Consider the following 42331-nt stretch of genomic DNA (forward strand, 5'->3'; position numbering starts at 1 on the left):
GAATTATCGATATTATTACTTTCTCTTTTCCCGCAATCTGCAAATCCTACGACTTCTCCCTCATTATTTACTGCGACAAATGTATAATTCTCCTTATCAGAGATATTTCGATTCCACAAGTTCTTTCGTTGGTCATAAGAAAGGTTCTTTAAAAACTCATCTGAAACAATGTTTTTATACGTAGACTTCCAACTATCAACATGAACCTTGGCAATACCCTCTGCATCCTCTAAACAAGCTTTTCTTATGTACATTGAATCTCCCCCTCCTACGGAAAGTAAAGCTCAGTGTATATATTCCATCTCAATACTAATTCCCCTCCCTCAATTTAAACTGACCTGCCCGCTAGATTAATAAAATGGTATTGGCGGAGGCGAAACGTGGCTATGCAAAAAATATTTGTCGCAACGTGACGCCTTTTACCAATTGCTCAAGAAGGAATAACCCTCAGACGCTTCGAACTCAACCACACTCCTCCTGCTAAGACAGAGATTAAATAGGCTATGCCACAAGTTAAGAACAAAGGCTTCAAGTCATTCTCAACATAAAGTAAGGAGCCGATCATCGGGCCAATTGCCATGCCTATATATCGGATCAAGTTATACACACCGATGGCAGTGGCGCGTTCCTCTGGAAACTGTTCCGCCAAAATAGTAGTTGGCATGGACACAGTCAGCCCCATCGTGAGGCCGAACAAGCAAACATCCACGATCAAAATCGGTAACGAGAGATTGGCGGTTAAAGCAAAAAGAACGACTGTAATCGATTGTAAAAGGAATGCATACATTAATGCTCGTCCACTTCCCATTCGGTTACGCATCCAACTGCCGACTCTAATACTCAGAATCGTACAGGCGGACATAATAAGCAGTACAATCCCAACCATCCCCGTAGACATGTTATACGACGTACTTAGGATTTGAGGCAAGAACACAAGATATACTAAGTAAACTACACATTGTACAAATCCATATAACAAAACAACCGCACCGAGATGGTTTTTAAAAATTACAATAAACGAGCTAAGGCTGAACCTTGTCGCGGATACATTCTGTGGCTTTGTCTCGGGCAAGAGCTTCATATTGGCGAGCAGAAGCAGCAGGATTAGGATTGACAAAAAGAAAAACACGCCTTGATATCCGAGTTTTTCCCCGATGAGTCCTCCGAGAAGAGGTCCGATAGCTGGAGCAAGCAAAAGCATAAGTTGGTAAGTAGCCATTCCCTTTGCCAATTCTTTTCCACGGAACAGGTCACCGATTACTGCTGCTCCTACAACGGGAACCGCTGCGGAGCCTATGCCCTGAAAGACGCGGAAAACCAGAAATGATTCAATGGAATAGGAAAATGCACAGCCTAAAGATGCCACAAAATATACGGCGAGTGCAGGCAGCAGCACTTTTCTCCTTCCTTTTGTATCTGCTAGTGGTCCGAATACGATCTGCATGACAGCTAAAGCAATCAAAAATAAAGAAATCGTCAAGCTCATTAAATAACTTGTTGTTTGCAGATCGTTCTGCATGTCGGCAAGTAAAGGCGTATATAAGTTTTGCCCCAGCGATCCTGCAAAGGCACTAAATCCGATGAGATATAATATAATGCGCAGATTCATGAGTATTTTCTCCTTTTCATTCTGACTGACTAATAGTCGGTTAATGTTACCCAGCCAATTTTATTGACTTTTAGTCAGTTTGTCAATAGAGTAAATACATGAGGAGGATGAACAACTTGTCGAGAGTTAATAAAAAACCAGAAATTAGGCGCGCCGAAATAATAGAAGCCTCATTAGAGTTATTCAGAGAAAATGGCTACAATCAAACTGCTGTGGACGATATAGTCAATAAACTGGGCATTGCTAAGGGTACATTTTATTATCACTTCAAAACCAAATATGATATTATGATCGCCATTGTAGAACGTTTGGCTGAAGAAAAAGTTAATATGGTCAAAGTTCTAGCGGAAACCGAAGGAATGACTGTAGAAGCAAAGATGTATACCATCTTGTGGGAACAACCATACGAGGATGAGAGCAAAATTATTGAATTTCTGCATCATGAACATAATGCATCGATTCACCAGAAGGTTCTCGTACAAGCTGTACAAGACAGTGCCCCTTACGTGACACAAATTCTGAATCAAGGAATGGCGGAAGGAATCTTTCAAATTCAAGACCCACAGGAAACTGCCGAATTCATACTAGTTGGCATCAACTTTATGTTTGATCCCGGAATTTTCTTATGGTCCGAAGATATAGTAGAACGTAAGAAGCTGGCATTCACACGAATAATCGAGCGTATGCTAGGAGATTCCTTTACCTTTTCCAACCTTTCAAAAAACCTCACTAAAACAAAAATAGCGTCAAAAGCGCAGCCAAGACGCAATTGACGCTATTTTCTCTTGAACCAACTTTTAATGAGTAAAAAGGTTGCCGTGCATGCTGCTGTTCCAGCCATTGCAGCACCTTCGTTAATCAAAGACGGATTTCTCATGATTAGCTTAGTATCTAAAATGGACTGATGCGACTTCGAGGTTGTATTCCCTGCAGACCTCAAACTCGATTGTTAGTTCAACGAGGCTACCGATTCATGCCGGTAGCCTCGCCATAGTGATTGTTGAGTTATAGTTACCCGTTTTTCTCCCAAAGCTCGATCAATCGACCTTCTGGATCTTCAATCCAAATAAATTTCCCAAATTCACTAACCTCTAAGTTCTTTGCAAGAGGTACTTTCATATGTTCAAGATGCTTAATAGTCTCGTCTACATTATGTACTTGGAAATTTAACAACACTTGTTGTTCTGTTGGAAAATAGCTGTCATTCTCGCTAAAAAAAGAAAAGATAGTCTCATTTCCGGATTCGGGTTTTATCATCGTCCCATTCCAATTCCCTATTTCAAGCTTCAACACTTCACTGTACCATTTTGTTATCATTTCAAGATTTTTGGTTCTCCAAAATATACCGCCAAAACCTTTTATCATTGTATCCAACTCCTGTCTGTCATTAGATTTTTAGCTATCCGATTACAGTAAATATTCGAGATTTAAATTTAAGTTCCTTTTTCAATTTCCCTGCCCGCGCACAATTTCTCCACAAACTACTACATTATATTTTTCCACTTTTGTGCTATACTAGCTTGTCAGCATTTTAGCAACAAATATTGTTAAATTATCTACTTACTCACGAGGTGCATAAATGTCTCAACCGCCAGCTAAGAAGGCGCTTTTGACTGAGCTTGAGAGCCTACGCGCATTTGGCATACTTGCTGTCATTATGATTCACGCGACATCCTCTTCAGTAGTCAATTCCGATCCTAACTCCACACTGTTTTTGATTCTTGTCCTGTTTAATACGTTATCCAAATTCGCCGTACCTCTCTTCATTCTGATCAGCGGCATATCTCTTTTCTACAATTACAATGATAAACCATTAAACAAACAAACAGCTACGATGTTCTACAAGAAACGCATCACTAAAATTATGCTGCCGTTTCTCCTATTTTCGTTTATGTATTATGCCACTATCATCTACTTCAGATACGGATTTATTAATTTCGAGCAGTTTATCTCTTATTTTCAGACTTGGGATTTTCTCGTTAAATTGCTGRTTGGAAAAACCTATGCTCATTTGTATTTTATCTTTATTATTATCCAGTGTTATTTGCTCTTCCCTGTACTTTGGTATGTGATGAGAAAATGGCCGCGTCTCGTCAATTGGTTGATCACAGGTGGACTTCTCATTCAGTGGATTTATATGCTGAACGCCAAGGAAATGGGAATCAAATACGTCACCAGCGGTTTTTTCGCATACAGCTTGTACTTTTGTATCGGGGCTTATATAGGAATCAACTATACGAAATTTTATGCCTTCTGGGAGCGCAAACGCAGCAGCATTGCTTTACGAAGCACATTAATTCTAGTAGTAGCCATTTCCGGTACGCTCAACGTGATCTACTTCTTGCGTGAGGCGCAGGGAAAACTACTATTTAACGATAGCTTTTTGGTGCAAATTAAAAATGAAATTTATATTACATCGGCTTGTTTGCTGCTTATTCATCTTGCCCTTCGGATTAAGGCATCCCGCATGGAATATTTGAAATCGGTACTTATTCATCTCAGCCATGCGTCATTTGGCATGTACTTGCTGCATCCGATGTTCCTCAGATATTACCGTATGATGGATGTGAATGGGAGTCCGCTCGTTTACGGAGCATGGATTGCAGGAGGCTTCTTCCTGGCTTTAGTTGGCTCATGGATCATCGTTGCTTGGGCCGGCAAAGTGAAAGGACATTGGGTTTTATTCGGACCTATCCCCAAACAGAAATCACTCGGACAGTAGCCTAAGTCTGAATTTAAAACATTTATGTGACGCCCCTCTGCTGAAACAAGGCAAAAGGGGCGTTTTCAATAATTTCCCCCTATGCGCGCCAGATCTTTTCCGTTAAACTAGAAATTCTGGTATCGGCAGAATCAACTATACTATTGCAGGTTTACCCCTGAAAACTATTGGAGGTTTCTTTTCTAACATGCATAATGAACATCATTCCAATGTCAAAATTGTAACAGCCGACCCAAGCGCCATCGGCTTATTTGGGCTGGCTATCGTTACGCTCGTAGCTTCCTCACAGAAGCTCGGCTTAACTGACGGTCTAAGCCTCGTTATTCCATGGGCGATTTTTCTAGGCGCCTTTGCTCAGCTCTTTGCTTCTATTCAAGATGCAAAACATAACAATACATTCGGTATGACCGCCTTTGGCGCTTATGCTTTCTTCTGGATGGCGATGGCTGGCAGTTGGCTGATCAAGCTCGGTGTGTTCGGCGCTGAGCTGGCTGCAATCGCAGATAGCAAGCAGCTTGGTTTTGCTTTTGTCGGTTATCTCATTTTCTCGCTGCTGATGACTATCGGAGCAGCGGAGACCAATAAAGTATTATTCTTCATCTTCGTTCTAATTGATTTGCTTTTCCTTGGACTGAGCTTCGATGCATTCGGAGTAGCACCAGACGTGTTCCACGCACTAGCTGCCTATGCTGAGATGGGTATTGCTCTCCTATCGCTATATGCCGCAGGCGCAGCTGTACTGAACACCCATTTTGGACGTGTGTTTCTGCCAATCGGCCGGCCTTTTGGCATCTTCAAGCCTCGTTCATAATCGGAATCTCATCATTATACAATGTTAAAGCCAGCCGCTCTTCGTGCCGATCCGCGATAGAGCGGCTTTTTCTATGAAAATCAAAAAGAGGCAGAGTGCTTAACGATCGCACTCTACCTCTTTTTGTTCACCGTAAGCTTTATAGCAATTTCACAGCTACCGACGCAGCGGTGCTTTCCTTATTCCTTATTGAATCTTCATAGGTTCTCTTGAAATATTCCACATACAAAACATCGAGCAAATAAAGCTGTGAAATCTTCGCAGATAATGAGCCGCCCTGCAGAGGTCCTTCATTCGCTCCGCATAGCAGTGTCAGATCAGAGTAAGAGGTCAGCGGTGACTTAACGAACCTCGTAATCGAAATGACGGTAGCACCGCTTTCTTTGGCCCTTTTCGCTACTTCAATCGTATCCTTTGTAGAACCGGAATAAGAAATAACGACAGCGACATCCCGTTTCGTCATTAAAGCCGCTGACATCATCTGCAGATGCGAATCGATGCTGCATTCCGTTTTGTTTGTGATACGCATAAATTTGATTTTCGCTTCCATTGCCGTCATTAAGGAGGAGCCTACGCCAAAAAATATGACCCGTTCCGCTTGGAGCAAATGCTCAATCGCCTGATCCATTTTTTCGTTATCGATTAAGTTATAGGTCTCGTTCAATGCACTTATGTTGGATGACAGCACCTTAGAGGACACTTGATCCATCGTATCATTCATCAGGACCTTGTCCGTAAGCTGCGGTATTTCGTTTTCCGCGGTGATGCTATGTGCAAGGGCAATCTTAAAATCCTGATACCCTTTATAGCTTAACGACCTGCAAAACCGGAATACGCTGGACTCGCCCACTCCACAGTGATCTGCAAGATCGGTAATCGACATGTAGACGACACCTTCCGAGTTTTCCAGAATGTAGTCTGCTACTTTCCTTTCGGTATTCGTCAGGTTGTTGTATTTCGAATGAATCGTTGTAAAAATATTGATAGTGCGCAACCGATCACCTCCCTAAATCCTGTCCATTCCGCGTAGAAATAATGATGCCGCACCTAATAAGCCAGCTTTATTTCCAAGAGAAGCCTTTACGATGTTCACACCCGCAAAGCTCTCCATAATTAATGCTTTGGTTTGTTTCTCAACCATTCGAACAAGCTCATCCTGCTCCATCACTCCGCCTCCTACAATAATAGCAGGTGGATTGAAAATATGAATGAGTGAAGCCAAACCCGCGGATACTTCGGTCGTCCATGCATGCAATATTTGTTGTAATGGTTCGTTTCCTACCTGTATTTTATCAAAAAAACCTTTTCCGTCTACAATTTCAGGATCAGCTTCTTGGGCCATTCGAATTAAGGCTGTTGTTGAGGCATTGGTTTCATAAAATGATTTGCACGTGCCGCCATTCGTTTGCGACAATGGACGGGTAAACATATGACCGAATTCAGCAGCTGAGCCGCTCGCACCACGATAGATTTGACGATTCATGACGATGGCTCCGCCAATCCCCGTCCCAAACGTTAAGCATAAGAAACCAGTAAACGACTTTGCCGCTCCAAAACACGCCTCGCCTAATGCAGCTGCATTCACATCATTTTCAACCTTCACAGGCTTATGGAACCGATCCTCTACGATCTCTCTGACCTTCATGCCTGTATAGCTTGGGATATTCTCATTGGCATACAAGATGCAGCCCTCATCTGCGTTCACTTGTCCGGCCGTACTAATAGCGACAGCATCAAAATGCTGATATGACTCCATTTGGGAAAGCAGCTTTTCCATGAGATGCTTGCCGCCCATATGAGCTTCGGTCGCATACTCCTTGAACTGAGTGATATGGCCTCGTTCATCGCAAATGCCTATCTTCGTATGGGTACCGCCAATATCTGCCGCTAAAATGTTCATTCCCATGGGCTATTCAACAGCCTTTACGAATTTTTTGGTTATTTCCATCGGTCTTGTAATGGAAGATCCCACTACAGCTGAATAAATCCCTTGGTCAAATAATCGTTTTAGTTCCTCAGGTGTTGAGATACCGCCCTCCGCAATAATCGGAACGGATATCGTATTCACGAGCTTCTCTATCAACTGAAAATCTGGCAAAACATTATCTTTTGTTGCTTCCGTATAGCCGCTAAGAGTCGTCCCAATAATGTCAAACCCTAGCGCAGCAGCCTCGATAGCTTCAGCATAGGTCGAGCAATCCGCCATAAAGAGCTGATCTTTATACTTTTTTCGTAGTAAAGGAAATAATTCCGATATCGTTGATCCGTCCGGCCTCACACGATTTGTTGCATCCATTGCAATGATATCCACGCCTTCGCGGCAAAGTTCATCCACTTCCTTCATCGTAGGGGTGATAAATACGGAAGAGCCCTCATAATCCTTTTTTATAATACCGATGATCGGTAGATCTACCTGCTGCTTAATTTCCCTAATATCCTCTACGCTGTTGGCACGAATTCCTGAAGCTCCGCCTAAAAAAGCTGCATATGCCATTCTCCCCATAATAAATGGACTATGAAGCGGTTCATCCGGCAAGGCTTGGCAGGAAACGACCAGCTTTCTTCTTATCCTATCAAGTACATTTCTATTTGTATTCATTGGACTCCACTCCGCTGCTGTTTTTATTTACTCACTGACTGCCGCTGCCATCTAGGCAAAATCAACATATCATAATACCCTCATTTTGTAAATTAATTTCACCACTATTTAATTTATGAAAATTATTTTCGCCTAAGCATCAATAAAAAGGCCCGATAAGCTCTAAAGAGCCAATCGGGCCTCGCCTATACATGAATTAAAAGCAAATCCTAAATCTTCTTAACAAATTCCGACTTCAATTTCATAGCGCCAAAGCTATCGATTTTGCAATCAATATCATGATCGCCTTCAATTAAGCGGATGTTTTTTACTTTTGTGCCTATTTTGATAACGAGCGAGCTGCCTTTAACTTTAAGGTCTTTAATGACCGTTACAGAATCACCATCGTTCAGCACATTTCCATTCGCATCTTTAATTATTCTTTTATCTTCATCGTTATCGGATTCTGATTGTAAGCTCCACTCATGACTGCATTCTGGACAGATTAGCAGACTGCCATCCTCATATGTGTATTCAGAATTACATTCCGGGCAATTTGGCAAACTAGACATAAGTTCATGTCCCCCATTCCTTATTATACATTCAAGTTCTCCTTGAAGTTGCCTTACAAGTATAGGGGATATTGTCCAATCAATCCACTGCCTCTGTCTATTTCTGAAGCATTATTCTTTAATAAACTCCTTCGTACTGCGAACCGTATCGATCGGACGGACTAATTTCTCGATTTCTTCACGCTTAGGCTCTAGGAAAGGAGGCAACGATAATTTTTCACCAAGCGTCTCATAAGGCTCATCACCCATAAACCCTGGACCATCTGTTGCAAATTCGAATAAAATTTGCGGAGCCACTCTAGCGTACAACGATTCGAAAAAGTGACGGTTTACATAGCCGGAAGACGGCAATCTGAAGCTCTCTAGGCGCTCGATCCATTCATTTAATACGCCGCGGTCTTCTACACGGAATGCCACGTGGTGAACGGTGCCGAAGCCTTGATGCGCTTGTGGAAGCACAGCATTGTATTCCACAATAACTTGTGCTCCGTTTCCGCCTTCACCAACCTCAAATAGATGGAATGAGCCGTCTTGGTCAATTTCTTTAAACAACAGCACTTTCTCCAGCATCGTTTTGAAGTTCTCGAAATTAGAAATACGAATGAAGATTGGTCCTAGACCCGTAATCGCGTGCTCTAATGGGATTGGTCCTTTTTCCCAAGGCACCCCTGAAGCTACCCCTTTATTATTTTCATCCGAAATCAATTGATACTGTTGGTCATCAAAGTCAACGAACGAAAGTGACTTCTTGCCAAACATCTCTTGAATGCCGGTATGCTTCACATCTAGACGGTTGAATCGCTCTACCCAGTATTGCAAAGCCGCATCATTCGGAATTCGGAATGAAGTTTTTGAAATTTCATTCGTTCCATGCACGCCCTTCGGAATATGTGGAAAATCGAAAAATGTCATGTCAGTTCCTGCGTTGCCTTTATCATCTGCAAAAAACAAATGATACGTTTGAATATCGTCTTGGTTCACCGTTTTTTTCACTAATCGCATGCCTAACACGTTTGTAAAAAAGTCATAGTTGCGCTCTGCACTGCTTGTAATTGCCGTAACGTGATGGATACCTTTTAATTGATTCATTATATATTCCTCCATTCAATTTTAGCTTTCCCGTGGTTCATGAATACAAATCATCTTCTAAAAACAATCTTTAATTTAATTATCTTTAATTTAAGATAAATATAACAGGTTTACTTTTCGATGTCAACAAGCCGCCATCTTACCTAAACAAAAAAACAATAAGCCTCGTCCTAATGACTGCGCTCATTGCTTTGTGTTTGTCGATCTATTTATTTAAAGAACACTTTTTCTACATTGTATTTCGCTCTGAATTTGTTTATAAGGTATGTTTCGTAAATCTCGCGATCAACCGAATCCTCATTAACATAAACCTCAATTTTAGTAACCTCATTGCGATGATTTTTCATGACGGATACGGAATCCTCAAAATGTTTTTTGATACGGGGTCTTAGCTTCCGTGCCTTGCCGACAAACAGCAGCTCGTCCTTATCGTTGTAAAACATAAAGAAACCGCCATGCTCCCTCGTAATCAGGTGAAAATCAGTAAAGCCATAAATATTGCTCAGCTGTGGATTAACCTGCTTCGTTATGGTTACGTCCGGCGCCGGAATCGTTATGTTGATCATAATGGTTCACTTCCTTCTTAACGTATAGGTCTATATACTATCATAAAACGACAAATGAAAACCATTAGCAATGCAAATTAGAGGCGAATGAGCCGGTATATAGGGCAGCATTGCGTTTACAGGATCATTTCCTCCATAATGGTGGTAATTAGTGAGCTTCAACAATATGAATCATAATGCCCCTATGACAGTGGAATGACAAGGGCTAAAGAGGAGAAATCCAATATGGTGAAACAGCCCTTAATACTCATCGTTGAGGATGAGCCTCGCATGCGGGAGCTTGTTGCAGATTACTTGGAAGAAGAGGGCTACCACATCATACAAGCAGCAAATGGCTATGAAGCGTTAGAGCATGCTCGCCATACGCCGCCTGATCTCGTTGTGCTTGATATTATGATGCCCGGTATAGATGGTTTTGAAGTATGCAAGCAGCTTCGCAGTCACTCCCAGACTATAATTGTTATGCTAACGGCTAGGTCAGAGGAAGAAGATAAGTTATATGGCTACGAATTGGGTGCAGACGATTATGTAACTAAGCCATTTAGCCCCAAAGTATTGATCGCGAAAATTAAAGCCTTATTAAGCCGATGGCATGTTCATGATGGGGTCGCAGAGCTGAAGAAGCATCATGATTTGGAAATTAATGAGCAAGCCCATGAAGTTTATCTTTACGGCAAGCTTCTCGAATTGTCGCCAAAAGAATACGAACTGCTGCTGTTCTTCTACCAGCATCCAAATATCGTATTAACAAGAGATACTCTTCTTGATCGCTTATGGGGGATCGATTATTTCGGCGATGCCCGTACAGTCGATACGCAGATTAAACGTCTACGCAAAAAACTAGGAGACAAGGCTGATTACATCCAAACCGTGCGCAACAATGGTTATAAATTTCAAAACAAAACATGAGGTATTTATGAAGAGAGAGCGATTGGATTTCAAAATATTTTGGGTGACCTTGGTCGCTTTGATGTTATTTATCATCTTATGGATGGTGCTCCAGACTAAATTTTTCGGAACGTTTTATAGCGAGCAGAAGTCGAATGAGCTATCTCAGCAGATGGAAAGCATTTATCATAAGTATGCATCCGGTGTTTACGATCTAAACGTCAAGCCAGAAGAGGTCGTCAGCTTCGAACAACGCTTTTACGGTGTAACAGCCACGTTGTACAAGCAAGGAAATAAAATCGACGTGTATGCTGGGGGCTACAAAGCCATTCCTGCTATACCTGTGACGCCTTCCATCATCCTTAATAATGATTACGATCTATCGATTCAACTCGATCCCGAGCCTTACGTCCAGCCTCCGCTGGATGATAAGAACATTAGAAGCCAACCCCTCGTACCTGCAGCTTATGTTAATCCCTACAGTAATCGGCTGTCAGACGCCATGAGCATTTGGCTGCAAAATAACAACCGATTCAGCACACTATCCCAAATAGGACATGTGAGCGTAACGAAAATATCATCCTTTAATGCTGATAACGAAAACATGCTACTTGCCGCAGTGAAGCTGCCGAACACAGTGAACCATAGAGGTGGAGATGCGTATTTGATTGCGCTAGCTACACTCCAGCCCGTCGGCGATGCTGTTCAAGTTATGAGCCGATTTTATATGTATTTTTACGCGCTTGCTGCCATCCCTATTTTACTTTTCGCTTATTTCCTTTCACGCACCATTACATTGCCGCTGATGCAGCTGAACAAAGTAGCAAAGCGTCTGGCTAAGCTCGATTTCACAGCATTCGTACGTATGAACCGGAAGGATGAAATCGGCCAGCTCGCGGGAACGATGAATAGCCTTGCCCTTAATCTGCAGCAAACGATGGCCGAATTGCAGGAAGCGAATATGAAATTACTTGATGATATCGAGAAAGAAAAGCAGCTAGAACGCATGCGCAGGCAATTCGTAGCAAGCGTATCACATGAATTAAAAACACCGGTCAGTCTAATCCAAGGTTATGCAGAAGCGCTCCAAGACAATGTAGCAAACGGACTGAAACGCGATAAATATACGGCCGTGATTATCGAGGAATCGGAGCGGATGGCCCGTCTTGTCGCCGATTTGCTGGATCTATCCCAACTAGAGAGCGGCCGGTTTGCACTGCAATGGTCAACGGTCCCGCTTTATGAAACGGTCCAATCGGTACTAACGAAAATGGCTCCACTCTTGCATGAGAAATCCATTCGTCCTCAGCTGATTGGACTAGATGCTGAAGAACAATGGGTGCGATCAGATCGGCAGCGGCTGGAGCAAGTGCTGATCAACCTGCTTGGTAACGCTATACGCCATACCCCCGTTCAAGGACGTCTTGAAATACGTATAAAGACCGAAAAGTCATCCGTACGGGTAGCGCTTAAAAATGAGGGCACACCTATTCCCGAAGAGGATCTGCCTTATATTTGGGACACTTTCTATAGAGCCGACCATTCAGGCAGCCGTGAGCTTGGAGGAACCGGCATCGGCTTGTCAATCGTAAAAGCGATTTTACAACGACATGAAAGTGAGTACGGCGTGTTTAATGAAGAGGATGGTGTAACGTTTTATTTGACCCTTCCTCTTCTAGATCATAATTAAATCAGGTCAATTAGCTGTAAATATAAAAAAACAGTCTAAACCCCTATCATTCAGGAGTATAGGCTGTTTTCGTTTGCAACACGATATTGCCTTTTAACATCACTAAGTATTACTTTGTAATCCTTTATTTCCGAAGAGCATCCGCCGGCTCAGCAGCAATTAGTTTCTGACTAACAATCGTACTCATTAAAAGAATAATGATAAATGTTGAAATGACAGTAATCGCAATTTGCAGGGCTTGTATGATCATTCCGCCCCCTAGCAAAAGACTATATACATAACTGATGACGAAGAACATTCCGAGACTGAGAATCGTTGATGTACTAGCTAAAAGGATGTTTTCAGCTGCTAATATCCCCCTGATCCATCCCTTGTTGTAGCCGAGAGCTGCTAAAATTCCGATCTCACGGTATCTAGCGTTTGTTTGTTTAGCAAGCAGTACAATGCTAATAAAAAGTGCGATGGATAAAATAAGAATGGACACAGCAAGAAAAAGCTTCTTTACGCTGTTAAAGGTTTTCTCCAGAGCAGCGACTTGCTCCACAGCCGTTTTGGTCGTTATGTTTTGTTTTTCCAAACCCTCTGTTACCGGCACAATATCCGAAAAGCTTGTCACATCATAAGAAACTGAGAATGGCTTCTCTCCTCTCTCATGCTCATAAAGTGATTGCTCCACATCGGAGCTGATGAAAAAATCATCATAACCTGCGTTATAGATACCGCTGATTGTGAGAGGGAAACTGTGTCCGTTATATTTTAGMGTTATTTTTTGGCCAATGAGCTCACGAATATTATCGGTAAGTTTTCTCCCTACACTTGGCGTAATTGAAATCTCGTTCTCCCCATATCTCGGCATTATGCCATATGACATATTTTCAGTGGCTCTTGGCATGGGTATTTTCTCTTTAAAGCTAACGATCCCTACACTTAGGGTAAGTTCTACGTCCTTGAGTACGTATTGATAATAGACATTTTCAATTCTATAATCCTGGCTTAGTAGTTTGAATGGATCTTGTTTCTCATTTAACGCGATGTATCCATTATTGAACGCGGTGTTTTTATCTTTAAAATCAGTAATAGACTGACTCATGATGTTGCTGGATGAGAGTGAGACAACAAACAGCGCAATTCCTATTGCAATGACCAAGCTAACTGCCATATAACGAAATAGTCGCACTCTAAAATTTTTAAAAGCACGTTTCCAAATGGATACCTGGGTAYGGTTACTCGTATGCTTTGCTTTGATTTGCTTTTGGACTATCGTTTGTTCTGCTGATGTTACTTGAGATGAAATAACATATATCTTCCCATTTTCAATAGACAAAACTTCATCAGCCCACGAACATATCTTTTTATCATGGGTAATGACAACGACCAGCCGATCCCTTGCCACTTCCTTTAAGATATCCATGATTTGATTAGCTAACTCACGATCAAGTGCTCCAGTAGGCTCATCTGCGAATAATATTTGTGGATCATTCACAAGTGCTCTCGCAATCGCTACGCGTTGCTTTTGCCCCCCTGATAGATTTTCCACTTTTTCTTCTGCCTTCGTTTCGATGCCTAACTCTTTGATTAATGCAAATACCTTATCACGGTTTTCTTGCGCTGAATTCCCATTCAACTCAGCTGCGAGTAAAATATTTTCCATAACCGTATAGCCGCTTATTAAATTGTAACTTTGAAAAATAAACCCAATATGGTTTTGTCGGAATTGGCAAAGCTCTACTGGTGTCATTTCTGTAATTTTCTCATCGCATACCGTAATGTTTCCTTTGTAATTCATATCGAACCCTGCGAGCAGGTTCAATAATGTACTTTTCCCACTGCCTGATGCGCCAAGAATACAGGTAATCCCTCTATTCCGAAACGTATATCCTATACGGTTTAAAATAGTTTGGTCACCATATTTTTTTGTTACCTCTTCTAAAATAATCATGCTCTGTCACCTGACTTCAACGATTTAAATGTATTGACAGTCCCAATCACCATCGTTGTTATCAAGCCGCAAAACAAAGCAATGAGGATAATCAGGCCCGCCTCTATAGCATATGATTTGGCTTCCAAAACACCCGGCGAGCCAGTAATTGAATTCATAGCCATGTTGATGAGTGGAGAGGCCAACACAAATAATACAAATGCCGCTAAGCTAACAAACATGTATTCCACGAACGTCATTTTTGTTAGATCGCTATTCCTATAGCCGTTTATTTTGAAAATCGCATATTCTCTTTTACGCATAGCTGCTGTCATAAACGAAATGGCAAGCGAAACGATTAAAGACAGAATGCTAATGACAATGACAGCTGAGCCTGACTGCTCTTTCGCCTGAGCATTTAATCGAACCATATCTTCGACCAGTTCAAATCTGCCATTCGGCACAATTCCCATCGCCAGCAGCTCGTCTTTCAATGAAATCATGTCCTCGGCGCTATTTGCTCTCATCGAGAAATTAGACGTTTTGGATTTCATGTTCGCCTGTTCGCGCAGTTCAATAACCGATGATTTACTGAAAAAGAATGAGTCGTTTACTGGATACTCCTTAATCTCACCGTTAAACTCTACCACAGCTGTGGTATCCGCTACACCAACAATTTTGACAGTCGTACCAACTGGCTTTTCAACTGGCTCACCGGAATCCCAATTAAAAAGCGTCCCACGGAGGTCAATCGTTTTGCCGATGAGATCATTATTGGAAACGCCTAAAACATCTGCCAAGCTGTTTGAGACAACCACTTCATTATGATCACCCGTAGGCATTTTACCAGATATTAGCTTTTTGAATACAGGGACATTGTTTGAGCCCTCAATCTTGTGCTCCTTGCCATCTAAGACTACCGTAATATTATTCACTGCCTGGGCAAATACCACGTGCTTCACACGTTCATCATTTAAGTATTTTTCATAAAGGCCTGCAATGTCCTGATCCACATCGACATTTGGCTTTTGCTCTTGATCAGATTCGCTTGAACTGCCTGCGCTTATAAATTTAGATGCAATCTCAATATCAAAAAGGCCCTCGCCAATCGCAGCGTACAATTCATCAAAGCTGTTTTTACTCGTGTTTTGTATACGGCCTGTTGTATTCATTAATAGAAAGCTTGTCGATACCAATATGGCAATCACCAACACCGCGTATCTGCTTATTTTACTCTTTATATTGGTCATTGAGATTGACATGGTCCGCTTCACAGATAATGCGGGTTTTGCTGTCATCGGAGATGGTTTTGGCTTAGCTTGTTCGACTTTGGTTTCCGACACGAGCTCACCTTTATCAAACTCAAAAACACTGCTCTTATCGTCAAGCATCGAGCTATCATGCGTGACGATAATGACTGTACGCGTTTTGGCGATTTGCTTCAATATATTAATAATTACACTGGCTGATTTCGGGTCAAGCGCGGCTGTGGGCTCATCAGCAATAAGGACCTCAGGATTTTTCATAAGCTCTCTTGCTATAGCCACCCGCTGCTTTTGACCGCCAGATAGATTTCTGACCTTCTGCTTTGCGAGTTCATTAATTTTAAGCTGCTTCATGAGCTGAGTTATTCGTTCACCTGAAATGGTATCTTTTAAATAGAGAGGCATTTTTATGTTATCCAATACCGATAAATCGTCGATCAAATTAAATTCCTGCCATACGATCCCGATTTTTTTATTGTGATACTCACTCTTATCCTTTTGGCTGAGCGTTTTTAGATTTTGCTTTTTGTAATAAGCCTCACCTTTAAAATCCTGGTCCAAGCCTGCTAATATTTTGAGGAGGGTTGTTTTCCCGCTTCCTGATGCACCTACGATAAAGTTAAGCCCACCCTTGATTTCAAGAGATATATTTTTAAGTGCATATTCCTGGCCGAATAATCTGGATACATTATGAATTTCATACATGTTTATTTCTCCTATCTTTCCTTTATTATTGATGGCGGTTTCTATACTATAAGGGGTCAATGTGTCATTCAGGTGGCGGTGCGGCAATATATAGGATGAGATATGCAGCCCAATACAAATTTTGTTTGATGCATAGAAACAATAAAAAGAGCGTCAGCAAATAATCTATGTTTCACCATAGGTTACTTGCTGACGCTCAATTGTTTATAACGACTTATTTATTATCGATTACATAAATGAATTGCACGAGGTTATCGTTCACTTTGTAGGCCATAATCAGCATGTAGTATTCCTTGTCCTCATACGTGCAGGGTTTACAGTGATAAATATAGTCAATAGCCCAATCGCATACTACTTTCTTTACGTATAGTTATTAGGTGAATACCTATATTAAGGAGGCAACACTTATGTTCTATTCGATTCCTTGGATATCAGATCCACGGCATCAACCCTCTTTCTTTGCAAGAAATGCTGCTTATCCAGGTACTTATCCTTATAACCCATACACATGGCAGACGAATTATATCCCCTATAGGCAAACGCCTACTCCATTTTTTAGAATGAAATGGGGTAACGTACAAAGTAATACATGTATAAGTAAAGCCGAAGTAGAATTAAACCAAACTTTCCGAACGCTCTGGGAGCAACACGTCGCTTGGACGAGGATGCTCATTATTAGTATTGCGGAAGGCTTGCCTGATGAAGCGTTAGTTACCGAGCGTCTCCTCCGTAATCCCACAGACATGGCCTCCGTTTTTAAATATTATTACGGAGATACGGTAGCTTCTCAGTTTGACCGTTTAATGAGAGAACATCTTGTTTTGGCTGCACAGCTCGTTAAAGCTGCGAAGGCTGGCAATAATCAAGCAGCTGCGGAAGCAGAAAAGAAATGGTATGCCAATGCAGATGAAATCGCTGGCTTTATGAACAGTATCAACCCCAATTGGCCGAAGTCAGCCTTGGAGAACATGCTGCATGAGCATCTTCGCATGACCAAAGATGAAGCCGTATTTCGATTATCCAAAAATTATGAATCTGACATCGAAGCCTTTGATCAAATTGAGAAACAAGCACTGGATATGGCGGATGCATTTACAGCTGGCATCGTCACACAATTCCCCCATGCATTTCAATAACTAACGGAATGTGAATATAAGCCGGCTTATTTGTTGTTAAAAATGAGAGAGCACCCGCTTGGGTGCCTTTTCACTTTAAACAAATAAGTTCTTCCACCACAGATAACGAACTTCACATTTTTATTTTAAAAGTACACGCGGACGCAGCATCCGCTCCACAATACGAAGCATTTGTTTGCTTGTTAAAAAACGAGATGCTTGAGCTGTTATGAAGTTTTTGATCCCAGCAACAGCATAAGGCCGACCAGCCTCTAATGAGCGAAGCGCCACTTGTACAACATGTTCTGGCGTATCGCGCTTTCCGACAGATGCCTCTTCTGCTCCTACAACGCTGAAGAATGGGGTTTCCGTTGAACCTGGACATAAAGCAAGAAATTGGACACCGCGTTTGCGGTTTTCTTCCCAAAGCGCCTGTGTAAACGACAGTACAAAAGATTTGGTCGCTCCATACACCGCCATATACGGATCCGGTTGAAATGCTGCAGTAGAAGCTACATTAATGACGATACCGCTCCGTTTTTTAAGCATATCCGGTAAAAACAAATGAGTAAGATCCACAACTGCAACTACGTTGAGCATCACTTCTTCATGTACTCGGCCACTAGGCAACTGATCAAACCATCCATGGCTAGCAAATCCCGCATTATTAATTAATATATCTATGCTAAGTCCACGTTTTAGGCATTCTTGATATAGCTTCGCGGGCGAGCCTTCTTTGGATAGGTCTGAGACGATAACCTCCGTTTGAATGCCATGTTTCTTGCTTAGTTTCTCAGCTAATGCAACGAGCTTAGATTCCGAGCGTGCGGTTAAGATCAAATGGCTTCCTTTAGCAGCCAATTCATGAGCAAACGCTTCTCCTATACCCGAAGAAGCACCTGTAACCAGTGCCCACTTGTTTTGTACTTGTATCATTGTCTCAACCCTCTCAGATATTAAGTTTTCATATAGAAACATTGTTTCCTAATGAAACCATTGTATTTAATTACCCGCTTAATGTCAACTTACTGATCAAAAGTCATGATTGTTGTTAACGCGACACCCATTTTAGTTGGTGTTATGTAATTAAAAATAGTAAAATGAATGTCAGGAAACATCGTATCTCGAAAAAATTAAAGGTCTGAGGGTGAAGTTAGATGAACAATCCTTCCGATATGCCTTTCACAGATAACCGTACTGTTAAAACCTATCAGGAAACGAGACTGCAGCATACCGAGAATTTAAGACAAAACGTTGTAGAGGCAGCTGCAAGTATTTTGCAGGAACATGGCCCAGAGGCGGTTACGGTTCGGCGAGTTGCTGAGAAAATGGAATGTTCCACTAAAATCATTTACAACTTATTTAATAACAAAGAAGGTTTAGCTAAGCAATTATTTTTGGAAGGCTGCAAGCTGTTAGCCAAGTCCTTTGACTCGGTGCCAAAACAAGCAGACCTAGAGAAATATCTTCGTGACTTGAGTGAAGCTTATTGGAGTTTTGGACAATCCTATACAAGCTACTATATGTTGATGTTTGGCGGAGCTTTTAGCGAATTCAAACCGGAAGAGGAAAGTTTAAAAGCGACGATAACTGCTTTGCAACAAGTTATAAACACGATCGCTGAGGCAATAGAGCTAGAACTGATAGCCGAAAAAGACCCGATACTTGTTGTTCATGTGGTTTGGGCTTCATTACACGGAGTCATCCACCTTTACTTAGGTGGTCATATTCAAAGTGAAGCGATGGCGAAAACATTATATGACAGGACGGTGTCCAATTTAATTCAGACGTTCTTTCGGCACGCTAGTTGATTAAAATAATACCTTTCTCTATTTAAGGCTAGACAAAAAGTAAGGGCACCCACGCTTGGGTGCCCTTACTTTTTTTATTTATCTCGCAGTAGCCCCGCCATCGAGAATGAATTCTGCCCCCGTTGAGAAAGATGATTCATCGGATGCTAGAAAAACAACTAAATTCGCGACTTCCTCTACCGTACCAAAACGTCCTAATGGCGCCACAATTTCGGCTAATTCAGACTCAGGTATTTTAGCTGTGTTAACAGCGTAGGCTCCCATCGCCGTATTAATGTAGGCCGGATGAATCGAATTGACGCGGACATTAGCCGGAGCGTACTCAACGGCAGCATCCTTGGTCATAATTCGTACAGCGCCCTTGCTGGCACCATATGCAATATGACCTGCAGCCCCTTTTAGACCTGCAACGGAGGAGGCATTGATGACCGACCCGCCGCCTTTCTTCGCCATAAGCGGCATAACATGCTTCATCCCAAGAAATACGCTGGTGACATTGATGCTCATCATGCGATTAAACTCATCCAACGTCGTTTCTGCGAGAGGCTTAATGAAATAGATTCCCGCATTATTAAATAAAATATCAATTTGTCCATATGCGGATAAGGATGCGTCAACGACCTGCGTCCAGCTATCCTCATGACTGACATCATGGTGTAAAGCTAACGCTTCACCGCCGAACTGTTGAATCTCGTCCGCTGTTTTTTTAACATTTTCAAGATTGATATCCGTTACGACAACTTTGGCTCCCTCTTTAGCAAACCTAAGCGCTGTTGTTTTTCCTATACCTGTACCTGCACCTGTAATAACAGCAATTTTGCCTTGTAATCTCATCGTTGATCCTTCCTTTCGGATTTGTCTTCCTTACGAGATCCTAGTTACTGAAATGCAAATTAGACCGCTGTGTAGCCGCCATCAACAAGCAGGCTGGCACCTGTTATAAATGAAGCATCATCGCTGGCAAGGAACAAAACGGCTTTACCGACTTCTTCAGGTTTGCCAAGGCGTTTCATCGGATGCAAATCGATAAGATGCTGCGTAATCGCTTCATTCCGTCCTGCGATAAGCGGTGTATCAATGTATCCTGGGCATATTGCATTGACTCGAATGCCTTTAGTTGCATAGTCCGCACTCAGCGACTGTGTCAAAAGCTTAACGCCGCCTTTCGCAGAAGCATACGCAGTAACATTTGCTTTGCCAACGTGGCTATGGATGGAGCCGCAATTTACGATGGAACCGCCTGTGCCTTGTGCAAGCATTTGCTTGATTGCATATTTATCACAGAGAAATACGCCTGTTAGATTGATATCAATGGTTCTATTCCAGGCATCTAAGCTTAATAGATCAGCAGGCCCGTCCTTAGCTATACCTGCGTTTGCAAACAGAACATCCAGCTTGCCATATTTGTTCACCGTCTGGGATACCATATGAATGACGTCGTCCTCGTTGGACACGTCCGTTTTTACAAACAAGGTATCAAAGCCTTCTGTATTCAACTGATCGGAAACGCCCTGCCCATGATCAGAAAAATCCGCAATGACCACTTTCGCCCCTTCTTCGGCAAATAAGCGGACGGTTACTTCGCCAATACCGCTTGCACCGCCTGTAACAATAACAACTTTATCTTGGAATCTCATGTTATCAACACTCCTTCTTATGATTCGAGCCCATAAACGGTCTCGATTACGTTGTCCACAATCCGCCAATCTCACTCTTACTTTATAAGTACAAGTTTCTGTACCTTGATTTCATCTTATCATTGATATAAGTTAAGATAAATTTAAACAAATTGAATAATACTTAAGAAAAACTAAAACAAAGGAGATAGGTCATTCATGAATATCGAAAAGCTGGAGTATCTTGTTGAAGTTGTAAAAACGGGGTCAATCTCGGCTGCCGCTCAAAATCTTCATGTCACCGTATCGGCTATTAGCCAAGCGATTTCAAGTCTAGAATCGGAATGGGGGGTTGTTATCCTCAAGCGATCTCGGTCAGGAGCAGTACCAACAGCCGAAGGAATTGTCATTATAAAGAAGGTGTATGAAGTTCTGAACAAGTACAAAGAGCTAGTCGAGACCACGCAGGGCTATTCTAATTCTGTACAAGGCCATTTGCGATTCGCCACCATTCCCGGCCATGCTTTTCTGATTGAGAATGCCGTCATGGATTTTAAAAAGGATTATCCGCAAATACGAATGGAAATTTTCGAGAAGGGCTCTCAGGAAATTATTGACGACATTCTGCATAATCGAGCCGACTTGGGTTTTATTATTTTGTTTGAGAATCGCCTTGTTGAAAATATCGGACTGTCCATTGAACGCTTGATGAGTGTAAAGATGGTTGCTGCAGTAAGCACACAGTCTCCATTGGCGCTTAACAAAACGATTACACCAGAGGAAATTATGCAGCAAACGATCGTCTTGTATAATGATGATTATGTAAAATGGTTTATGGATGACTTTCAAGCCAAATATGGCGCTGTGGATATTTTGTTTACGACAAACAACCCGAATTCGATTGGCAGGGCACTCCTAAATCATCATGCCGTCACTATTGGCCTTGATTACTCTTTTGTGAGTGATTTGTCCATTATTCGGGATCAATCGGTCATTTTGGAGCTTGATTTAACAGGCCAAGGTGCTGTTTATTTAGGCCTTATTCAGCCTGAAGGACATCACTCTACCCCGATCTCAAAGAGCTTTATTACCCGGCTTAAACATGATCTAGCGGATGTAAAAGCTAATTTTGAGTCGTAAACAACTCCCGCAAATAAGGGCTCATGAACAAATCATGAGGGTCCATTTGCTTTCTTATTTTGGCAAATTCCTGCCACATCGGATAGCGCTTAATTAAATTGGCAGCTTTGAGCGTATGCATTTTACCCCAGTGGGGTCTGCCTTCATATCGAAGAAAGATTTGCTCCATCACTTCAAAATAACGTTTGTACGGCATGCCTTTATACATATGGACTGCTATATAGGCAGAATCGCGGCCATAAGCGGGACTAAGCCAGATCTCATCAGCCGCCACGTAACGGCACTCAATAGGGAAATGAACATGGAATCGCTCACGTTCCATTGCCTCTCGCATTTCACGTATGACCGACGTCATGGCTTCTTTCGGCAAGCTGTATTCCATTTCATAAAAACGGACGGTTCTTTCTGTCGCAAATATGCGATGGCTATAATTCGCTTTCGTCGCAACGGGTACACTTGATGCACTTAACCTGCTTATGGCAGCACTTGCTGTGGGGATCATCTTACAAAGCCCTGATAGTAAGCCAAACAATGTGTTTTCAATTAGCTTTTCGTTTACATATTCAATCCATTTGTTCGTAGGAATGGGCGCATCCGTCTCATTCATCAGTTTGACCTGACAAGTCTCCGCATATGGAAACCAAAAAAACTCAAAATGCCGGTTGTCCTCTACAAACTTCGGCAATTGCGTCAAGCAGTCCGTCAAAGCCATACGTTTGCTCTCATAGGACAGTACATAAGAGCTCTTTAAACGGAGCTTTACCTGAACAATAATGCCTAATGTTCCTAATGAAACCTGCAATGCTCGAAATACAGCCGGATGTGACTGCAGCGTATATTCCATCACTTCTCCTAAGCCGTTTACGACCGTTATGCCAGTCACCTGTGTAGCTATACTTCCTAAGCGCAGCCCTGATCCATGAGTTCCTGTACTAATCGCACCTGCAATCGACTGAACATCTATATCGCCTAGATTTTCCTGCGCTAGTCCCTCTTCATGCAACAGCTCGCCTAACCGCTTCAGCTTCGTTCCTGCCCAGACGACAGCCGTCTGCTCGTCAGCATTTACACTCACCACTCCTTGCAGCTCGTCAAGCGATACAAGCACCTGATCAGAAGCAGCAACCGCCGTAAAAGAGTGCGCTGACCCTACAACGCGCAAATACTTGCCTTTATTCAAACACTCATGACGAACGATTGCCACTACTTCATCTATCGTCTTCGGATGCCGAATAAGCTCAGGAGCGGCAGTGACTGACCCCGACCAATTTGTCCAGCTTTTCCGATTCGCTTTCATAGGAAACATTCCCCTTCTCCGCGGTAGGTTAAGTACTCGTCAACAATGCCTTCCCCAGTTATCGCATACAGCTTCGGAAACCGTTCACATAATTCCCCAGCCTTCGCATGCCGGAAAAAGATTGGATCTCCCAGCTCGAGAGCCAAACCGCTTGGACAACGAAGCGGCGTCTGCACCTCACCCGCGCCTTCTAACGAAATCAACGTTAAGCCTTCAGGCAAATGCGGCTGCGGCGCTTTTTCCGCGCTAACAGCACCTGAAGCGGTGTAACCCCCGCCCAAGCAGGTTACCATATCTAATCTAGGCTTCCGCACGACTTCCACCGCATATCCAGCAGCAGGAAAATACTGAAAATCAGCATAATGATCGAACAGCGTAGGACAATAAAAACCAGAGCCTACGGTGATTTCCGTTACTCCCTGCTCCAATTTGGAGCTGCTTATACTCCCAGTACCTCCAGCGTTTACAAAGCGCAGTTCCCCGCCTAACGCGTGAATACCTTGCAGCACTTCCTCACGCCTTTCAGCTACTTCTCGAATTGAACGCCGCTTCAGCTGGCGGATGAATGAATTTTTTAACCACTGTCCCAAGACTTGATCCCCTACTCCAGCAATTTGCGCCTCGTAGCCCATTACACCATCCAGCCTTACCCATTTGGATTGCATAATCCGTTCGGCAATCGGCTTAGCCAGTGGCCATGAGGTTACCGGTGATCTCCATATGCCAAAATGCAGTCCTGGATAGTTTGCAGACATATCGATATCCAAACAAAGCGCTGCCTGTACGCCAGTGGCCGCTGCAAGCCGCTCGATATGCTCCACATGCTGAATGGAATCAACCATAAATACAACCGTTCGGCCACTAGCTGCAGCTTCTAACAGAATTGAAATTTCGCCCGGCTCCCAAGCGGGATAACCAAGCAGCAAATCATCAAAGCCATGCCTCAGCAGAAAAGCCGCCTCTCTTGCCGTATAACACATGATACCTTGATACACTTTGTCTGAATGAAGAATACGTCGAAGAACCTCCACAGACCTTATTGATTTACTTGCGACACGAATTTTCTTGTCACCCGCCGCAGCCGCTATGGCTCTGCTATTCGCATCCAATAAATCAAGATTTACATAAGCAAAAGGCTTCGCTGTCTGCGCAAAAATCCTTTTATATTGCTCATAGTGAGGGAGCTCGATAGGCCATTCTCCATTCTGTTTACGCATGTTTATTTTTACATTATATTCCTCATTTCTAATTGAAATCCTTTTTATTTGCTGGCGCTTAGCTTGCCGGGAATGTGAGCAGCCTTGCGTTTGCCGCAAATCCGATTACAAAAAAAAGAGCTGTCCTTCTCCCGCCAGCGGCGTTTGAAAGACAGCTCTTTGTTGTATATTCGAAAATGATCTTACGCTTTGTTGGATGAACCAAACTCACGCATTTTGCCCATAACGGTTTGTTTGATTCCTTCGCGACCTGGAGCAAGGAATTTACGCGGATCGAAAGCTTCGGAATCTGCGCTCAACACTTCACGAACGATTTTTGTGAATGTGATTTGGTTTTCTGTATTTACGTTGATTTTCGCTGTTCCTAGCGAAATGGATCTTTTGATGTGCTCAGTTGGGATACCTGTGCCGCCATGCAATACTAGTGGCAATTTGATTGTTTGGCAAATTTCTTCCATTTCTTTGAAGCCTAGGTTTGGTTCACCTTTGTAAGGACCGTGAACGGAACCAAGTGCAGGAGCAAGGCAGTCAATACCAGTACGTTGTACTAGCTCGAAGCACTCCTTAGGATCTGCATAAATAACGCCTTCAGCTATTACATCGTCTTCTTGTCCGCCAACTGTACCTAGCTCAGCTTCAACAGAAACGCCGCGCTCGTGCGCGTATGCAACAACCTCTTGAGTCGTTTTTACGTTTTCTTCAAATGGTGAGTGTGAAGCATCGATCATAACGGATGTAAATCCAGCATCGATCGCAGCTTTACATTTTTCAAAGCTAGAACCGTGATCCAAGTGGATCGCAACAGGAACTGTAATTTTCATTTCTTCAATTAGTGATTTCACGATTGCAGTTACAACTGTGAAACCTCCCATGTAACGAGCTGCGCCTTCAGAAACGCCAAGGATAACCGGGGATTGCTCTTCTTGAGCAGCGCCTAGAATGGCTTGTGTCCACTCCAAGTTGTTGATGTTGTATTGACCAACTGCATAGCCTTCTTTTAACGCTTTGTTCAACATTTCTTTCATTGATACCAATGCCATATTAAAATCCTCCTTAGAGTTTAACTAACTATTTTTAATCATGTAAATGCCTGATTATATTGTGAGAATAATCACTAATGAATAGTCAGGACCATTAACATTCTGAATACCTAGTACTTCTTTATCAATCACCCAACTATTGTACATCTTTATCCTTTAATAAATCAACTTATTTTGCCCCTAAATAACGAACACTTCCCAGCTGCAATCGCTTACACATAGGTTTTTCATCATTTTTTTCTCGAAAATAATATAGTGAAGCAATAAAGTAAATTTTATTCATGATTTACAAGTGCTGATCAACATATCAAGGGATGTTTAGAGTTTGTACAGAGCAGGATGGTATAATTAGGAATGTGCCAATTAGCATATTTTTACAAATTGATGACCACAACCAGGAGGAAAAATCATGCATGTTGATCATCTACACAAAGATTCATTTTTTAGAAGGATTTTATTAGTTGTTACTTCCTTTATTTTGGTACTCTCAGCGGCGCCGATAACGCCTGTGCTGGCGAGCTCCGAGCCGGACTCGCTGCCAATCTATGTCGGCTGGCAAAATTTTAATCATACCGGTCCTACTGCAGTTGTATCTAATGATGCGACCAGAGTGCTGAGCTTCCCGGCTATTCCGGGCCGAAATAACACCGCCACAACAGCGAACGGACGATTAAGAGTAGTGCCGGTTACGAATGATTCAAGCGGCATCGTCGTTCGTACAAATAAAATTAAGCTTGACGGCGGCTTTAGCACTTATTTTGTCATGCATTTGAATGGAAGCACTTCGTTAAATAATTTAAACTTTCCGGGACCCGCTGATGGTCTAACCTTTATTATTCAGGATAATCCGACTCCTGTTCTAGGCGGGGTAGGCGAAGGCGTAGGCTATGCCGGTATTCCAAACTCCGTAGGTGTAGAGTTCGATACGTGGAAAAACCTCGGACCTCATAAGGGGATTCAATACAATGATCCTAATCTCCCTTATAGTCTCTCAAATCGATACCATCCGGCAACCAACCCAACCGGCCCTACTGCCGATCATGTCGCTATTGTAATGAATGGCAACAACCATCATCAACAGGGCAGTGGCGACGTTATTGATAATTTGCAAGGAGCCAACTTCCGTTTGTACGATTACGCCGCAAGCGATGCTTACGTTCATGTTTGGGTTGATTATGACGATAATGGACGTCTAACTACAACTTATGGTCCAAGTGATAATCGAACGAATGCGAATAACAGATCACTGACTCGTAATGTCGGTACATCCCTTATGAACAAAGAGGTATATGTAGGCTTTGGCGCGAGTACAGGGGGAGCCAACTCCCATCATGATATTCTGGCATGGTATTTCAAAAACTCCTACGTTGATGGAGGACTAAAACCCGACGGAAATTACAAGCAAGGACCAAGTGCAGTTACAATCAATAAAGTATTCTCCACAGGTGTTGGAGCACAGAAGGGTATTGATATCAAGGTCAACGGCATTAGCAAAAGTGATAACTTACCTAATGAAAAGGTTGATATTTATGTTAACAATCAATTAGTAGATGGCGAGTACAGTACAAATAGTGAGGGCGTGCTTGTTTATACCTTTGATGATTCGAGTCATCTGCAGGCCGGTAATAACAATATTACTGTGATCACCAGTAACGGAGGCACTTCTGCGAGCAGCTCAGCGATTATGACTGAGGCGCCTGTGGCAAGTAACATTGTGTTGTCCTATACGGCTAATGGCATTGTGACGATTGATGGCGTTCCGAATGGAGTAGCCGTAACCCTATACGACGACAATCATGAAGTCATTGCAACCTCGTCAATTGCAACGAACGGAACGGTTCGCTTGACATTGACCGACGATGGCAAGGATATACTAGCTGGCGCCAGTCAAATTGATATTTCTTATGCAAAAAATGGTGAAGTAGCCAGCAACGTAACAGCAGTATCTCCTATTTTACGGAGCAGTGCGCCTGAAAAAGAGAAAATCACTACGAATGTACCCAAAAACACAGTAACCGTTAAAGACGTCCCACCGGGCTCGACTGTTAAAGTGTATGGTGACGATGACGAGCTCATCGGTACAGCAACTAACAACGGCAATGAAGAAACAGAAGTGGTAGTCACTATTGATCCGCCAACCAAGCTTCAAAAAGGTGACATCATTGAGGTTACAATTACAGAAGAAGACGGCAAGCCAGAAAGCGAACGAGTAACAAGCATAGCGAAGCTGGAGAGCGACCCGTTGGACGAGAAAAAAATCACAACAAACGCAACGAACAATACGGTAACGATTAAAGACGTACCGCCAGGTACAACCATCAACGTATATGACAAGAACGGCGAGGTTATTGGAACAGCTACTAACACTGGCACGGAAGCAGATATCGTAGTTGAAATTAAAGAACCGAATACGCTTGTGGCAGGAGACAACATTAAAGTTACAGTTACAGAGACAGGTAAGCTCGAAAGTGAGCCAGTGTCTAGCGAAGCGAAGCTGGACAGCGTGCTTGACACAAATAACGTTAAAACGAACGCAACAAACAATACCGTAACCGTTAAGGATGTACCGCCGGGTGCAACCATTCTAGTATACGACGAGAACGGTGATGTTATCGGTAAGGCTACAAATACAGGCACATCAAAAACAGCCGTTGTCGTTACTATTGAACCTACAAACGCGCTTGCTGAAGGCGATATTGTAAAAGTTACGATCACAGAAGACGGTCATCTGGAAAGTAAACCGATATCGAGCGAAGCAAAAACGGAAAGCGCGCCGCTTGAGAGTAACAATGTGGAAACAAACGCAACGAAAAACGCAGTAACCGTTAAAGACGTACCACCAGGTGCAACTATCAACGTATATGACAAGAACGGCGATGTTATTGGTACAGTTACAAACACGGATACGTCCATAGCTACCGTTGTAGTTAACATTGAAGCCCCGCATGTACTTGGTGAGGGAGACTTGGTTAAGGTTGCAATTGCAGAAGTTGGAAAGCTGGAAAGCCCATCCACTTCTAGCACAGCAAAAATAGATAGTGGCTCACCGGAAAGTTCAACGATTAAAGCAAGTGTATCGAATGGCAGCGTTAAGGTAGTAGAGGTGCCTGCTGGGGCGACCATTATTGTATACGACGAAAATGGTACAGAGTTGAAACGTGCGGTAAATGCCGGAGAAGAGACGGGAACCGTTGTCATCGGAGGACTTGACCTTGAGCCTGGAACCAAAATTCAAGTGACATTAACGGAAAAAGACAGATATGAAAGCAAGCCCTTACTTATAACGGTCGAATTCACGACAGACGAAGCCATTGATGATGCACTGAGGGCCCTGCAAATCGGTTACCAAGCAAACGATACATGGGAGAGTGTTACGCTTCCTGTACTCATTGTAACAACAGGGGCAAATGAAACGATGATCGATTGGACTTCCAACAAGCCAAGTGCAATTGAAATTTCATTGCCTGAGAATGGATCAATCAAGACACTTGTTCATCGTCATGCAAAGGATGAGAGTGTTATACTCACCGCTTCCGTTTCTAAAAATGGTGTAACGAAAACCCGCACATTCCTGTTAATTGTCAAAGCCGAGAACCTAACAAAGACAACAATCGAGAATTATCGACAAGTCCCTGTTGTTGGCGGCTCAGACAATGAGGTGAGTGAGCCGGTTGGCATTAATCGTGTTATGTTATCAAATGGAGTAAAAATTGACAAAGCCATTTTTGATCCGGCAGCAGCAGCAAGGTTTATTAATGATCTTAGAACAAAAAACGGAGTATCAACTGTACTTGTTGATGAGGTTACAGGAGACGAGCCAGGTGAGATTGCTGTCGAAATTCCTGGACAATCTATAAGACTGTTAAACACCAACCAAAATACGCTAGATATACGTACAGAATATGCAACTATATCCATTGCTGCAAATGTTATTGACCGCATGGCAGATCGTTATCTTGACTTGTTTTTCCGCTTAATTCCTGTTAAAGATGCTGGTCATCAAGCGGAATTAAATACCAGCATTGTGAATGAGACAGTTGTCAGAGCAGCGGCTGGAAGCCGAAATGTTGCAGTGATTGGCTCCTCGTTGGAAATTGAAACAAACTATCGCGATTACACAACAACACTGTTCTTACCATTTGCAAAAAACGGAATCACCGTACCTGCAAGCAACTACGACAGCTTTTTAGATTCGCTGCGAATCTTTGTAGAGCATAGCGATGGAGAAAAAGTGGTAATGAAACCTGCCGTTGTGTACAGCGGTGATACTCCAATTGGGCTAGAGATTGAAATTGACAAGTTTAGCATTTTCTCCGTTATTCAGTTAACAGAACGGTCGACAGGTGAAAGCACCGTCATACCCGCTCAGCCTGTGACGGAGCAAGTGAAGAAGACCACCATCGATCCAAAAGCGGGAACCATTGTTCTTGATCTAGTTGATGGCAGCGGTAAGGTGGACACATCAGGCTTTATAGTAAAAATTAGTGGCAAGGCAGTGGAAATAAAAGACGTTAGAATGGATGGCAATCAAGTTATTATTCAGCTGAAGAATCCTATTCCCGTTGGTTATGAAGCAACCGTATCTTATAAGCCGGGCAGCGGCTTCACAGGCACTTTGAAGTCTTTCACTGACCTGAACATTGCAAACCCTGGCCATCATAATGCTTATATTAAAGGCTTCCCTGATGGCACATTCCGCCCGAATAACACGATCACGAGAGCGGAGATGTCGGCTTTACTAGCACGCAACAAAAATTTACCTAATGTTTATGAATACCAAAAGCTCTACCCAGATGTTGCAAAAGGCTTCTGGGCCGCAGCTAACATCGAGCAGCTACAAGATATTGGATTAATGATTGGCGATAAGCAGGGCAACTTCCGGCCAAATGACCGCATAACGAGAGCCGAAATGGCAATGATTGCGGCCAAATGGTTAAATGCTGATCTTAACGGACCATTCACGAACACATTTGAGGACGTATCTGATCAGCACTGGGCTGCAGCAGCTATTGCCGCTGTAAACAAAGCGGGGGTTATGATCGGTTTTGAAGATGGCTCGTTCGGTCTGAAGGAATATGTAACACGTGCGCAAGCAGTTACCATTATGAACCGTTTGCTAGGAAGAGGACCGCTTACAGGCGTGACAACACCATCTTGGCCGGATGCGACTTCTGCTCACTGGGCATTCGAGCATATTGAAGAAGCTTCAAAAGATCACTATTATACGTATCTTTCGGATGGTAAAGAGCTATTATTTAAGCAATAGCACCATCCTGTCGCTATTGAAGTGGATTCAAGCTCGACAATTCATTCATACTCAAAAGCCAAGAAAATGCTGGGTTATAACTAGCATATTTCTTGGCTTTTCTCTTACTGCACAATCAACATGAAGGACTGTAAAGCCGTGTCAAAGTCAAGATAAGCGTCATCCGTTGTTGGATTGCGTTCTGGTAATCAGATTACGAACTTCATCTGAATACAAGTAAAACAACCCGGCAAGTGTTCGCGAATCTCCGCTTTGGCGTCGCTCTTGCAGCTGCACATAATGATCAGGTTTCATACAAGCGAATCAAAAAAATTAATGCCTGATTTTCGGCTACGTTATATTTCTGAAGGCTCTATAATAAGAGCATAATCTAAGATTAGGGCGTGCAAACATGGTACCTGCAGAGCGTAACGAAGAATACTACAGGGCGTTATTAGAGAAAAGAACGGAATATGAAGGCGTATTTTATGTAGGCGTCAAAACGACTGGCGTGTTCTGTCGTCCAACCTGCCCGGCACGAAAGCCTAAATTTGAAAACTGCGAATTTTATGAGACGGCACAACAAGCGCTGCTTGCCTCCTATCGGCCATGCCAAAGATGCCGTCCGCTTTCCCACCCAAACCATGTATCGGAGGTTGTTCGCCAGCTTGTTGCTGCCGTTGAGGAAAATCCTGAAAAACGATGGAAAGAACAAGATTTCAAAAATCTTTCGGTTGATGAGTCAACAGCGCGCCGTCAGTTCAAGAAGCGATTTGGCATGACGTTTGTTGAATATGCTCGCGCTCGCCGCATGGGACTTGCCTTGAAGAACATTAGATCGGGTCAAACGATCATTGATACTCAGCTATCTGCTGGTTATGAATCCAGCAGCGGTTTCAGAGACGCTTTCTCGCGAATTATGGGGGCCGCGCCTACATTAGTAGAGAATAGTCAGGTTTTGAAAGCTTCTTGGATCGACACAAGGCTTGGGCCGATGATTGCAATTGGGGATGAGAGTGCACTTTATCTTCTTGAATTTGTTGATCGGCGAGGGCTAGAACGCGAAGTAGAAAGGCTTCGTCAACGGACAAAATCCGCCATCATTCCAGGTGTCACGGAACCAATCCAATCGATTGAAAGTGAATTGACCCGCTATTTTGACGGAAAACTGACCGAATTTAAAACCCCCGTCTCGTTGCTTGGATCACCTTTTCAGAAGAGCGTATGGGAGCAATTAATGAAAATTCCGCCGGGCGAAACGCGTTCCTATTCAGACATCGCCGCTGCACTCAGTAAACCATCCGCCTATCGTGCTGTCGCTCAGGCCAATGGCGCAAATCAGCTCGCGATTATGATTCCTTGTCATCGAGTCATCAACTCAAATGGTGATTTAGGCGGCTATGGCGGTGGATTAACACGTAAAAACTGGCTATTACATCACGAGAAACAAGGAGAATAATATGACGTTGGAAGAAGTGCGCTGTCCGTGCATAACCAACTGCGCTTTTAAAAATGAAAGACCGACCTCAGCGTTCTACACGAAGCTGAGATCGGTCTTTCATGACGGATTATCCTATAGGGTTATCCTTTTCTACAACCGTTACTTCAAGACCGCCAAACTTTGTCGCTAGCTTACTATAGATAAAGGCACTTAACATCCCAATCAAGCCATAAACAAAAATAAGTATAACGGGCATAATAATATAAGGAATTCCTGCTGACAGTAAGCCTGGTTTGCCAATAGCGAGTCCAATAATCGCGACTAAAAAGCCTAAAACAACCATAATCGATAATGGAATAATAGCAAAATATAATGTCGCTTTAAAAGCACTCTTCGGCCCTATTTTTATAATTTCTAATTTTTTCATAACACTTCCCCCTCCTTTTAATTTTATTTTTGATATATTTTCCACAATAACATAATGTTACATTATTTTCTTTTTATTTTTTATTAAATTCTTGCAAATTTTCTTAAAGCTGCCCCTCACCAAACACCTCAGCCCGATACTTCTTAGGCGTTACGCCTAAAGCTCCTTTAAACACCCTGCAAAAATAAGAGGAGTTTTGAAATCCAACCTCACTTGCTATTTCACTAACACTTTTCGATGTCGTCTCCAGTAGGTGACATGCCTCTCTTAATCGCCTAGAACAAATGAACTTCGTTAGGCTGCTCCCTGTTTTTTCACTGAAAGTGTGGGACAAATAGAAGGTAGACAGATGAAGCTCGTCCGACAGGCTCTCCAGCATAAACTTATCTCTAAAGTTTGCATCCACCCAGTTGATAATCAGCTTGATCGTCAACGAGGTTTTTGGCTCAGGTGCTGGGGTCTTTATCGGCGCCAACTGCTTTTCGAAGTGACGGAGCTGCTGTAGAAAGGAAATAACGAATAATAGATATTCCTCATGCCATTTGGAGGGAGGGACATTTTTTAACCTTATATTGAGCATCTCATAGAGGTTTATAAAATCATTTTGGGCTGGTGGCATATATAGAACAGGATGAGTTAGCGTGGACTTCCATAGAACAGAAAAAAACTTGTGAAGCGATGGAAAGATCGCGAGTGCCGAAGACACAGGAAAAGGATCAAACATAAACACAGTCCGTACAAAACGCTCGCTCACCTCCAGCCGGTGCAGCTGGAAAGGCTGGAAAAGCAGCAGCGTACCCGGTTTAATTGGAAATTGGCAACCATGGATGTGGGCGATGCCTTCGCCTTCATACACATATAGGAATTCCATGCTTTGGTGAGCGTGGAACACCTCCCAGCTGCGCTGATTGCTTGTCTTAAAATAGTTAAGATGGAAAGGCTCCTTGTTCAAATTCACGTTCGTGCTAAGCTTCATACGATCCCTCCTGCATCATGAAATCTATAATGAAAGCGCTTCTAATAATTGTAGCAAAAGACAGCAACAAAATATCATTTTCTAGCAATGAAATGAAAATTGTAGCGCTTACATTTTGTTATGCTGGAAGTATGTCAGACATTTAAAGGAAGTCCTCATTCTTTTCATAAAAGGTGGTGAAGCCCTGCCCTGCATGCATGCAGCTTCAAGAGACCGAATGTAAAACKATCAATTAAAGGAGGAATGAGGATGTTTCATTTAAATTCAGCTGTAAAAGATTTAAAAACCAAACATTTTTGTACGGCTATACTCTCTTCGGTCATCATTTTCTCATCTCTTGGCCTTTCTTCCGTTGAAGCTGCTGTTGATCCCTCTTTGCCAAACTGGACTACCGCAGGCTACAAAGGCGGGCAAGCGCTGCCAACGGGCGGTACAATTATTGATCTAACCACAAAGGGCATTTTGGCTAACGACGGTGTTGATGATTCGAATGCACTCCAGCAGGTCATTAACGATATTCGTAGCGGTACACTGAAAGTAAATGGTCAAGCAGTTAGTGATTCCAATCGGGCAATTCTAAAATTCCCGGCCGGACAAATCGATCTAAATAAACAGGTTCGTGTGGATGCGAGCTACGTTACGATTCGGGGTGCAGGCAATAACGCTGCGACTGGAACAAAGATTGTTTTCAAGCCGTCAGCTACTTACTCCGAAGACCCCGCAAACCCTGGAGCCCCGTTAATTGACGGGAAGCTGTGGCCTGGTTACGCTGCATTTCGAGTCGAAGACCGCACCAAGCACGCTAACGATTCTACTTATGAAGGAAGCATTAATTTTCACTGGCTGAGCGGAGAACGAGTCGCTTCCAGCGGTGGCGGTACCAAAGGCAGTACACAAATAAAGGTCGCTTCCGGCAAAGGCAGCTCGTTTCAGGCAGGCAACACCGTATATGTGGGAGCTGCGAACACGGTCGCCTTTTATGATCAAATGCAAGGTCCCGAGCAGTATCGCTACAACGGCCATATGCGGACACAAATGTTTACGGTAGCCAGCGTCAGCGGGGATACGCTAACGCTCGATAAGCCGCTTGAATTTGATGTTCCATTCAGCAACGGCGGGCTGCTGCCTGCAGATCCTGGCGGTTCGAACGCGACCTATTACAGTAAAGTAATGAAAGTAACGACGGTAAAAGGCGTTGGATTCGAAGATTTCTACTTTACGCAAGACATTTCCTATACACCTTATGCCTCAACGATAAATGCCGACGATTATGATGCAGCATCAAATCCCGGTGGAGTCGGACTGAAGTACAAAAATGGGGCATTGGAGTATGCCCTGCACGGCATTTTGTTCAAATGGGCGCAAGACGGCTGGGTAAAGGGCATTCAGACTTATATGACAGGCTCTCATCCGATCGTAACCGAATTCGCCAAAAATATGGAGATTCGCAACAATATTATTTTCGGCTCATGGAACAAAGGCAAAGGCGGTCACGGCTACGTTCGGGGCTCCAAGCTGAATGACAGCAAAATAATCGGAAACAAAATCGACCGTGTGCGCCATCTCACGCTTCAATGGTCAGCAACAGGCAATGTTGTTCAAAATAATACGCTCACAACAGATATGAACTTGCATGGCGGCTGGGAACGCAGAAATCTGATTGAACAAAATACGATTAATATCCCTTTTGAACACAGCTCATGGGGTGAAGGAGAAGGCGGTCAGGATGTGCTTGAGGGCACTTGGTACCCGATTTGGTATGGTGCTGGCCCGCACGCTACAAAGTGGTCCGGATCGACAGGTGAACAAAACGTCTTTTTCAACAACACGATGGCGAAACAAGAGACAAAAGGCGGCCCTTATGTCAGCTACGCGCCTTACAACCAACTCAATAAAATCTATCAGCTTGGATGGGATGGCACGGCTTGGGCTCATTTACAAAAACCAACAGGCACGTTCATCAGCACATGGGGCGGCAACGAAAAAGTAGATTTCACCTCTTCTTCCAATAAAGGCGTATATGCATGCTTGTCATTCACGGGTGCATCCTTGCTTGGCAGCGGCACAGCGACCAATACGTGCACAAGCCCAGAAACCCCAGATACGCAGGCGCCAACCGTGCCGACGGGCTTAACTGCAGCTGCGGTATCAAGCTCACAAATTAATTTAAGCTGGACGGCAGCCTCAGACAACGTAGGCGTCACCGGATATGATGTATACCGCAACGGTTCACTAATTGGCAGTGCAACCGGCACTTCGTATAGCAATACGGGACTCCTAGCGAGTACAGCTTACAGCTTTGCCGTAAGAGCGAAAGACGCGGCTGGAAATACATCTGCTTCGAGCAATATAGCAAGCGCAACAACACAAGCTGGCGGTGGCGGCGGTACCAGCATTACGCTAAGCCCGTCAGATGACTCCTATGTACATGAAAGCAATGGAGCAAAAAACTACGGTGACACCGCATCCATGTATGTGAAGACGGACACCTCGCAAACTCGTTATTCCCTTCTTAAATTCAGCCTCGGCTCTATAACCGGAACAGTAACGAATGCCAAGCTTCGTGTTTATGGAAGCGCATCTGCCTCGACTACTTTAACGGCATCACAGACAACGGATTCTTGGACGGAAGCCGCAGTGACTTGGGCTAATAAACCTCCAATAGGCACAGCTGTTGGTTCTGTAGTGATGAATACAACCGCTGCGTATTACGAGATTGATGTAACGGCCTACGTGCTGGCTCAAGCAGCCGGGGATGCTATTGTTTCTTTTGTACTCAGTGAATCTGCTGGGAAGTATACCACGCTCAACTCCAGCGAGAACTCGGCCAATAAGCCAGAGCTCATTGTTACAAATTAATTTGTTCATCCGCAAAACCAGGTTTATTTTGAAGGAGATGAAGACGTGACTAAGTCTTTTAAGTCCATTGGTCTGTTAATGAGTATTTTTATGATGATATCGATGCTGAATGTTGGCGCCGTGTTTGGTGCCACCTCTACACTCAGTCCTACTGATGACTCTTATGTTTATGAAAGCAATGCAGCTACAAATTATGGTTCTGCTACTTCCATGTTCGTTAAAAATACTAGTGGATCAGAGCGGCTCACGTTTCTGAAATTTAGTTTGAATGGCCTTTCTGGCATTACAAGCGCTAAGCTTCGGGTCTATGCGAAAGCATCATCAACCTCTACCTTAACCGCTTCTCAAACGGCAGACAGCTGGACACAAGCAGCACTTACATGGAGTAGCAAACCTGCAACCGGCAGCCTTATCAATAGTGCAGCTCTAACAACCAGCTTTCAATATGTAGAAATTGATGTAACGGCCTACGTGCAAGGGCAAGCGAGCGGCGATGGTGCTGCTTCCTTTGTATTATCAGAAACGGCTGGGAAATATACAGAAATAAATAGTAAGGAGAATACCTCCAATAAACCAGAGCTGGTTGTCGTCTCCAGCACCGGTGGAGGGGGAGGAGATACAATCGCACCGACTGCACCAACTGGTTTGGGCGCCTCCGTTGCTTCGAGCAGTCAAATTAACTTGAGCTGGAACGCTTCCTCGGATAATGTGGGCGTGACTGGATATGACATCTACCGCGGCGGCGGTTTTCTCAAATCGGTAGCCACAACTACAGCCAGTGATACTGGCTTGTCCGGGTCGACAACCTACAGCTATTACGTAAAAGCAAAGGATGCGGCAGGCAATCAGTCCGTTTCGAGCAATACCGTCAGCGCTACTACACAGTCCGGCGGGATRGCAGCTTGTTCCGGCGCATTAACCTCCGCAGCTGCTATTCAAGCTGCGATGATCAATGCGAGCGCAGGTACGATAATCACGATTGCGCCAGGAACCTACTCGGGTATTCGAGCTGCAAGCGGTGATCCTAGATTGGATGCTAACGGCGTTCCAACTGGTGTTTTCTATTCTGGCGCCAGCGGCACTTCCGGCAGCCGCATCGTGTTGAAGGGTTGTGACCCAGCTAATCCCCCTATATTGCAAGGACCCGCCACCAATGATGGTTCTTATGGCATTCATCTTACAGGCGACTATTGGGACATTCGCGATATTAAAGTAACAAGAGCACAAAAGGGGATCATGATTGACAATGGAAACTACAACTTCATCTACAAGGCCGAAATATACAATGTGGGCGACGAAGGCGTTCATTTCAGAGACGGCAGCTCCTACAATACACTGGATAACGCCAACATTTATGATACTGGAAAATATCAAGCGGGATACGGTGAAGGCGCTTATGTAGGATCGGATGAAAGTGCTGCTTACGAGCACACCGTCATTGGCAATACTATAAGATACACCACTTTCGGCCCTGGAATAACAGCTGAGCATATCGATATTAAAGAGGGTGCTGACGGAACTCTCGTGGAATATTGCACATTTAACGGCACTGGAATTTCCGGAGCAAACTCAGCGGACAGCTTTATTGACGTGAAGGGTGTTAACTCCAAGATCTACAACAATACTGGCAGCCGCAATGGCAATAGCAGCGTAGTCGATGCGTTCCAGAATCGCACCCACGGCTCAAGCTATCCAACTGGCACCAATAATGATTTCAAAAACAATAATGTCCACTTGGACGGGGTCGGGTACATCGTTAACGCAGTAGGCGGTTCAGCTAAAGTAAAGGACAACACAAGATCCGACGGCTCTTCTAATCTGTATAAAGGAAAGTTTACCCTATATTAATAGCTTATAAAAAATAGCAGCCCCTTTGTCGCTTTAATAAGTAGACACCGAATAAATCGATCAAAGCCCCAGTACAATTGCACTGGGGTATTTTTGTATTATTTTACATAAAAATATTAATATCTCATAAATTTATCCCTAAAAATAGTTCAAATGTTGTAACAATCGACACAAACAAACAAAATAATATAGTTATTACCGTCTATATATTAAATTTTTGGAAGATTATATACTTGTTGTTGAAATTAACAAAATAGTTTAGGAGGATGTCTATGAAACGCAAACTGATAAGCAGAAAGCTCATCCGCATAACCGTCATTGTATTATCCACTTTGTTATTATTGGCTCAATTGGAAGCGGTGTCAAAAACCGTGTCCGCCAATGCTCCTCAGCAGCAAGCTGCATTAACGGCCTCACCGTGGGTGTCCACCCAAGTGTATTTAACCGGCGATGAAGTGAGCTACAATAACAACAACTATCGAGCCAAATGGTGGACACAAGGCGATATACCCGGTGCTGGCGCTCCATCGAGCTCACCATGGCTGCTGCTTGAGCCAGGTACGGGCGGGGGCAACCAAGACCCAACTCCACCTACAGCTCCAACGAATCTTGCCTCGCCAGGAAAAACCGCTAATTCAGTCACATTAACTTGGAATGCTGCAACAGACAACATTGCTGTTACCGGTTACGATATTTACCGCGGCGCTACAAAAGTTGGTTCCACAAACGCCTCCACATTAACTTACACCGATACTGGCTTGCAGCCAGACACTTCGTATATCTACTCTGTATCCTCAAAAGACAGCTCCAACAACACAACAGCAAGTACGCCCATCACCGTAAAAACCTCTCTTGCCGAACTGAATGTCGGACAAAGCCGCGTTCTAACCGATGAACAAATTACAGCACAATGGGGTGGAATTGATCCTCAATATTCACCAGCAAACGCAGCGGCAGCCGTACAAACCGCACTGCCAAAAACAGAATATGAAGCACTGTTCCCGATGCGTATCGGCACACCTGCATGGCACACTTTCGCTGCTAGCAAAACGTATTATAAACCTGGTCAAGTCGACTATTATTCTTATGACAACCTAATCGCTGCAGTAACAGACGTTGCAAACATTAAGTACAAGCTTGAATACCGCCAAGGTGCTACATGGAACAACCGTGTATTCCGCTTGAACAAAACAACGAAAACAGAAACACTCATTTCTCAAAATGCAGATTTCAACGCTTCATGGAATTTGACCGTACCGGTCATCTCTAAAACGGTTGATTTTGGCACATTTATTAAAGAAGGTTCCGCTGTAAACCGCAAGCGCGAGCTGGCAGCTTTCCTCGCGAATATTGCGCATGAAACAGGCGGAGGCTGGGCGACAGCACCTGGCGGCGAGCTGAGCTGGGGACTATTTTGGAATGAAGAAGTCGCTTATATTAATTCCACAAACACAGGGTACATTCAAAGCCATGCTGAATTCCCTCCAGTTCCAGGCAAGTCGTATCACGGACGTGGACCAATTCAGCTTAGCTGGAACTACAATTACGGACTTATTAGCGGAATTATTTATGGCACTCAGAACACATTGCTCCAACAACCTGAATTAATCGTAAACGACGGCAAGCTAGGTTTTATGACAGCTATCTTATTTTGGATGACTCCACAACCGCCGAAACCTTCTGCACATGATGTAATGGTCGGCAACTGGACACCATCTGCGTCAGACATTGCCAAAGGGTTAACGCCTGCTGGGTTTGGTGTAACCATTATGATTATTAACGGCAACTTTGAAGGAAACAAAGACGAGACGGACTACAGAGTCGGTCGCCGTGTTGGTCATTACCGTGACATTACGACGAGAATGGGCATCAGTATAACTGGCGAGAAAGTCAATACAATCGGGATGAGCCCGTTCTAACAAAGTAAAAACCAGCCAATCGATGCAGCTGAAAAGACTAAAACAGCAGCCCCTATTTGTTAAGGGCTGCTGTTTTAAGTGAAATGCAGATATCTATCCTGCTCGGATGACTCGGCGTCTTTTCGCGTTCCAGAACTTGATCCATACGTCCCTATCATCATCGCGATATAGACGAATACCTATGATTTTAAAAGGTGTCCAAATTTCATTAAAATAGTAGTGAGGCATATAACTCCATCCTTTAATAAAAATTCCAAGTTTCAGACTCTAGGATGAACTTATTCACTTATTCCGACTTGCCAGTATGTTCAGCAAAACGGTTACAGCTTCAGCTCTTGTGGCATGGTCTTGAGGGGCGAATTCATTATTGCCCTTCCCTTTTACAATGCCCGCTTGTTTTACGTAAGCAACGCTAGCTCTCGCCCACGCAGGAATATCATTATCATCCGCGAAGCTTGTTGCAGCAATGGCTTCCGTAGAATGACCCAAAGCTTTAGCTAGTATAACTGCCATTTCTGCGCGTGTAATCTCTGCATTCGGAYGGAAAGTGCCGTCCTCATAGCCATTAATAATACCTTCCTGTACCGCTTGTGCGATTTCTTTCTGCGCCCAAGCTGGAATCTTTGTTGTATCTATGAATGACAGTTCCGCTCCCGCTTCTTGCGGCTTCAACAAATTCATCAGCATGACTGCAAATTCTCCGCGTGTCACGGTATGGTTAGGTCTAAATGTACCGTCCGGATAACCTGTCACGATTCCATTGCTAATCGCTTGCTTGATGTTATCTTCAGCCCAGTGTCTGGAGATATCAACTAAGCTAATCGTTGGTGTTGGTGACGGTGTCGGTTTTGGCGTAGGTACCGGAGTTGGTGTTGGCGCTGGTGTAGGTACCGGCAAACCACCTCCACCAGATACAACCTCTTTTGCACGTGTAACAATGATATTGTATTGCTTCTTTGTAACACCGTCTTCGGCTGTTACGTGAACGATGAATGTGTTCTCTCCTACTGAAAGCTGTTTGAAACCTAAATCTGTTTCATTAATCGTAGCTGTTGCATCACTCTTAGTAGCTGTAATCGTTGTACTCGTCACGTTATAGGCTACATTTCCGGTATAAGCGAATGTACCATTTACAAACTTCGGACTGAGTGTGACGCCGTTTAATGTCAGTTCGCTGAGCGTTGCATCTGCGCTTTGCGCACGTGTTACGATGACGGTGTATTTTTTTGTACTGCCGTCCTCTGCTGTGACTTGCACAGTAATGGTATTTTCACCTACTGAAAGCTGTTTCGGACCTAGATCATCAGCTGCAATGGCAGCCGCATCATTATTCTTAGCTGCTTCAACTATCGTGCTCGTCACGTCGTTAGCTGCATTTGCCGTATACTCCAAAGTTTCGCTGTCAAACGTTGGACTAAGTGTCACGCTGCTTAGAGTCAATGAGCTTAACGTTGCGTCTGTGCTTGCTGCTCGCGTTACGGTAACCGTATAGTTTTGTGTGCTGCCGTCTTCTGCTGTTACATGTACGGTAATCACATTCGTTCCTACCGATAACTGTTTCAAACCTAGATCGGCTGCTGTAATCGCAGCTGTTGCATCACTTTTGATTGCCGCAACTGTCGTGCTCGTCACGTCGTTAGCTACATCTGCTGTATACTCCAAAGTTTCGCTGTCAAACGTTGGGCTAAATGTAACGCCGCTTAGTGTCAATGCGCTTAACATTGCATCTGAGCTTGCTGCACGTGTTACGGTGACCGTATAATTTTTTGTACTGCCGTCTTCCGCTGTTACATGTACGGTGATCATATTCTCTCCTACCGTCAGCTGTTTCAGCCCTAGATCGGCTGCTGTAATCGCAGCTGTTGCAGTACTCTTGCTTGCCGCAACTGTCGTGCTCGTCACGTCGTTAGCCACATTTGCGGTGTACGTTAATGTGCCGCTGGCAAATGCCGGACTGAGTGTCACGC

At 43.6% G+C, this 42331-nt stretch carries 33 protein-coding genes; 13 read left to right on the top strand and 20 right to left on the bottom strand.

Annotated features, from left to right (window positions below):
* Nucleotides 1-254, bottom strand: a 254-nt coding sequence (locus AC1DSE_RS05560; RefSeq protein WP_477527479.1) for a GNAT family N-acetyltransferase, incomplete at its 3' end; no start/stop codon positions are given.
* A 176-nt stretch (nucleotides 255-430) separates the two neighbouring features.
* The gene (locus AC1DSE_RS05565) at nucleotides 431-1609 is read right to left on the bottom strand and encodes an MFS transporter (protein WP_477509544.1); all 1179 of its coding nucleotides are present in this window, start codon (nucleotides 1607-1609) and stop codon (nucleotides 431-433) included.
* Between the two features lie 116 nt (nucleotides 1610-1725).
* Here AC1DSE_RS05565 and AC1DSE_RS05570 point away from each other — a divergent pair, with 116 nt between their 5' ends.
* Nucleotides 1726-2382 carry a TetR/AcrR family transcriptional regulator gene (locus tag AC1DSE_RS05570; RefSeq protein ID WP_477509545.1) on the top strand — a complete coding sequence of 219 codons (657 nt, stop codon included), beginning with the start codon at nucleotides 1726-1728 and terminating at the stop codon, nucleotides 2380-2382.
* A gap of 238 nt (nucleotides 2383-2620) precedes the next feature.
* Here the strand turns inward: AC1DSE_RS05570 and AC1DSE_RS05575 are convergent, their stop codons facing one another.
* Nucleotides 2621-2974, bottom strand: coding sequence for a VOC family protein (locus AC1DSE_RS05575; protein ID WP_477509546.1), 354 nt, complete (start codon nucleotides 2972-2974; stop codon nucleotides 2621-2623).
* A gap of 214 nt (nucleotides 2975-3188) precedes the next feature.
* Here AC1DSE_RS05575 and AC1DSE_RS05580 point away from each other — a divergent pair, with 214 nt between their 5' ends.
* On the top strand, nucleotides 3189-4331 hold the full coding sequence (locus AC1DSE_RS05580; RefSeq protein ID WP_477527480.1) for an acyltransferase: 1143 nt from the start codon (nucleotides 3189-3191) through the stop codon (nucleotides 4329-4331).
* A 187-nt stretch (nucleotides 4332-4518) separates the two neighbouring features.
* Nucleotides 4519-5142: an acetate uptake transporter gene (locus AC1DSE_RS05585; protein WP_430056472.1), complete on the top strand. Its 624-nt coding sequence runs from the start codon at nucleotides 4519-4521 to the stop codon at nucleotides 5140-5142.
* 139 nt (nucleotides 5143-5281) lie between these two features.
* Here the strand turns inward: AC1DSE_RS05585 and AC1DSE_RS05590 are convergent, their stop codons facing one another.
* From AC1DSE_RS05590 to AC1DSE_RS05615, 6 genes are all read right to left on the bottom strand, one after another.
* Nucleotides 5282-6136: a MurR/RpiR family transcriptional regulator gene (locus AC1DSE_RS05590; protein ID WP_441878316.1), complete on the bottom strand. Its 855-nt coding sequence runs from the start codon at nucleotides 6134-6136 to the stop codon at nucleotides 5282-5284.
* 12 nt (nucleotides 6137-6148) lie between these two features.
* Nucleotides 6149-7048 (bottom strand): ROK family protein, encoded by a 900-nt coding sequence (locus tag AC1DSE_RS05595; protein WP_477509547.1) that lies wholly within the window; start codon nucleotides 7046-7048, stop codon nucleotides 6149-6151.
* A 3-nt stretch (nucleotides 7049-7051) separates the two neighbouring features.
* The gene (locus AC1DSE_RS05600; protein ID WP_477509548.1) at nucleotides 7052-7741 is read right to left on the bottom strand and encodes an N-acetylmannosamine-6-phosphate 2-epimerase; all 690 of its coding nucleotides are present in this window, start codon (nucleotides 7739-7741) and stop codon (nucleotides 7052-7054) included.
* A gap of 209 nt (nucleotides 7742-7950) precedes the next feature.
* A complete protein-coding gene (locus AC1DSE_RS05605) occupies nucleotides 7951-8292 on the bottom strand; it encodes a zinc ribbon domain-containing protein YjdM (RefSeq protein WP_054025674.1) in 342 nt (113 codons plus the stop codon).
* A gap of 111 nt (nucleotides 8293-8403) precedes the next feature.
* The gene (locus AC1DSE_RS05610) at nucleotides 8404-9381 is read right to left on the bottom strand and encodes a ring-cleaving dioxygenase (protein ID WP_441912931.1); all 978 of its coding nucleotides are present in this window, start codon (nucleotides 9379-9381) and stop codon (nucleotides 8404-8406) included.
* Nucleotides 9382-9590: 209 nt separating this feature from the next.
* Nucleotides 9591-9947: a nucleotide excision repair endonuclease gene (locus AC1DSE_RS05615; RefSeq protein ID WP_076266468.1), complete on the bottom strand. Its 357-nt coding sequence runs from the start codon at nucleotides 9945-9947 to the stop codon at nucleotides 9591-9593.
* Nucleotides 9948-10172: 225 nt separating this feature from the next.
* Here AC1DSE_RS05615 and AC1DSE_RS05620 point away from each other — a divergent pair, with 225 nt between their 5' ends.
* Nucleotides 10173-10856: a response regulator transcription factor gene (locus AC1DSE_RS05620; protein WP_477509549.1), complete on the top strand. Its 684-nt coding sequence runs from the start codon at nucleotides 10173-10175 to the stop codon at nucleotides 10854-10856.
* Nucleotides 10857-10863: 7 nt separating this feature from the next.
* Nucleotides 10864-12525: a sensor histidine kinase gene (locus AC1DSE_RS05625; protein ID WP_477509550.1), complete on the top strand. Its 1662-nt coding sequence runs from the start codon at nucleotides 10864-10866 to the stop codon at nucleotides 12523-12525.
* Nucleotides 12526-12649: 124 nt separating this feature from the next.
* On the opposite strand, the gene AC1DSE_RS05630 is transcribed toward AC1DSE_RS05625, so the two are convergent.
* Nucleotides 12650-14464, bottom strand: a complete 1815-nt coding sequence (locus AC1DSE_RS05630) for an ABC transporter ATP-binding protein/permease (RefSeq protein WP_477527481.1) — start codon at nucleotides 14462-14464, stop codon at nucleotides 12650-12652.
* A complete protein-coding gene (locus AC1DSE_RS05635) occupies nucleotides 14461-16413 on the bottom strand; it encodes an ABC transporter ATP-binding protein/permease (protein ID WP_477509552.1) in 1953 nt (650 codons plus the stop codon). The genes AC1DSE_RS05630 and AC1DSE_RS05635 overlap by 4 nt, the downstream gene beginning before the upstream one ends.
* Before the next feature lie 407 nt (nucleotides 16414-16820).
* Between AC1DSE_RS05635 and AC1DSE_RS05640 the strand changes: the two genes are divergently transcribed.
* Nucleotides 16821-17549 carry a LysM peptidoglycan-binding domain-containing protein gene (locus AC1DSE_RS05640; protein ID WP_477509553.1) on the top strand — a complete coding sequence of 243 codons (729 nt, stop codon included), beginning with the start codon at nucleotides 16821-16823 and terminating at the stop codon, nucleotides 17547-17549.
* Nucleotides 17550-17669: 120 nt separating this feature from the next.
* On the opposite strand, the gene AC1DSE_RS05645 is transcribed toward AC1DSE_RS05640, so the two are convergent.
* Nucleotides 17670-18464, bottom strand: coding sequence for an SDR family NAD(P)-dependent oxidoreductase (locus tag AC1DSE_RS05645; protein ID WP_441878299.1), 795 nt, complete (start codon nucleotides 18462-18464; stop codon nucleotides 17670-17672).
* Nucleotides 18465-18685: 221 nt separating this feature from the next.
* On the opposite strand from AC1DSE_RS05645, the gene AC1DSE_RS05650 reads away from it, so the two are divergent.
* Complete coding sequence (locus AC1DSE_RS05650) at nucleotides 18686-19339, top strand: TetR/AcrR family transcriptional regulator (protein ID WP_441878297.1); 654 nt, start codon at nucleotides 18686-18688, stop codon at nucleotides 19337-19339.
* 78 nt (nucleotides 19340-19417) lie between these two features.
* Here the strand turns inward: AC1DSE_RS05650 and AC1DSE_RS05655 are convergent, their stop codons facing one another.
* Complete coding sequence (locus tag AC1DSE_RS05655) at nucleotides 19418-20173, bottom strand: SDR family NAD(P)-dependent oxidoreductase (RefSeq protein WP_477509554.1); 756 nt, start codon at nucleotides 20171-20173, stop codon at nucleotides 19418-19420.
* Between the two features lie 59 nt (nucleotides 20174-20232).
* The gene (locus AC1DSE_RS05660; RefSeq protein WP_441878295.1) at nucleotides 20233-20976 is read right to left on the bottom strand and encodes an SDR family NAD(P)-dependent oxidoreductase; all 744 of its coding nucleotides are present in this window, start codon (nucleotides 20974-20976) and stop codon (nucleotides 20233-20235) included.
* Nucleotides 20977-21174: 198 nt separating this feature from the next.
* Here AC1DSE_RS05660 and AC1DSE_RS05665 point away from each other — a divergent pair, with 198 nt between their 5' ends.
* Nucleotides 21175-22095 carry a LysR family transcriptional regulator gene (locus tag AC1DSE_RS05665; RefSeq protein WP_441878293.1) on the top strand — a complete coding sequence of 307 codons (921 nt, stop codon included), beginning with the start codon at nucleotides 21175-21177 and terminating at the stop codon, nucleotides 22093-22095.
* Here AC1DSE_RS05665 and AC1DSE_RS05670 read toward each other — a convergent pair.
* The 3 genes from AC1DSE_RS05670 to AC1DSE_RS05680 all read right to left on the bottom strand — a co-directional run bounded on the left by AC1DSE_RS05670 (nucleotide 22079) and on the right by AC1DSE_RS05680 (nucleotide 25649).
* Complete coding sequence (locus AC1DSE_RS05670) at nucleotides 22079-23401, bottom strand: D-arabinono-1,4-lactone oxidase (RefSeq protein ID WP_477509555.1); 1323 nt, start codon at nucleotides 23399-23401, stop codon at nucleotides 22079-22081. The two genes, AC1DSE_RS05665 and AC1DSE_RS05670, sit on opposite strands and share 17 nt — an antisense overlap.
* Complete coding sequence (locus AC1DSE_RS05675; RefSeq protein WP_477509556.1) at nucleotides 23389-24609, bottom strand: amino acid deaminase/aldolase; 1221 nt, start codon at nucleotides 24607-24609, stop codon at nucleotides 23389-23391. Before AC1DSE_RS05675 ends, AC1DSE_RS05670 begins: the two co-directional genes overlap by 13 nt.
* A gap of 182 nt (nucleotides 24610-24791) precedes the next feature.
* On the bottom strand, nucleotides 24792-25649 hold the full coding sequence (locus tag AC1DSE_RS05680) for a class II fructose-bisphosphate aldolase (protein ID WP_054025684.1): 858 nt from the start codon (nucleotides 25647-25649) through the stop codon (nucleotides 24792-24794).
* Nucleotides 25650-26058: 409 nt separating this feature from the next.
* On the opposite strand from AC1DSE_RS05680, the gene AC1DSE_RS05685 reads away from it, so the two are divergent.
* Together AC1DSE_RS05685 and AC1DSE_RS05690 are read left to right on the top strand one after the other, a co-directional pair.
* Nucleotides 26059-30915: an S-layer homology domain-containing protein gene (locus AC1DSE_RS05685; RefSeq protein ID WP_477509557.1), complete on the top strand. Its 4857-nt coding sequence runs from the start codon at nucleotides 26059-26061 to the stop codon at nucleotides 30913-30915.
* 391 nt (nucleotides 30916-31306) lie between these two features.
* A complete protein-coding gene (locus AC1DSE_RS05690; protein ID WP_477509558.1) occupies nucleotides 31307-32353 on the top strand; it encodes a bifunctional transcriptional activator/DNA repair enzyme AdaA in 1047 nt (348 codons plus the stop codon).
* Between the two features lie 109 nt (nucleotides 32354-32462).
* Here AC1DSE_RS05690 and AC1DSE_RS05695 read toward each other — a convergent pair whose 3' ends face one another.
* On the bottom strand, nucleotides 32463-32762 hold the full coding sequence (locus tag AC1DSE_RS05695) for a hypothetical protein (RefSeq protein WP_477509559.1): 300 nt from the start codon (nucleotides 32760-32762) through the stop codon (nucleotides 32463-32465).
* A gap of 103 nt (nucleotides 32763-32865) precedes the next feature.
* Nucleotides 32866-33738: a helix-turn-helix transcriptional regulator gene (locus AC1DSE_RS05700; protein WP_477509560.1), complete on the bottom strand. Its 873-nt coding sequence runs from the start codon at nucleotides 33736-33738 to the stop codon at nucleotides 32866-32868.
* A gap of 249 nt (nucleotides 33739-33987) precedes the next feature.
* Here AC1DSE_RS05700 and AC1DSE_RS05705 point away from each other — a divergent pair, with 249 nt between their 5' ends.
* The 3 genes from AC1DSE_RS05705 to AC1DSE_RS05715 all read left to right on the top strand — a co-directional run bounded on the left by AC1DSE_RS05705 (nucleotide 33988) and on the right by AC1DSE_RS05715 (nucleotide 40364).
* The gene (locus AC1DSE_RS05705) at nucleotides 33988-36597 is read left to right on the top strand and encodes a CBM96 family carbohydrate-binding protein (RefSeq protein ID WP_477509561.1); all 2610 of its coding nucleotides are present in this window, start codon (nucleotides 33988-33990) and stop codon (nucleotides 36595-36597) included.
* A 45-nt stretch (nucleotides 36598-36642) separates the two neighbouring features.
* Nucleotides 36643-38445 (top strand): CBM96 family carbohydrate-binding protein, encoded by a 1803-nt coding sequence (locus tag AC1DSE_RS05710; RefSeq protein ID WP_477527482.1) that lies wholly within the window; start codon nucleotides 36643-36645, stop codon nucleotides 38443-38445.
* A 272-nt stretch (nucleotides 38446-38717) separates the two neighbouring features.
* Complete coding sequence (locus tag AC1DSE_RS05715) at nucleotides 38718-40364, top strand: glycoside hydrolase family 19 protein (protein WP_477509563.1); 1647 nt, start codon at nucleotides 38718-38720, stop codon at nucleotides 40362-40364.
* A gap of 282 nt (nucleotides 40365-40646) precedes the next feature.
* Here the strand turns inward: AC1DSE_RS05715 and AC1DSE_RS05720 are convergent.
* The coding region (locus tag AC1DSE_RS05720) for a cadherin-like beta sandwich domain-containing protein (protein ID WP_477527483.1) at nucleotides 40647-42331 on the bottom strand (1685 nt) is incomplete at its 5' end.

This window comes from Paenibacillus sp. 01L418, assembly GCF_056400045.1.

Excerpts from the sequence above, each read along its gene's own strand:
- AC1DSE_RS05565 (WP_477509544.1), bottom strand. The coding sequence starts at position 1,609 with ATGAATCTGCGCATTATATTATATCTCATCGGATTTAGTGCCTTTGCA.
- AC1DSE_RS05575 (WP_477509546.1), bottom strand. The coding sequence starts at position 2,974 with ATGATAAAAGGTTTTGGCGGTATATTTTGGAGAACCAAAAATCTTGAA.
- AC1DSE_RS05585 (WP_430056472.1), top strand. The coding sequence starts at position 4,519 with ATGCATAATGAACATCATTCCAATGTCAAAATTGTAACAGCCGACCCA.
- AC1DSE_RS05595 (WP_477509547.1), bottom strand. The coding sequence starts at position 7,048 with ATGGGAATGAACATTTTAGCGGCAGATATTGGCGGTACCCATACGAAG.
- AC1DSE_RS05600 (WP_477509548.1), bottom strand. The coding sequence starts at position 7,741 with ATGAATACAAATAGAAATGTACTTGATAGGATAAGAAGAAAGCTGGTC.
- AC1DSE_RS05605 (WP_054025674.1), bottom strand. The coding sequence starts at position 8,292 with ATGTCTAGTTTGCCAAATTGCCCGGAATGTAATTCTGAATACACATAT.
- AC1DSE_RS05610 (WP_441912931.1), bottom strand. The coding sequence starts at position 9,381 with ATGAATCAATTAAAAGGTATCCATCACGTTACGGCAATTACAAGCAGT.
- AC1DSE_RS05615 (WP_076266468.1), bottom strand. The coding sequence starts at position 9,947 with ATGATCAACATAACGATTCCGGCGCCGGACGTAACCATAACGAAGCAG.
- AC1DSE_RS05620 (WP_477509549.1), top strand. The coding sequence starts at position 10,173 with ATGGTGAAACAGCCCTTAATACTCATCGTTGAGGATGAGCCTCGCATG.
- AC1DSE_RS05625 (WP_477509550.1), top strand. The coding sequence starts at position 10,864 with ATGAAGAGAGAGCGATTGGATTTCAAAATATTTTGGGTGACCTTGGTC.
- AC1DSE_RS05635 (WP_477509552.1), bottom strand. The coding sequence starts at position 16,413 with ATGTATGAAATTCATAATGTATCCAGATTATTCGGCCAGGAATATGCA.
- AC1DSE_RS05640 (WP_477509553.1), top strand. The coding sequence starts at position 16,821 with ATGTTCTATTCGATTCCTTGGATATCAGATCCACGGCATCAACCCTCT.
- AC1DSE_RS05645 (WP_441878299.1), bottom strand. The coding sequence starts at position 18,464 with ATGATACAAGTACAAAACAAGTGGGCACTGGTTACAGGTGCTTCTTCG.
- AC1DSE_RS05650 (WP_441878297.1), top strand. The coding sequence starts at position 18,686 with ATGAACAATCCTTCCGATATGCCTTTCACAGATAACCGTACTGTTAAA.
- AC1DSE_RS05655 (WP_477509554.1), bottom strand. The coding sequence starts at position 20,173 with ATGAGATTACAAGGCAAAATTGCTGTTATTACAGGTGCAGGTACAGGT.
- AC1DSE_RS05660 (WP_441878295.1), bottom strand. The coding sequence starts at position 20,976 with ATGAGATTCCAAGATAAAGTTGTTATTGTTACAGGCGGTGCAAGCGGT.
- AC1DSE_RS05665 (WP_441878293.1), top strand. The coding sequence starts at position 21,175 with ATGAATATCGAAAAGCTGGAGTATCTTGTTGAAGTTGTAAAAACGGGG.
- AC1DSE_RS05670 (WP_477509555.1), bottom strand. The coding sequence starts at position 23,401 with ATGTTTCCTATGAAAGCGAATCGGAAAAGCTGGACAAATTGGTCGGGG.
- AC1DSE_RS05675 (WP_477509556.1), bottom strand. The coding sequence starts at position 24,609 with ATGCGTAAACAGAATGGAGAATGGCCTATCGAGCTCCCTCACTATGAG.
- AC1DSE_RS05680 (WP_054025684.1), bottom strand. The coding sequence starts at position 25,649 with ATGGCATTGGTATCAATGAAAGAAATGTTGAACAAAGCGTTAAAAGAA.
- AC1DSE_RS05685 (WP_477509557.1), top strand. The coding sequence starts at position 26,059 with ATGCATGTTGATCATCTACACAAAGATTCATTTTTTAGAAGGATTTTA.
- AC1DSE_RS05690 (WP_477509558.1), top strand. The coding sequence starts at position 31,307 with ATGGTACCTGCAGAGCGTAACGAAGAATACTACAGGGCGTTATTAGAG.
- AC1DSE_RS05695 (WP_477509559.1), bottom strand. The coding sequence starts at position 32,762 with ATGAAAAAATTAGAAATTATAAAAATAGGGCCGAAGAGTGCTTTTAAA.
- AC1DSE_RS05700 (WP_477509560.1), bottom strand. The coding sequence starts at position 33,738 with ATGAAGCTTAGCACGAACGTGAATTTGAACAAGGAGCCTTTCCATCTT.
- AC1DSE_RS05705 (WP_477509561.1), top strand. The coding sequence starts at position 33,988 with ATGTTTCATTTAAATTCAGCTGTAAAAGATTTAAAAACCAAACATTTT.
- AC1DSE_RS05715 (WP_477509563.1), top strand. The coding sequence starts at position 38,718 with ATGAAACGCAAACTGATAAGCAGAAAGCTCATCCGCATAACCGTCATT.